We start from the raw sequence: 57086 nt of genomic DNA, 5'->3' as shown, positions 1-57086 counted from the left end.
ACTGGGCGCGCCGGGAACTGCCCGACGCCGCCGGCCACGCGGCGCTGGAGGGCCTGCTGGCCGAACCGGGGCTGGACGCGGTCTTGCTGGCCACGCCCACCGCGCTGCACGCCGAGCAGATCATCGCCTGCCTAGACGCGGGCAAACACGTGTTCTGCGAAAAGCCGCTGGCGCTGAATCTGGAAGACTGCCTGCGAGTGGAGCGCGCCGCCGCCCGCCGCCCGGAACTCAAGGCCATGGTGGGTTTCGTGCGCCGCTTCGACCCCAGCTACCAGGACGCCGCCGCCAAGCTGGCGCAGGGCCTGGTGGGCCGGCCCTATCTGGTGCGCTCGCAGACTTGCGATCTCAACGACGACAGCGGCTTCTTCGTGCAATTCGCCCCCGCCAGCGGCGGCATCTTCATGGATTGCAGCATCCACGACATCGACCTGGCGCGCTGGCTGCTGGGCGCGCCGCGTCCGTTGCGGGTATGGGCCAGCGGCGTCAACGCGGTGCACGGCGCGCTGGCGCAATACGGCGACGTGGACAACGGCGTGGCGATGTGCGAGTTCGAGGACGGCAAGCTGGCCTGCTTCTACGCCTCGCGCACTCAGGCCCACGGCCACGAGACGCTGACCGAGATTTTCGCCACCCAGGGCCGGCTGAGCGTGGGCGCCAACCCGCGCGCCAACCGCGTGGAGATCAGCGACCGCCACGGCGTGCGCAATGAATGCGTGACGGATTTCTATCAGCGCTTCGCCGAAGCCTTCACGCTGGAGCTGCAGCACTTCGTCGACGCCGCGCGCCTGGATCTGCCGCTGGCCTTGAGCCTGGCCGACGCCCGCGAAGCCACCCGCATCGGCCTGGCCATCGCGGAGGCCTTGAGGACCCGGCAGGCGGTGGAGTTGTAGAACCTGTTTACGATCTGCTGCGCGTCGGCGATACGGCGTTGAAAACCGCTTGCCTCGCGGTCGCCGCAAAGGTGTGAGCACCTTCAAAACTACCGCGCCGGGGGGCTTGCCGCTGGCGCGGCGATACCCTATCGTCCTACTCCTTTCAGCCAAAACAAAACCATGGCGATGCCGATGAACTGGCCGGCTTTCATCACGCCGACATCCGCGCATCCGATCATGGCGTCGCGCCAACGCCCGTTGCGAACTCATATAAAAGGAGAACCCATGTCATTCGCTTGCAAACCCCTGCTCGCCGCCGTCGCGCTGGCCATCGGCCTGGCCGCGTCCGCCCAGGCCGCCGACAAGATCGTCATCGCCCACCGCGGCGCCAGCGGCTATCTGCCGGAACACACGCTGCCGTCCAAGGCGCTGGCCTACGCTCAGGGCGCGGACTACCTGGAACAGGATCTGGTGATGAGCAAGGACGACAGGCTGATCGTGCTGCACGACCATTACCTGGACCGCGTCACCGACGTGGCCGAACGCTTTCCCGAGCGCGCGCGCAAGGACGGCCGCTATTACGCGATCGACTTCACCCTGGCCGAGATCAAATCGCTGCGCTTCACCGAAGGCTTCGACATCGACAAGGGCGTCAAGCGTCAGAGCTACCCCGGCCGCTTCCCGATGGGCAAATCCGATTTCCGCATCCACACCTTTGAAGAGGAAATCGAATTCATCCAGGGCCTGAACCACTCCACCGGCCGCGACATCGGCATCTACCCGGAAATCAAGGCGCCGTGGTTCCACCGCCAGGAAGGCAAGGACATCACGGTGAAGGCGCTGGAAGTGCTCAAGCGCTACGGCTACACCGGCAAGAACGACAAGGTCTATCTGCAGTGCTTCGACTTCAACGAACTGAAGCGCATCAAGACCGAGCTGATGCCCAAGGCCGGCATGGACCTCAAGCTGGTGCAGCTGATCGCCTACACCGACTGGCAGGAAACCTTCGAGCAGAACGCCGCCGGCCAATGGGTGAACTACAGCTATGACTGGATGTTCCGTCCGGAAGGCATGAAGGAGATCGCCAAGTACGCCGACGGCATCGGCCCGCAGTACCCGATGCTGATAGACAAGACCTCGACGCCGGGCAAGATCAAGCTCACCGGCATGAGCCGCGCCGCGCACGCCAACGGCCTGGCGATCCACCCCTACACCTTGCGCAAGGACGCGCTGCCGGCCTACGCCAAGAATATGGACCAGTTGCTGGACGCGGTGTACAACCGCGCCCAGGTGGACGGCGCCTTCAGCGACTTCCCGGACCTGGCGGTGAACTTCCTGCGCGCTCGGAAGCAGCACCGCTAAGCCCGCCGTCGGGCCGGCGCGGGCTAGTCTTGCCCGGCGCCGGCCTCATCCACTTGCTCCCGCCACCACGCCGGCTTGCCGTCCGCGAAAGCATGGGCGGCCGGCGCCAGCTCGGGCGGGCGGCAATCGTCCAGCCCGCCCAGCAACAAGGCTATCGTCGGCGCGTCGTCAATCGCGCCGACGGAGCTGCCGCAACGCGCGCAGAAGGCCCGGCTGGAATACGCCGACGAACGATACACGGCGGGCGCGCCCCCCGGCCCGGTCCACTCGACGCGATCGCGCGGGAACTCCAGCCAGACCGCGCTCAGCGCCCCGGTGTGCCGCTGGCAGCTCTTGCAGGAACAGGCATGCGGATTGTCCGCCGGCGCGGCCGCCCGAAACCGGATCCAGCCGCACAGGCATCCCCCCTGATAATGCTTTGTCGTCACCGCCACCCCCATCTCCTCGCTCATTTCGCGCCAGCGCGGAATCAAGCCTCAAGTTTCCGCCGAGCGCGCCGAAAATATGGCCATACTGAGGGACTGGCATCCCTCCGCATTGTTGCGCCCATAGGCGCGACCAACCACAAGCATGCATGGCTTCCGTGCCTACACGCCCTTTATCGCTTAGGAGCGCAACATGTCCGTCAATCCCGTGAATAGCCAGGTCGGCGCCGACCTTCCGCTGAAACAAAGCGGCCAGAGCGGCGCCGCCGCGCAAACCGGCAGCAGCACCGTCACCGCGCGCAATCAATTGAACGCGCAGCTGGTGGCCAATCTGGACGTCTCCACCAACACCGACGGCAAATCGCTGTCCCTGCTCTACCGCACCGCGATCGACAGCATCAATCAGATCCTGTCCGACCAGCTGAACGCCAGCGGCGGCGGCGGCGCCGACGACGCGCAAGGCGCCCAGGGCGCGCAGCAAACGCCCAATATCCTGCAGCAGAAGTTGAGCGAGGACAATTCGCCGGAAGGCACCTCCCAGCGCATCCTGTCCGGCGCGCTCAGCTTCTTCAGCACCTACGCCAAGCAGCACCCGGAGCTGAGCCAGGAAGATCAGGCCAAGAATTTCGTCGACATCGTGCGCGGCGGCTTCGAAAAAGGCTATGCCGAGGCCGTGGACATCCTCAACGGCCTCAAGGTGTTCAACGGCAATATCGCCGACGAAATCAAGAAGACCCGAGATCTGGTCAACAAGGGCTTCGACGATTTCGTCGCCAGCATGAAGCCCCAGCAGCAGAGCGACGCCGCCGCCGCCAGTTGACGGCTATCGGCCCTTGAATAAATTTTTGTTTAAACTTCATAAAACGATAAATTAAAAATAAAGTTTCCGCCGGCCGTGCCGAAAATAGGGCATGGCCGGGGAAGCGAAACCGATACAGACCGCGTTTCCGGCCAAACGCCGCCAGCCAGACCGGCGGCACGCTCGCAAGGAGACCGTCATGCCCATCCTGCCCGTTACCCTGACCCAGGCCGGCCGCGCCGCCGGACACCAGCTCTCGCATCAGGAGCGCGGCGGCAAACAAGACCGCCAGCGCGAGCCCGCCGCCGCCGCCGTCCAACCCGCCGCCGACAGCCGCTTTTCCGCCGACAAGCAATTCCTGGACCTGTTCCACCACGCGGTGATGGACCCGCTCAGCTGCGCGCTGGACCTGCCGCTGATGGGCAAGGACCCGCTGACCGGCCTGGGCCTGGAACACAATCCCGGCTACGCGGCGGAACGGATCGTGCGCGACTTCTACCAGCTGTTCGCCCTCTACCGCCAGCAACACCCCAAGCAATCGCCGATGCAGCAGCTGTTCATCTTCCTGGCCGTCGCGCGGCAAAGCCTGGACTGCGGCTTCAATGAAACCCACCAGGTGCTGGAAAGCCTGAACATGCTGCACCTCGCCTACCACGAGCTGGTCTCGGCCAAGGAACAGGTGACGGTGGCGCTGATCAACTTCGGCCAGCCGCCGGTCTAGGCAACGATTCCGGCTCCAGCACGGAACGCGCCTCAGGCGCCTGTCCCTCTCTCCCTGCCCTCCCCTAAGCGCGGCCGAGCGCCGCGTTCTTGCCCCATATCAATTTTGATTCATCTAGAAATATGCTCATTCGTATTTTTTAGTAAATTATAATTTTGTTATTTACATTGAGCTGGATATGGAATTACTGATAGGCACGATAGTCACGCTGCTGGTGGGCCGGGCTATCTTCAAAGGCTACTCCGCCACCGGCGTGCTGATGCTGGGCGGCCTGGCGCTGTTGATCGCCACCGCCTTGCAAGGCATGCCGGTGCTGCCCAAAAACGTGGCCGCCACCGGCCACGCCGCCACGGACATCGCCGAGTTCGTCAAATCCCTGCTCAGCAGCCGCGCCGCGGACCTGGGCCTGATGGTGATGGCGCTGTGCGGCTTCGCCGGCTACATGACCCATATCGGCGCCAACGACATGGTGGTCAAGCTGGCCTCCAAGCCGCTCAGTCGCATCAAGTCGCCGTACGTGCTGATGGTGGCGGCCTACTTCGTCGCCTGCCTGCTGTCGCTGGCGGTGTCGTCCGCCACCGGCCTGGGCGTGCTGCTGATGGCCACCTTGTTCCCGCTGATGGTGAACATGGGCATCAGCCGCGGCGCGGCGGCGGCCATCTGCGCGTCGCCGGCGGCGCTGATCCTGTCGCCCACCTCCGGCGACGTGGTGATCGCCGCCCAGGCCTCGGGCATGCCCTTGATCGATTTCGCCTTCAAGACCACGCTGCCCATCTCGCTGCTGGCCATCGCCGGCATAGGCTGCGCCCACTTCTTCTGGCAACGCTATCTGGACCGCAAGGAAAACCTGCCGCTGACGCGCCAGGACGTGCACGAGATCGTCACCGACGCGCCGGCGCTGTACTGCCTGCTGCCGTTCACGCCCATCGCCGGCGTGCTGGTGTTCAACGGCAAGCTGACGCCGGAGCTGCATATCGTCACCGTGCTGATCCTGTGCATCGCCCTGGCCGCGCTGGTGGAATTCCTGCGCCATCGCCGCGCCGCGCCGGTGTTCGCCGGCCTGGAAGTGGCTTACAAGGGCATGGGCGACGCCTTCAGCAGCGTGGTGATGCTGATCGTGGCCGCCGGCGTGTTCGCCCACGGCTTGTCCGCGCTGGGCTTCATCAATCAGTTGATCGGCCTGGCGCAGTCCTTCGGCTCCGGCGCCATGGTCTTGATGCTGGTGCTGGTGGCGATCACCACGCTGGCGGCGCTGACCACCGGCTCCGGCAACGCGCCCTTCTACGCCTTCGTGGAACTGATCCCCAAACTGGCGGCCGAAGCCGGCATCAACCCGGCCTTCCTCGCCATCCCCATGCTGCAGGCGTCCAATCTGGGCCGCACCGTGTCGCCGGTGTCCGGCGTGGTGGTGGCCTGCGCCGGCATGGGCCAGGTGTCGCCGTTCGAGATCGTCAAGCGCACCTCGGTGCCGGTGATCGTCGGCCTGGTGATTGTGGTGCTGGGCACGCTGGCGCTGGTGCCGGCCTGAGAACCCGTTCAATGTCTGCTGCGCGTCGGCAGGATGGATGTAAGAAGCGCGTTGAAAACAGCTCCGAAATGCTCATGTACCGTATGTACATTCCGCCTCCTTAGCCGCAACGCCTTGTCTCGCCCTAGCTCGCGAGACTTTGAACAGGCTCTGAGAACCCGTTTCCGATCTGCTGCGCTTCAGCCATAAGGCGTTTGAAGCGCCGCCAAACCCGGTTCCCGCCGAAGAGAAAACGGCCGCCCTCAGGCGGCCGTTTCTCATGGCGCAAGGGAAAGCTTATTGCTGGGCCGGGGTGTTCTCGGCGAAGTATTCGTGGTTGTCGGCGTTGTTCAAGGCTTGGGTCGGATTGGTCTTCGCCAGGTTCTTGGCGCCCGCCTGGCCATAAACGTGGTCGTCGGTGCCCGCCACCACGGTGAAGTGGGACAACTCATGCACCAGGGTGCCACCCTTGGAGTCGGTGCCGCTGGTCGGCGCGTTCCAGAAGGCGCCGCACAGATAGATCTTGTACGGCTGCGCAGGATAGACGTAGGCGTAAGTGCCGGCCTGGGTGCAACCGCAATCGATGCTGATCGGCTTGGTGTCCAGCGCGTCCTTGATGCTGACGTAATGGGACTTGGCGGTGTTCCAGTTGGCCAGCGCGTACTTGCCGAACCACGTGGTGTAGCGCGGGGTGCCGGACGGAGAACCGGACAGATAGCTGACCGAATCGTTGGCCATATTGATGGCCGCGCTGACGCCGCCGTTGGTCTGGCTTTGCTGGGTCACCGAGCAATTGGCCGCGTAAGTGACGCTGGAAGCGGCCGCCTTGCGGCTGAGGATGGACCATTCGCGTTGCGCGTCCAGCGACTGTTTCAACAGCTTGCTGCTGCGGCCGGCCACCGACACGCTGGCGGTATTGGAGCTCAGCACTTCGTCGGCGGCGACGGCGGCGTCCGCGCCGGAGGCGATCTTGGCGTTCAGCTGCGGCGCGGCGCGGTTCAGCACGCGGGAGCTGGCCGCCTGGAAGCGCACGTCGAAACGGCCGCTTTTCGACATATCGTAGTAGTCGGACACCTTGACCTTGACGCTCAGCGAAGCGCCCGGCGCCAGCGCCACGGTATCCTTGATGGTGGGCACCGCCCGCTTGTAGCGCGGCCCCAGATAGCTGACCGGCTTGCCGTCGCGGCTGACCTCGAAAATCTGTTCCTGCAAATCCTGCCCCGGCACGTACCACTTGTAGATATGCAAGGTTTCCTTGCCGGTATTGCGGTAATTCAAGACCACCTCGACGTCCTGATCCGCCGCCACCGCGGCCTGCTGCTTGGCCACGCTCACTTGCAGATCATGCGCCTGGGCGAAGCCGCCCCCCAAAGCCATCACGAACAAGGCAATCGGCAACACTTTTTTCATTGATCTTCTCCTGGCGGAAACACCGGCCCCTCTGCCGCGCTTGTGGCCCGACAGCGCGTTGCCAGCCCTTCCAACCCCTTTGTCATCACGTGTTTATTAAAATGGATCGCAAACATATTTCGAATGCGAAAGTCATTAATTACATGACGAAGACATGATTTCAATCAAGAAAAGCGGCCTTGCCGACACGAAATCGGCGGCTGTCTGATTTTTGGCACGCTTCATAAAACAGCCTGTTCTAGGTTAAAGTAGCGGGTTGCCCTGCTTGGTGAGACCGATCCAGGCAGGCGACATGCCGGCAGGCCCGCGCCGCGCCCGGCTCCGCATCTCAACCTTCGACTGTTTATCGAATGGCGAACACAATGAATCAGACTCCTGAAAAGGCTCTGGTCGTCCTTTCCGGCGGCCAGGACTCCACCACCTGCCTGTATTGGGCCTTGCAGACCTTCGGCCGCGACAATGTCGAAGCCGTCACCTTCGACTACGGCCAGCGCCACCGCGTGGAGCTGGACTGCGCGCGCAAGATCGCCGCGCTCGCCGGCGTGCGCCAGACCGTGCTGCCCATCGACACCTTCGCCGCCATCGGCGGCAACGCGCTGACCGACGCCGACATCGCGCCGGAAGACGGCGCCCGCGACGACGACGCGCTGCCCAACACCTTCGTGCCCGGCCGCAACCTGATCTTCCTGACCTTCGCCGCCGCGCTGGCCTATACCCGCAGCGCGCGCCACCTGGTCGCCGGCGTCGCCCAGACCGACTATTCCGGCTATCCCGATTGCCGTGAAAACACCCTCAAGGCGCTGGAAGTGGCCTTGCGGCTGGGCATGGACAGCCGAGTGGAGCTGCACGCGCCGCTGATGTATCTGTCTAAGGCGGAAACCGTGGCTTTGGCGCAACAAGTCGGCGCGATGGACGCATTATCCTGGAGCCACACCTGTTATAACGGACAGGTGCCGCCCTGCGGCCATTGCGCGTCTTGCGAGTTGCGCGCCAAGGGTTTCGCCGAAGCCGGCGTGCCCGACCCGCTGATCGTCCGCTGCCAAACCCGCCAGGAGGACTGAGATGCACACCTCCAGCCTGATCGCCGGCGCCCGCTTCGAAGCCGCCCGGCAGGTGAGCGGCGCGTCCGACCTCACCGCGCGCCCGCATGGCCACAGCTTTCGCGTCATCGCCCGCGCCGACGCCCAATACCCGGCCCACGAGCGGCTGCAGGCGGCGCTGGACGCCGCCGTCGCGCCGCTGGACTACGCCGATCTGAACCGCCAACTGAGCCAATGCGACGATCTGGCGCTGGCCGCCCACCTCGCCGCCGCCCTGCCCTGCCCGGCGGCGCTGAGCCTGCAAAGCTCGCCGCAGCGCGGCGTGACGCTGGACGGCGACCTCGCGCTCAACTGGATACAGGTTCAGTTCGAGGCCGCCCATCAACTGCCCCATGTGCCGGCTGGCCATAAATGCGGCCGTCTGCACGGCCACGGTTTCGGCGTGCGTCTCGCCGCCGACGCCAGGCTCAGCGGCCATCCGCGGCTGGAGGCCACCTGGCGGCCCTTGTTCCAGGAACTCAATCACCGCTACCTCAACGACATCGCCGGCCTGGACAACCCCACCAGCGAGGTGCTGGCGCAATGGCTGCATCAGCGGCTGGCCGACACGCTGCCGGGCCTGGCCTGGGTGGAGGTGCGCGAAACCCATAGCGCCGGCAGCCAGTTCGACGGCCGGCGCTTCCGCATCTGGAAGGAACAGCGCTTTGAAAGCGCCCGGCCCTTCAACGACCAGGGCGCCTACACCGGCCACAGCTATCTGGTCCGGCTGATGCTCAGCGGCGAGCTGGACCAGGCCATGGGCTGGCTGCTGGACTTCGGCGACGTCAAGGACCGCTTCAAGCCCATCTACCGCCAGCTGGACCACAATCCGCTGGACCGGCTCAGCGGCGTACGCGGCGGCGACAGCGCCTCGGTGGCGGAGTGGGTGCACGCCCATCTGTCGCCGCTGGTGCCGGAACTGGCGCGCATCGATCTGATGGAGCAGGAGCTGCGCGGCGTGTCGCTGATGTTCCGCGACGATATGCGCTGGCCCCTGCTGTAAGAACCTGTTTACGATCTGCCGCGCGTCGGCGGGATGGATAGAAATGGGCGTTGAAACCAAGCTCAGTGCTCATGTACCACGTGTACATTCCGCTTTTTCGCTCGTTTTCGCCTTGTCTCGCCTTAGCTCGCAAGATCGTAAACACGTTCTAAGCCTGTCCCTTCATTACATTTAGAGAACGCGCTGTGACGACTTACACGGTCAAGGAAATCTTCTACACGCTGCAAGGCGAAGGCCGGCAGGCCGGCCGCGCCGCGGTGTTCTGCCGCTTCTCCGGCTGCAATCTATGGTCCGGCCGCGAGGAGGACCGCGCCAAGGCGGTCTGCCAATTCTGCGACACCGACTTCGTCGGCGTCGGCCCGGACGGCGGCAAATTCAAGAGCGCGGCGGCGCTGGCCGAGCGCATCGCCGCGGAATGGCCGGCCGGCGCCGGCGGCGCGCCCTATGTGGTGTGCACCGGCGGCGAGCCCTTGCTGCAACTGGACGCCGAGCTGATCGCCGAACTGCACCGGCTCGGCTTCGAGGTGGCGGTGGAAACCAACGGCACCGTGGCCGCGCCGCCGGGGCTGGACTGGATCTGCGTCAGCCCCAAGGCCGGCGCGGAACTGCTGCTGCAAAGCGGCGACGAACTGAAGCTGGTCTATCCGCAGGCGACGCAGACGCCGGAAAGCGTCGAACAGCTGGACTTCGACACCTTCTATCTGCAACCGATGGACGGCCCGAACCTCGCCGCCAACACCCGCGCCGCCATCGCCTACTGCATGGCCCATCCGCGCTGGCGGCTGTCGGTGCAGACACATAAAGTTACCAATATCCGCTGAACTTGCCGGGCCCTTCGGGGCCCAATCCTTATCCGCCTCCCTCGCCCCTTCGCTCCCCCCGCAAAAAAAATCGCGTTCCGCCGTAATGGAACCGCCTTGACGCCGACTTACCGGCAAGAAGGGCGGCCAGGCGGCGCGGTGAATCAAAAAATCGCATCTACAGTGTAAGAAGCCGGCAAGGCCCCCGACTCAATCCATGTCCGACCCGGTGAAAGCAAGGGCGGGAAACGCGGGCTCGTTTATAATCCGCACCATCAAGTTTCGGCCACAGGCCGTTAAACAGGAGAACCACCATGAGTACCAGCAAAACCCTGATCGCATCCGCTCTCGGCGCCGTCGTCGCCATCGGCGCGCTGGCATCCGCTCCGGCGGCCGCCGCCGACAAGGAAAAGTGCTACGGCATCGCCCAGGCAGGCAAGAACGACTGCGCGTCCGCCACCGGCGCCCACTCCTGCGCCGGCCAGGCCAAGACGGACAAGGACCCGGGCGACTGGAAATACGTGGCCAAGGGCAGCTGCGAGAAAATGGGCGGCAGCACCGCTCCCAAGAAGTAAGCCGGACCCGGCCGGAGCGCGGCCCTTGTCGCGCGCCGGCCGGAATCTGAACGAAATCTGAAAGAACGAATTTCAAATCCATGTAGTCTCAGCGAGGTTTGCCAAACGCCGGTCTTGGAGTCCGCTCACAAACCGGCCCGCACCCACCTCACAGGAGACTGACATGAACACCGCTCGCAAACTGCTCGCTTCCGCCGTCGGCGCCGTCATCGCGCTGGGCGTCGCCGCCTCGGCTCAGGCCGAAGATCCGCCTCAGCCCAAGGAAAAATGCTACGGCGTCACCCCGGCCGGCAAGAACGACTGCGCGTCCGCCGACGGCGCCCACTACTGCGCCGGCGAAGCCAAGGTGGACAACGATCCCAACGAGTGGCACAACGTGCCCAAGGGCACATGCGAGGGCCTGGGCGGCCGCACCACGCCGCCGCCGAAGCAATCCTAATCGCGCCGCCGGGCCCGCCCGGACGGGCGACCCGAGGTGAATGATGATGGAAACCAAGCTTCCCGCGGTGTGCGGCGTCGGCCTGCGCGCCCCGCATTACCGCGAAGCGCTGGACAGCCGCCCGGAGCTGGGCTGGGTGGAAGTGCACAGCGAGAACTTCTTCGACGGCGGCATGCCCTGGAGCATGCTGCGCGAAGTGGCCGCCTGTTGGCCGCTGTCGCTGCACGGCGTCGGCCTGGGCCTGGGCTCGGCCGCGCGCCCGGACCCGGCCCATCTGGCCTCGCTCAAGCGGCTGGTGGACGCCGTACAGCCGGCCGCGGTGTCGGAACACCTGTCCTTCAACCATTCCGAGCATCGTTTCGTCAACGATCTGCTGCCCATTCCCTATACCCGCGAATCGCTGGCGGTGATCGCCGGCCACGTCGCGGAAACCCAGGACGCGCTGGGCCGAGTCATCCTGCTGGAAAACCTGTCCAGCTATCTGGAGTTCCCCGGCAACGAGATGCACGAGGGCGAGTTCCTGGCCGAACTGGTGCGCCGCACCGGCTGCGGCATCCTGCTGGACATCAATAATCTCTACGTCAACCGCGTCAATCTGGGCGTGGACACCGACGCGGTGCTGGACGCGCTGCCGCCGGAGGCGATAGGCGAGATCCACCTGGCCGGCTACAGCGAACGCGAGGGCATGCTGGTGGACACCCACAGCCAGCCGGTGCACGACGGCGTCTGGCAGCTGTACCGCGAAGCCATCGCCCGGCTGGGCCCGCGGCCCACCTTGATCGAATGGGATCTGGAGATTCCGCCGCTGGCCACCTTGCGCGGCGAGGCCGCCAAGGCCCAGGCCATCCTGGAGGCCGCGTATGAACGGGTTTGATTGGCAGGCTGAACTGCTGGAACAGATCGCCGATCCGGCCCGCGCGGCGGAAGCGGCGCTGGCGCTGAACCCGGCCGGCCTCGCGGTCTACCGCAACAATTACCGGGTGGGGCTGATCGACACCCTGGCCTTCATCTACCCGGTCTGCCGCCAGCTGGTGGGCGAGGACTTCTTCACCGGCCTGGCCCGCGTCTTCATCAGCGGCCACCCCTCGCATAGCGGCAATCTGCATCTGTACGGCGCCGGTTTCGGCGACTTCGTCGCCGGCTTCGAACACGCCCGCGCGCTTCCCTATCTGGCGGACGTCGCGCGGCTGGAATGGCGGATCCACCGCGCCTATTACGCCGCCGACGCCGCGCCGGCCGACAGCGCCGCGCTGGCCGCCTTCCCGCAGCAACGCTGGGGCGAACTCAGGCTGCGGCCGCTGCCCGACGTCGCCGCCCTGCTCAGCCCCTGGCCGGCCGCGTCGATCTGGCTGGCCCACCAACGCCAGCCGGTGGAGCTGGACGTGGATCTGCACCGGCAGCCGGAGGCGACGCTGGTCTACCGCCTCCAGGGCCGGGTTCAGGTCGACATCGTCGGCCCCGGCCTGGCCGCGCTGCTGCAAGCCTTCCTCGACGGCGCGACGCTGGAAACCGCGGTGGAACAGGCGCTGGCCGCCGAAGCGGACTTCGACCTGCAAGCCGGCCTGCTGCGGCTGTTCCAGCAGCGTCTGATCCAAGACGTTACGCTGTAAACACGCTTAAACCCTGAGTGCGGAATCTCATCCAAGCTTGCGGGCATGGAGGGGATACGCACGCCCGCGGCTTGCCATGCGCCGCCGCTGAACCATACTCAACACACAGGAGACACCCGCCATGAACCCCTTGACCTGCTCCCGCCTCAACGCGCCCTACCGCTGGCTGATCCACGGCGGCGATCTGCTGCAACCGCTGCTCTTGCTGCTGTTCCGGCTGTGGATCGCCAATGTGTTCTTCAAATCCGGCCTGACCAAGATAGACGACTGGGACACCACCCTCCTGCTATTCACCGAGGAATACCACGTGCCGTTGCTGCCGCCCGCCGTCGCCGCGGCCTTGGCCACGGCCGGCGAACTGGGGCTGTCCGCGCTACTGGCGCTGGGCCTGGGCGCGCGCTTCGCCGCCGCCGGCCTGTTCATCCTCAACGCGGTGGCGGTGATCAGCTATCCGGGGCTGACCGAGGCCACCCGCGAATTCCATTACTACTGGGGCATGCTGATCGCCGCCGTGTTCGCCTTCGGCCCCGGCCTGCTGTCCCTGGACGCGCCGCTGCGGCGCTGGAGCCGGTGCCATGCGGCGCAGGACTGAACCGGCGGCCGGCGCGGCGTGGCATAATGCCCGTTCCGACACGCATTGACCCGCCACGCCATGAGCCTCGCCTACACCCTGGTGATCCAAGCCGACGCGCTGGACCCGCATCATCTGCATGAACTGGCCCACCTCGCCGAGGCCACCCATATGGACCATCCCAGTCCAAACGTGGCGCGCCTGCGCGGCGCGGCGCCGGCGCAACGGACCGCGGCGCTGGCCTTGTGCGAGCAATGGGGCTACGACGGCGCCTATGTCGAAGCCGGCCGCAGCTTCGCCGATTTCGGCCTGCTGGTGTCGGATATGGACTCCACGCTGATCACCATCGAATGCATAGACGAAATCGCCGACATGAACGGTCTCAAGCCACAGGTGGCGGCCATCACCGAGCGCTCGATGCATGGCGAACTGGACTTCGCCGCCTCGCTGACGGAGCGGGTGGCGCTGCTGCGCGGGCTGCCGGAAAGCGCGCTGGAACAGGTCTATCGTGAAAGAGTCAGGCTGATGCCGGGCGCCGAGGCCTTGCTGGCCGCCTGCAAACGCCACGGCGTCAAATTCATGTTGGTGTCCGGCGGCTTCACCTTCTTCACCGACAGACTGAAAGCCGAGCTGGGCCTGGACTTCGCCTTCGCCAATCAGTTGGAAGTGGAAAACGGCGTCTTGACCGGCCGGGTGCGCGGCCCCATCGTCGACGCCGCCGCCAAGAAGCGCTTGCTGATCCAGCAGCGCGAGGCGCTGGGACTGAAACCGGAACAGGTGCTGGCGATGGGCGACGGCGCCAACGACTTGCAGATGCTGGCCGAAGCCGGCGTCGGCATCGCCGTGCACGCCAAGCCGGTGGTGCGCGCCCAGGCCGACATCGCCGTCAACCACGGCGGCCTGGACCGCATCCTGAACCTGTATCACTGAACGGCCACGCCGCGGGAGCCGACCGATGAGCTTATTTCCCGAACTGGGCAGCGCCAGTTTCGACGCCGAACTGCCGTTCTCGGTCCAGCCCTTGCCGGGCGGGATCTGCCCGGCGCGCCAGGAACGCGAAACCCGGCTGGCACTGCGGGTGCTGGCCGCGCCCACCGAAACCCTGCCCGAGGCCGATCCGATGCTGGTCAGGCTGGAGGCCAAGCTGGACCTGGCGCTGGAAGTGTCGCTGCTGTCCCGCCATCCGGAGCGCCCGCCGCTGACGCCGTGCCGGCTGGGCCTGGACAGCATCGCCTGGATCTCCGACCACGCCAACCACGGCAGCGAGCCGGTGCTGGTGGCGCTATGCCCCAATCCCGATTCCGCGCTGCTGCTCTTCCTCGCCGCCCGCATCAACACGGTGACGCCGGGCGAAAACGGCAACTATCTGATTCGCGCCGACATCGCCGGCGCCTTCGACGAAACCACTCGCCTGCTGTGGGAGAAATGGGTGTTCCGCCGCCATCGCAAGGCGATACTGGAACGCTAAGAGCGTGTTCACGATCTCGCGAGCTAAGGCGAGACAAGGCGAAAACGGCTGAGAAAGCGGAATGTACGCACGGTACATGAGCATTTCGAAGCGGGCACTCATCGCACAATGTCTCTACCGACGCGCAGCAGATCGTAAACAGGTTCTTAGCTCTCGCGCGGAAAAGCGATCAAATGATCCAGTTCCAGCCGGATGCCTATCGCCTCCCCCACAGCGTGGTCGTGATGGCTGGGCACCTGGGCCAGCACCCGCTGACCGGAAGGCAGCGCCAGCGTGTAATGGAACTCCGCGCCGCGGAACACCTTGGCGCAGACCAGGGCCCGCGTCGGACTGGCGTCGTCGTGCTGCACATCGTCGGGCCGCACCAGCACGTCCACCTCGTCCCCGGTCTCGAACTGCAAGGGCACGATGCCGCAGAACTCGCCTATCTCCAACGCCACGCAACGCGGCCCGGTCACCTTGCCGGCCAGGAACACGCCCTGGCCGATGAAGTCGGCGACGTAGCGGGTGGCCGGCTCGTGGTACAGCCGGTACGGCGTGTCCCACTGCAATAGCCGGCCCTGCTGCATCACTCCGACGCGGTCGGCGATGGCGAAGGCCTCGTGCTGATCATGGGTCACCATGATGGCGGTGGCGCCCTGGCTTTTCAGGATGTCGCGCACCTCGCGCGACAAGCGCTCGCGCAGGTCCACGTCCAGATTGGAAAAGGGCTCGTCCAGCAGCAGCAGGCTGGGCCTGGGCGCCAGAGCCCGCGCCAGCGCCACCCGCTGCTGCTGGCCGCCGGACAGCTCGTGCGGGTAACGCCGCGCCCACTCCGCCAGGCCCACCACCTCCAGCACCTCCAGCACCCGCGCCGCGCGCTGGGCCTTGGGCAAGGCGTCCAGACCGAAGCCGACGTTGCCGGCCACGGTCAGATGCGGGAACAAGGCGTAGTCCTGAAACACCATGCCGATGCGGCGTTGATGCGCCGGCACCTGCTCGCGGATGGAGCTGATCACCTGGCCGTTGAGGCGGATCTCGCCGCCCAGCAGGCCCTCGAAACCGGCAATGCAGCGCAGCACCGTGGTTTTGCCGCAGCCGGAACTGCCCAACAGGCAGGCGATTTCGCCCGCCCGCAATTCGAAACTCATATTGTCGACCACGCGGGTCTCGCCGTACTTCTGGCTGACCAGGTCGAACTCCAGCAAAGCTTGCATATCCATACGCTTCATCTCAGGCCGCATCCTTCTGCCGCGACAGCACCCATACCGGCAACAGGCCGGCCAGCACGATGGCCACCGCCGGCAAGGCCGCGCGCTCCCATTCGCCCTCGGTGGTCAAATTGAAAATTCTCACCGCCAGCGTGTCCCAGCCGTAAGGCCGGGTCATCAGCGTGATCGGCATCTCCTTCATCACGTCGACGAACACCATCAGCGCCGCGGTGAACAGGCCGCCGCGCAGCAGCGGCAGATGCAGGCGCGCCAGCAGGCGCAAGCCGCTGTAGCCCATATTGCGCGCCGCCTCCTCCTGGCTGCGGCTGATGCGGTGCATGGCCGCGTCCACCGCGGAATGCCCCACGGCCAGGAAGCGCGCCACATAGGCCAGCATCAGCACCAGCAACGTGCCCTTGATCACCGCGCTGGCGTCCGCCGCCAGCCAGGGGCGCAGCCAGTCCAGCAACAGATTGTCGAACCAGGCCACCGGCACGAACACCCCCACCGCCAGCACCGTGCCCGGCACCGCGTAGCCCAGGGTCGCCAGCCGGCTCCACAAACGGGTCCAGCGCGTCGGATCGCGCCGCGCCGCGTAACTGAGCAATAAGGCGATCATGGCCACCAGAACCGCGGCCAGCGAGGCCAGCAGCAGCGAGTTAGCCACGTGGCCGAGGAAATCCGCGTCCAGGTCCTCGGCCAGGTGGGCGCCGGCCCAGACCAGCAGCTGGCCGAAGGGCAAGACGAAGGCCAGCGCCAGCACCAGCGAGCAGGCGGCGGCGGCCAGCCAGCCGGCCGCGCCTTCCAGCCGCAAGCGCGGCTGCGGCGCCGCCTTGCCGGCCTGGGTATAGGCGCGGCGGCCGCGCGAACGCTGCTCCAGCCACAGCAGCAGCAGCACCATCAACACCAGCAAGGACGCCAGTTGCTTGGCCGCCGGCAAGGAGAACAGGCTGAACCAGGCCTTGTAGATGGCCGAGGTGAAGGCGTCGAAATTGAAAATGGCCACGGTGCCGAAATCCGCCAGCGTTTCCATCAGCGCCAGCATCAGGCCGCCGGCGATCCACGGCCGCGCCATCGGCAGCGCCACGCGGCGGAAGCCCTGCCAGCGCGACAGGCCCAGCGACTGCCCCACCTCCAGCGCGCGCCGGCCCATGGTGGCGAAGGCGTTGCGCGCCAACAGATAGACATAGGGGTAGAAGGCCAGCGACATCACCAGGATCACGCCCGGCGTGGAACGGATATTGGGCACCCAGGACGAATCGCCGAAACGCTCGCGCAGCCACGTCTGCAAAGGCCCGGTGAAATCGAACAGGCCCAATTGCGAAAACGCCAGCACATAGGCCGGCATCGCCAGCGGCAGCATCAGCGCCCAGTGGAAGAAACGGCGGCCGGGGAAATCATGCACCGCGGTCAGCCAGGCCAGCGGCACGCCCAGCAGCAGCACGCCGGCGCCGACGCCGCCTATCAGATACACGGTGTTGAGCAGCAGCTCCGGCAGCGTGTAATCGTACAAATGCCGCCACACCTCCCAATCCGGCGCCAGCAGCGACCATAAAATCACCAGCAAGGGCGCGACGGTCAGCAGGCTGACGCCAAAGGCCAGGCCGCGCCAAGGCGACAGAGAACGGATCATCGGCGGAGAAACCATGTCAAAAACGCAGGGAAACAAGCAAAGACAGCCTGCCGGGGCTTTGGTGCCCGACAGGCTGTAAATAAATGCGGACAGGCTGCCCGCCGCGGCTTATTTGTAGCCGACGCGGTCCATCAGCTTCACCGCTTCCGCCTGGCGCGAACCGGCATTGGCGACATTGATGTAGCTGTGCTTGAAGTCGCCCCAGGCGGCCACGCGCGCGTCAGGCTTGACCTTGGGGTTGACCGGGAACTCCATGTTCACGTCGGCGAACATATTCTGCGCCTTGGCGCTGGACAGCCATTCCAGGAACTTCAGCGCGCCCTTTTCGTTCTTGGCGTACTTGACCACGCCGGCGCCCGAAACGTTCACATGGGTGCCTTTGCCCGCCTGGTCGGCCCAGAAGATGCCTACCGGCAGATTGGGCGATTTTTCCATCAGGCGGCCGTAGTAATAGGTGTTGGCGATGCCCACTTCGCACTGGCCGGCGGCGATGGCCTCCAGCATCTTGGTGTCGTCCGGGAATTCGCGGGTGGCCAGATTATCCACCCAGCCCTTGACCACTTTCTCGGTCTTCACCGGGCCCAGATCGGACAACATCATCGCCACCAGCGACTGGTTGTAGACCTTCTTGGACGTGCGCAGGCACAGCTTGCCCTTCCACTTGGGGTCGGCCAGGTCGGCGTAGCTGGACAGCTGGCCCGGCTTCACTTTCTGGGTGTTGTAGAAAATGGTGCGCGCGCGGATGGACAGGCCGTACCACTCATGGCCCGGATCGCGCAGATAGGACGGAATGTTGGCGTCCAGCAAGGGCGACTTCACCGGCTTGAACAGACCCATCTTGGCGGCCTGCCACAGATTGCCGGCGTCCACGGTCAGCAGCAGATCGGCCGGGCTGTTGCTGCCCTCGGCGCGCAGGCGCTCCATCAGCGGACCTTCCTTGTCCGACACCAGCTTGATGTTGACGCCGGTTTCCTTCTTGTAAACCTCGATGATGGGCTTGAGCAGTTGCTCGGCGCGAGCGCTGTAAACCACTACGTCTTCCGCCATGGCGTGGCCGGCGAAACCCGCCAGGACGGCGGCAAGCATCAGGTGCGTTTTCAAGGTGTGTCCCCTGTTGGGTTGAGCGATAGGAATCAGAGCCTCAATCTAAGAGCCTGTTTACGATCTGCTGCGCTGCGGCGATACGGCGTTGAAAACGGCTTCGAAATGCTCATGTACCCGCTTTCTCAGCCGTTTTCGCCTTGTCTCGCTCTAGCTCGCAAGATCGTAAACGGACTCTAACAAAAATGAGAATGCTTATCAATCTAGTAAACACCCCCGCTTTCGTTTTAATCGAAACAAATAAAAAGACCCGCCGCGGCGGGTCTATCCCAAGCTTGCCAGCCATCACGGCCAGGCTTCACACATCCTCGGAATCGCCCCAGCCGCTGCGATCGCCAATATTGAACACCTTGTCTGCCGGGGCCACGTCGCCGGCGCCCAGCGTCGGTTCCGCCGCCAGCCGCGCGTAGATGGGCGCGAAGTCCGGCGCGGTGGCGTCGAACAACTGCTGGAAGCTGTCGATGACGAAATAGGTTTTCTGGAAAGTGTCGATGCGGTAGCGGGTGCGCATGATGCGTTCCAGATCGAAGCCGACGCGGTTGGGGCTGGCGCTGTCCAGGCAGTACACCGATTCGCCCTTGCTGGACACGATGCCCGCGCCGTAGATGCGCATGCCCTTGGGCGTGTTGATCAGGCCGAACTCCACCGTGTACCAGTACAAGCGCGCCAGCATCGGCAAGACGCCCAAGGCCTTGGCCTTCATGCCGCCCTTGCCGTAAGCCTCCAGGTAGTCGGCGAACACCGGATTGATCAACAGCGGCACATGGCCGAACAAATCATGGAACACATCGGGTTCTTGCAGATAATCCAGTTGATGCGGCTCGCGCAGCCACCAGGTGACCGGGAAGCGGCGGTTGGCCAGATGCTCGAAGAACACGTCGTCCGGAATCAGGCCCGGCACCGCGACGATTTTCCAGCCGGTGGCGGCCATCAGTTGTTCATTCAGCTTGGCGAAGTCCGGCACCCGGTCCGCGTCCACGCCCAGGCGCTCCAGGCCTTCCAGGAATTCGTCGCAGGCGCGGCCCGGCAGCATCTCGCTCTGGCGGCGGTACAGCGTGGCCCAGGTGGCGTGGTCGGCGGCGGTGTAGCGCTCCAGCGGTTGCGGCAGGGTGAAGTCCGCGCTGTCGTGGCTGAGTCCGACGTTCTTGCGCGTGGTGATGTCGGGCACGACGAAATCGGCTCGGTCGTTCATGGCGGTGGGTCCGGATATTTAGGTGGATAACTCTAGTTTAGGCCCGGAGCGATGCGGGAAGACCGCAAAATTTGCCTGTATGCGATTTTTTTTGCACACTTGCCGCATATAACCGCCATGAAATGCTCACTATGCGCAAAATTGAATTGGACCGCTTCGATTACCAGATCCTGGACGCGTTGCAGCACGACGCCCGCGTCACCCATCAGAAACTGGCGCAGCAAGTGGCTTTGTCCGCGTCCCAGATCGGCCGTCGCATCCAGCGCATGGAGGAAAGCGGCGTGATCCAGGGCTATCAGGTGGCGCTGAAGCCGGAACAGGTGGGCTTGTCGGTGATGGCTTTCGCCCACGTCAGCCTGGAGCGCCACAGCGAAAGCGCCTTGCAGGAATTCGCCCAGGCCATCAACGAGCTGCCGGAAGTGCTGGAATGCTACGCTGCCGCCGGCGAGGCGGACTATCTGCTGCGCATCGTGGTGCCGGACCTGCCCTCGCTGTCCACCTTCGTGATGAACCGGCTGATGCGGCTGTCGCTGGTGCGCAGCGTCAAATCCACCATCGCCTTGAACGCGATCAAACAGACGATGAAGCTGCCGCTGTCCTCGGTGCCGGAATGAAAAACGGCGGGCAATGCCCGCCGTTTTTCTCTTAGAACCTGTTCACGATCTTTCCGAGAGATGGCTCCAAGACATGGAATCCGCTGCGCGGATGGTGATTTTCTTTGCCGGGGCTGCCCGGCGAGCAGGGAGGAGATATTTGCTTGGCCAAATATCCCCTCCACCCCTAAAGGCCACCCTGCAAGCCTGGCCTACGGCTTCCCGCCGGTTCCCGTCAGGCCCGAGGCGCGGCTGAACTCGCAGCGCGCTACCGTCGCGCTGCTCGAACAGGCAGCCGCTTAAAACCTCGGACCTGCCACCCGACGGCAGGCTTGAAGGGACCCGGGGCGCGTCGGATACGCGGCCTCCTGTGCAGAACACCGTGTTTCAAAACACAGACAAAAGATCGTGAACAGGCTCTTAAAACCGCCTCAGCGCTTGAGCTTGGCGAACGCCGCCGCCATCGCGGTGTCGCCGGCCGGCTGCTGGCCGCGCTGGCGGTCGCCGCCGCGCCTATCCTGGCCGCGCGGACCGTCGTTGCGCGGGCCGCGGCTGTTGCCGGCGCCCGGCGCGTCGTCCAGCCGCATGGTCAGCGCGATGCGCTTGCGCGCCGCGTCCACTTCCATCACCTTGACCTTGACCACGTCGCCGGCCTTGACCACTTTGCGCGGGTCGTCGACGAACTTGTTGGACAAGGCCGAGATGTGAACCAGGCCGTCCTGGTGCACGCCGATGTCGACGAAAGCGCCGAAGTTAGCGACATTGGTGACCACCCCCTCCAAGACCATGCCCGGCTGCAAGTCCTTGATGTCTTCGACGCCGTCCTGGAAGGTGGCGGTCTTGAACTCCGGACGCGGGTCGCGGCCCGGCTTGTCCAATTCGCGCAGAATGTCCATCACCGTGGGCAGGCCGAAGCGTTCGTCGGTGTAATCCACCGCCTTCACCGTTTTCAGGAAACCGGAATCGCCGAGCAGCGACTTCATCTCGCGGCCGGTTTTGAGCACGATCTGCTCCACCACCGGATAGGCTTCCGGATGCACGGCGGAGCCGTCCAGCGGGTTGTCGCCGTCGCGGATGCGCAGGAAGCCGGCCGCCTGTTCGAAGGTTTTGTCGCCCAGCCGCGGCACTTTCAGCAATTGCCTGCGGTTGCGGAAAGCGCCGTTCTGATCGCGGTAGGACACGATATTGGCCGCCAGCGTGGCGTTGAGGCCGGAGATGCGGGTCAACAGCGGCGCCGAGGCGGTGTTGACGTCGACGCCGACGGCGTTGACGCAATCCTCCACCACCGCGTCCAGCGCGCGCGCCAGCTGGCTCTGGTTGACGTCGTGCTGGTACTGGCCGACGCCGATGGACTTGGGATCGATCTTCACCAGCTCCGCCAGCGGGTCCTGCAAGCGGCGGGCGATGGACACCGCGCCGCGCAGCGACACGTCCAGATCCGGGAATTCCCGCGCCGCCAGTTCCGAGGCCGAGTACACCGAGGCGCCGGCTTCGGACACCACGATCTTGGTCATGCCCAGCTGCGGATAGGCGCGGATCAGCTCCTGCGCCAGCTTGTCGGTTTCGCGGCTGGCGGTGCCGTTGCCGATGGCGATCAGATCCACGCGGTGACGCGCGCACAAGGCGCCCAGCACCGCCAGCGAGCGGTCCCAGTCGCGGCGCGGCTCGTGCGGATAGATGGTGGCGGTGTCCAAGAGCTTGCCGGTGTCGTCCACCACCGCCACCTTGCAGCCGGTGCGCAGGCCCGGGTCCAGGCCCAGGGTGGCGCGCCGGCCGGCCGGCGCCGCCAGCAAGAGATCATGCAGATTGTCGGCGAACACCTTGATCGCCTCGGCGTCGGCGGCGTCCTTGAGCCGCGACACCAGTTCCAGTTCCAGCGACAGGAAGATCTTGGCGCGCCAGCACAGGCGCACGCCGTCCAGCAGCCATTTGTCGGCCGGGCGGCCGGCGTCGCTCACGCCGAAGCGCGCGGCGATCAACTGCTCGTAGGCGGAGCGCTCGGTGATCGGCGTCTCGTCCGGCTGATACTTCAGCGTCAGACTGAGCACGCCCTCGTTGCGGCCGCGCAATAGCGCCAGCGCGCGGTGCGAGGGCGTGGCGCGGATGGCTTCGCGGTGCTGGAAATAATCGGAGAACTTGGCGCCCTCGTGTTCCTTGCCGGCTACCACCTGGCCGGCCAGCTCGCCCTCGCTCCACAGTTTTTCGCGCAACCGCCCCAAGAGTTCGGCGTCCTCGGCGAAGCGCTCGATCAGGATGGCGCGCGCGCCGTCCAGCGCCGCCTTGGCGTCGGCCACGCCGGCTTCGGCGTTGACATAGGCGGCCGCGGCGGCGTTGGGGTCCTGGCTAGGGTCGGACAGCAGGCCGTCGGCCAAGGGCTCCAGCCCGGCTTCGCGCGCGATCTGCGCCTTGGTGCGGCGCTTGGGCTTGTAAGGGAGGTAAAGGTCTTCCAGCGTGGTCTTGTTGTCGGCGGCGTAGAGCGCGGCCTCCAGTTCGGGGCTCAGCTTGCCTTGCTCGGAAATGCTGCCGAGGATGCTGACGCGGCGCTCGTCCAGTTCGCGCAGATACACCAGGCGCTCGGCCAGGGTGCGAAGCTGGGTGTCGTCCAGACCGCCGGTGACTTCCTTGCGGTAACGGGCGATGAAGGGAACGGTGGCGCCGCCGTCTATCAGTTCGATGGTGGCGGCCACTTGCGCCTCGCGGACGGAGAGTTCCGCCGCCAGACGATGGGAAATGCTTTTCAACATCGGTTTTTATTCTTTCGAGTTGAACAAAAACCGCTACTCTACCGCCATTGCCGACAAAATCAACCGGGACGCCGCATAGGGCGTCCCGAAATCAGCGCAACCGGACAAATCAGGTGCCCGCCGCCACCGGGCTTTCCAACCAGGCCTGGGCCTCTTCCGCGGTATCGAAATACTGAGTGCGGGTATTGGACAGCAGGCCGGCGATGTGGGCGGCCAGCTTGATCCAGACATCGCTGACCACCAGCGCCACGCGGCCGACGTGGTTTTCATGGGCGCGCATGAATTTGACCTCTTCCACCGCCATGTCCAGCGTGAAGTCCTTCAACTCGGTCAGGTCCAGCAGCAGGTCGGGCTTGGCGCACTCGGACTGGCGCTTGAGCAAGGCCTCTTCCAGCAGCTTGAAGTCCGCCAGCGTGAATTCGTTGTACAGCGCCACGTCCAGGCCGTAGTGTTGTTCGCGTATCGAGATCATGTGCTTCTCCTTTGCGGTGTCGCTTTCATTTTAAGGCTTGGCCGCACTGGCGCGGCAAGCTTTTTCAGGCGGCCGGCAGCGTCTTGAGCCAGGCGACGAGCCGCCCGCGGGCGTTGCGGCAGGGCGAGGCGGTGTTGAACTGTATCATCCGCCCGCGCGTCCATTTGTCGTACCAGGCGCGGCCGTACAGCGCCTCGTCGGAGTAACCTTCCACCAGCGCCTCCACCTGGCGCTGGCTGTCGTCCAGCATCGCGCATAGCCGCGTCCAGTCGCCTATCCCCTGGTAATCGCGGTAGAACTTCTGCGCCAGCAGGCCCAGTTGGTTCCAGCGGTAGCCGGCGTCGGGAAAGTCTATCGGCAGGCCTTCCCGCTCCAGCCGGTGCCACTTCAGCACCAGCGCCTGCCAGCCCAGCAGATAGGCCAGCAGGTCCGCCGCGCTCATCCGGCTGTGCTTGGCGTGGCCGTCCAGTTCCTGGACGAAGGCGCGCTCCGGCGGCACCCGCGCCAACACCGTGCGCAAGCGCCGGTATTCGTCCCTCATCGCCGCCAGCAAAGCCGCCTTGTCCGCCGGTACCGCCATCCTCCCACCCTCCAGGCCGGGTCCGGCGCAGCGCCGGATTTCGCTTCCAGCTTAACGCCGGCTGGCCAGCATGCCGCTGACGATGATCAAACCCATCGCCGCCAAGCCGGCGGCGCTGAGCGGGTCGCCCCACAGCCCCACGCCCAACAGGGTGGAAAACACCACGGTCAGATAGGACAGATTGGCGGCCAAGAGCTTGCGCCCCACTTTATACGCGCGGGTCATCGCCAATTGGGCGATGGTGGCGGTGGCGCCCAGGCCCAGCAGCAGCCAGACGTTTTCCAGCGTCACCGGGTGCCAGGTTTCGAACAACATCAGCAGCAGGCCGCCCAGCGTGGAGATCAGCGCGAAATAGAACACCACCTTCCATTCCGGCTCGCCCTGGCGGCCCAGTTCCCGCACGTGCAGATAGGACCAGCCGGCCAGCAGACCGGAGCCGACGCCGAGCAGGCCGGCCACCCAGGCCTCGCTGGACAAGGTGGGCCGCAGCAACAGCACCACGCCGACAAAGCCCAGCGCCAGGCCGGCCAGCGCCTGCTTGGGCAGGCGCTCGCGCAGCAGGACCACCGACAGCAGCGCCAGGAACATCGGCGAGGTGTAGTTGAGCGTGACCGCCGTGGACAGCGGCAAATGGGCGATGGCGTAGAAATACAATAGCATCGAGACGTAGCCGATCAGGCCGCGCTGCACGTGATAGCGCAGCAAGGGGGTGGCGAAGCGATCGCGCCGCCACAAGGCCGCCGCGCCCAGGGTGACCACGCCCATCAGCGTGCGCCAGAACACCAGCTCGGTGGAGGAGAAATACTCGGCGCCCAGCTTGACGAACACCCCCATCAGGCCGAAAAACACCGCCGCCACCACCATCCAGCCCGAACCCAGGCGCCACTTTCCGCTAGTCAAACCACGTTATCCTTATGCATTGTTGTTGAATATCCAAGTTCTGTTTCAACGCAGGGCCGCCATCAGGCCGGATCCCACAATCAAGGCCATCGCCGCCAGCGACCATCCGCTCAGCGGGTCGCCCCACAACACCACGCCCAGCAGCACGGAAAACAGCACGGTCAGATAAGCAAAGCTGGCCACCAGGTATTTGCGCCCGTCCTTGTAGGCGCGAGTCATCGCCAGCTGGCCCAGCATGCCGCAAACGCCGACGCCCAGCAGCGGCAAGACATTGTCCGCCGTCACCGCGCTGAAGCCCGGTCCCAGGATCAGCCAGACGCCGCCGAACAGGCTGGAAACGGAGAAAAACCAGAACACCACCTTCCAGGACGGTTCGCCCATCCGGCCCAGCTCCCTCACCTGAAACACCGCGTAGCCGGCGCTGACGCCTGACAAGAGTCCGATCAGGCCGGCCAGCCACTGCGCCGAACTGAAAGTGGGCCGCAGCAGGATGACGATGCCGACGAAGCCCAGCAACAAGGCCAGGCCGGTGCGCGGCGTCAGGCGCTCCTTCAGTTTGACCACGCACAATAAGGCGAAGAACAGCGAGGAGGTGTAGTTCAGCGTCACCGCGGTGGACAAGGGCAGCCGGGTCAGCGCGTAGAACAGCGCCACCATGGACATATAGCCGACGAAGCTGCGCTTGATGTGGCCGCGCCAATGCGGCGTCCGCGGCGACTGGCGCTTCCAGGCCATCGCCGCGCCCAAGGTCAGCGCGCCGATGGCGGTGCGCCAGAACAGCAGCTCGGTGGAGCCGAAGGCGTCGGCACCCAGCTTGACAAACATGCTCATCAAGGCGAAGCACAGGGCCGCCACCACCATCCAGCCGGAGCCCAAACGTCCCTGGCGCAAGCGCAGCCCCAGGGTTCTCGCGCCCTCGCTCAGCGCCGGCGTCATCGCTTCAACAATTCCAGCGACAGACAGATGGCCTCCATCTGCCGGCGGTAGGTCTTGAACTCCGACGCGTTGGCGGCGCAGCGCGCCTCCGCCATGCGCTTTTTGTCCCCCAGCTGGAACACGTGCAGATTATGCCGGACGATCCACAAGCGGTTGGAGACGAAACGGCCGTCGCGGTATTCGGTGACCAGCCGGCCGCTGCGGCTGTTGCCGCGGGCGAAATTGGCGGCTTCGCGGTTATCGCCCTCGCGGCGGTATTTCTGCGCCAGCCGGGCCAGGGTGTCGCCGCGCCCCGGCTTGCGCGCGAACACCTGCACATCGATGGCGGCGCGCTCGCGCTGGTCCGCCTTGGGCGGCACCACGCGCAGCACGCGCTGACCGTCCACCACGCTGGGGCGGACCTTCCAGCCCGGCGGCACATTGAAACGCACCCGGCTGGCGGCATCGGTATAGACGGCGGCCTGGGCCAGCGGAGCCAGCAAGGCCAGCGACAAGGGCAAACAGCGGAAAAGCGTTTTGAGCATGGAATCGGGCAAACCAGAATAAGAAAGGCGCGGACTGGGTCCGCGCCTTTCCATTATGACACTGCAAGCCGCCGCTTAACCAGCCAGCGCCGCGCCCATTTTGCGCCGGTAGAACTCGTGGAAGTGCAGCATGCCCTCCTCGGTGGGAGATTGATAAGGCCCCACCTCGTTCTCGCCGCGCAGCCACAAGGCGCGGCGGCCTTCGTGCATGCGGTAGCAGATTTCGTCGTCTTCCTTGGCGGTTTCGAAGTAAGCCGCCTGCTCCGCCTCGATGAACTCCGGCTCGAACCACACCACGTCCTCTGGGTAGTAGAACTCGGTCAACACCGTGCACTGCTCCGGCCCGCGCGGCATCACCACGCTGACCACCAGCACGTGCGGATACCACTCCACCATGATGTTGGGGTAGTAAGTCAGCCAGATGGCGCCGAACTCCGGCTGCTGATCGGCGTAGCGCCGGCGGACTTCCTCATGCCATTTGCCGTAGGCGCGGGAACCGGAAGTGGCCAGCTGGTTCTTCACGCCCACGGTCTGCACATGGTATTGCGCGCCCCACTCCCATTTCAGGTCGCCGCAATCGACGAAATTGCCCAGGCCGGGGTGGAAGGGATCGACGTGGTAATCCTCGGAATACACTTCGATGAAGGTCTTCCAGTTGAAGCCGTACTCGCTCAGATGGCTGGAATGGTAGGCGTAGCCGTCAAAACTCATGTGCTTGGCCACGCCCAGGTTTTCCAGATCGCGCGCCACATTGCGGCGCGCGTCGAACAAGAGGCCGTTCCAACGCGTCAGCTCGGTCTGGTTCAATTTCAGGCACGGCGTTTCCGGAAAATGCGGCGCGCCCAGCAAAGCGCCTTCGGCGTCGTAAGTCCAGCCATGCAGATTGCAGACGATATGATTGCCGTTGCCGCGGCCTTTATAGATGACCGCCTGGCGATGGCGGCAGACATTGGAGATCAGCTTGACCCGTCCATCCACGTTCTTGAGCATCTTGCCGTGGCCCATCCATTCCAGAGTCTGATAATCGCCGGCGTTCGGCGTCATCAGCTCATGGCCATAGTAGAGGGGCGCGTCTCCAAACAGCAGCCGCTGTTCCTGAGCGTAATAGGCAGGATCGAAATAGGTATAGACGGGTAGCTGGGCAGCAGAAGCTTGAAGCAACTGAGCGGAAGCCAGATCAGACATTATTCCCACACCTCCGTGGTAGAAGATATAAGACCAGCCGAATCTCGCTTAAAACGAGTTTGCGGGACTATCAAAAACAATCAACAAAAACAAGGCCGAACCTTGCGGCCGAGGGGCGGATTATGCCCCCGCCCCCCCACCGGGGCAAGCCTTTCCTCTCTGCTGGAAGCGGGTTCTTGGCGTAAAAACATCTGCTTGCCATACCCAAATCATACTTAGAATAATATTTTTGATAGGAATCAAAGCTTTAGCATTCACGCTGCAATGCAATATTAGAGTCGCTTAATTCATGATGTTATAATCGCCGTCATCGCCGCCGTCCGGCCCTGGAGCCTGACCCCATCTGGACTGTAGCCGATATGCCGCCAGTTACAATGCCTGCCGCGTAAAAGCAGGCGCAGCCATGCTTTTCGCCGGAGACCCCGCGGCGCTGACGCCGGCTTCCGGCAATGCTATACCGATTGAAAGCCGCGTCCGACGCAGCGGGAATCCATGCCCGCCGCCGCGGCCGCGAGCTCGGGTCCAACGGCGACAAAACCGCTGATTTTTGCCGAAATGCTGAATTTAACGACTCATCGCGCCAAGCGCCTGCAGCCTGCGACACCGTTCGGTCGGTGCCGGACCGCCATTCGCGCCCATGCCCGCCGCGCGTCACAGGAAAGTCTCTGAAACCATGCAAACCTTTTTCCTCGCACCCATCGGCTTCAACGCCGGCCTGACCTCGGTGGCGCTGGGCGCCATCCACAGCCTGGAACAGGCCGGCCTGCGCGTCGGCTTCGTCAAGCCCATCGCCCAAGGCGCGGACCCCAAGGAGCCGGAGCGCTCCACCCACTTCGCGCGCGCCATCTGCCGGCTCAATCCGCCGGAGCCGATTCCGATGGAGCGGGTGGAACACCTGCTGTCCAAGGGCCAGGTGGATCAGTTGATGGAGGAAGTGGTCAGCCTGTATCAGCAGGCGGCCCATCAGGTGGACGTGGTGCTGGTGGAAGGCCTGGTGCCGGACCAGAAGCAGGTGTTCTCCACCTTCCTCAACACCAAGATCGCCCGCAATCTGCAGGCGCAGACCATCCTGGTCAGCGCCGCCGACAATCTGGCCAGCCATGAGATCGCCGAGCAACTGGAAATGAGCATCCAGGCCTTTGGCGGCGGTCAGGGCGGACAAGTCGCCGGCTACATCCTCAACCGGGTGCCCAAGGATCAGAACGCCCAGGACATCGCCACCGAGGTGCTGGAAAGCGGCAGCCTGATGAAGAAGGTCAGACTGCCGCTGCTGGGCGCCATCCCGCACGAACCCGAGCTGCTGGCGCCGCGCACGCTGGACGTGGCCAATCATCTGAAGGCGCGGCTGCTGCACGCCGGCCAACTGACCAGCCGGCGCGTGCGCACCATGGTGGTGACCGCCCGCACCGTGCCCAATATCGTGCACCTGCTCAAGCCCGGCGCGCTGATCATCACCCCGGGCGACCGCGAGGACATCGTGCTGGCCACCGCGATGGCGGCGATGAACGGGGTGCCGCTGGCCGGCCTGCTGCTGACCTGCGACTCGATGCCGGACCCGCGCATCATGCTGCTATGCCAGCAAGCCTTCACCGGCGGCATGCCGGTGATGGCCAGCGAATCCAATACCTTCGACACCAGCAGCGCGCTCAACAATATGAGCTTGCAAGTGCCGTCCGACGACCGCGAGCGCATGGAGCGCGTGATCGAATTCGTCGCCGAACACCTGAACGTGGCGCCGCTGAAGCAATACATCGGCGCACCGCAGGAACTGCGCCTGCCGCCGCCGGCCTTCCGCTATCAGCTGATGGAAAAAGCGCGCAAGGCCAATAAGCGCATCGTGCTGCCGGAAGGCAACGAACCGCGCACCATCCAGGCCGCCGCCATCTGCCACGAGAAGGGCATCGCCCGCTGCGTGCTGATCGGCCAGCGCGCCGAAATCCTGCAAGTGGCGGAAGCCCAGGGCGTGACGCTGCCGGAATCGGTGGAAATCATCGACCCCAACGAGGTGCGCGGCCGTTACGTGCCGCCGATGGTGGAGCTGCGCAAGAGCAAGGGCCTGAACGCGCCGATGGCCGAGCAGCAACTGGAAGACAATGTGGTGATGGGCACCATGATGCTGGCGCTGGACGAAGTGGACGGCCTGGTGTCCGGCGCGGTGCACACCACCGCCAACACCATCCGTCCGGCCCTGCAGCTGATCAAGACCGCGCCGGGGGCCCGCATCGTCTCCAGCGTGTTCTTCATGCTGATGCCGGAGCAGGTGCTGGTTTACGGCGACTGCGCGGTGAACCCGGACCCGGATGCCGAGCAATTGGCCGACATCGCCATTCAGTCGGCGGACTCCGCCGCCGCCTTCGGCATTCCGCCGCGAGTGGCGATGATCTCCTACTCCACCGGTTCCTCCGGCAGCGGCTCGGACGTGGAAAAAGTGCGCGAAGCCACCCGCATCGCCAAGGAAAAGCGGCCGGACCTGCTGATAGACGGCCCGATGCAGTACGACGCCGCCAGCGTGGAATCGGTGGGCCGCCAGAAGGCGCCGGACAGCGCGGTGGCCGGCCGCGCCACCGTCTTCGTGTTCCCGGACCTCAACACCGGCAACACCACCTATAAGGCGGTGCAGCGCTCGGCCAACGTGGTGTCGGTGGGCCCGATGCTGCAAGGCCTGCGCAAGCCGGTCAACGATCTGTCGCGCGGCGCGCTGGTGGACGACATCGTCTACACCATCGCGCTGACCGCGCTGCAGGCGGAGCAAGGCGAGTCCGCTTGAACTGAAGCCGCCCTCCCCCAACCGCCTGCCGCCCGGCAGGCGGTTTCGCCGTTCCGCGCAACAGCGCCCCTCCCCTTCGCCGCCCTGTCCGGTCATGCCATTGCGTTAATTCAAACAATTGTTTTACATTGGAGCGCCATAAGAGCCGCACAACAACAAGCTGCGTCCGCAGCCGCGTCTACAACGCATCAGAGGGGCACTCCATGTCGATTCAAACCATCACCGAATGGTTCATCCCGGACCGCGTCCGCCTATCCCCGGAACAGGCGATCCGCGGCCGCACCGTCGTCGGCGTCGGCCTGCTGGCCGGTCTGGTGGCGCCGCTGTTCGCCGTCGAATACCTGCAACTGGGCCACAGCGCGATGGCCGCCGGCATCGCGCTAGGCGGCCTGGGCCTGCTGCTGGGGCCGCTGCTGCTCAAGCTCAGCGGCGCGGTGCGCTTCAGCGCGGAATTCATCACCAGCTGCATGTACGCGATGGTGTGCTGGATGGTCTACGTCAACGGCGGCATCCAATCCACCAGCATTGTCTGGTTCGCCGCCATTCCCTTCACCGCCGTCTTCGTCGCCACCCGCGTCTCCGGCATGGTCTGGCTGGCGCTGACCGCGGCCGCCATCGGGCTCTTCCTGTGGCTGAGCGCCCGCGGCCTGCTGCCGGCCAACCCGATTCCCCACGCGGAAATCCCCAAGCTGCAAGCCAAGTCTCTGGCCGGCCTGTCCCTGGTGGTGCTGGCCCTGGCGCTGGCTTTCGACAAGGCCAAGGTCAAAAGCTTCGAGAAACTGGAAAGCGCGCGGCGCGAGGCCGAACAGGCGCAACAGGCGATGCGGCAGCTGATGGCCCAGCTGACCCAGTCCATCCAGGCCGCCTCCAGCGCCAGCCGCGACATCGCCGGCAGCACCGGCAATATGGCCGACACCATGGCCAGCCAGCGTGAACGCTCCGAGGACATGGTGGTGATCGCCCAGCAGATGGCGGTGGTCACCAGCCAGAACGCCGAGCAATCGGTAACCGCCACCCAGCTGGCGCACACCGCGGGCCAGGCGGCCTTGGGCGGCGGCGAGGCGATGGACCAGGCGGTGCGCCAGTTGAGCAAGGCCGGCGAGGTGATTGCGCTGGCCTCCGGCCGGCTGGAACAATTGGGCGAACGCAGCGCCGAGGTCAGCGGCATCGTGCAGCTGATCCGCGACATCGCCGACCAGACCAATCTGCTGGCGCTCAACGCCGCCATCGAGGCGGCGCGCGCCGGCGAGCTGGGCCGCGGCTTCGCCGTGGTGGCCGACGAGGTGCGCAAGCTGGCCGAGCGCACCCAGAACGCCACCCTGGACATTGAGCAGAAGATCCGGCTGATCGTCGACGGCACCAATCAGGCGCTGGTGGCGATGCGGGACGGCAATCAGCAGATGCGGACCGGCCGCGACCACTCGGTGGACGCCCAGCAAAAACTCTCCGGCATCATCCGCGAAACCGGCGAGCTGGCCAGCCTGCTCAGCCAGATGTCTCAAGCGGAAGCCAATCAGAACCAGGGTTTCGCCCAGTTCGCCCACGACATCACCGCGGTGGGCGAATCCACGCGCAGCCTGTCCGGCGAAACCCAGGCCATCGCCGACGCCATCGCGCGGCTGGATCGCTTGCTGGTGGAACTGGGCCAAAACACCCGCCACCTGCAGCCGCACACCGCCGAGGCATGAAAAACGCCGGCCCCGGGCCGGCGTCGTCCTTTGGACTGGCGAACGCCCTTACTGCGGCAACTCGCTATTGCTGAACACCTCCAACTGCACCTGCTTGACTCGCTTGTCCGCGGCCAGACGCTGCTGCAAGGACAGCAGCTCGGCCTGGGCCGGCGCGTCGAACACCACCACGCTCTGGGTGCGGTAGCGCACGCTCAGGCTGTGATCGCGCGCCAGCGCGGCCTCGTCGCGCGGCGAAGCCAGCTTCACCATCACCACGCCGCTGACCTTGGACGGCGCCAGTTCGCCTTCGGAACGCAGCACGTCGCCGCGCTTCAGCGTCGCGCCGCCTTCGCTCGCCGCCGAGCGGGCGCTGACGCCCAGCGGCAGCTTGCCGGCCGGCGCCGCTTGTTTGTAATAAGTCTTGCCGTTGATCACCAGCGGCTGACCGCCCGGCTTCTGCTTGAAGGACGGAACGTCGGCGGCTTGGGCGCCGGCGGCCAGGGCCAGCAGGCCGGCCAGAATCAGGGAATGTTTCATCGTTATGCTCCTTTGTGGCCGATGAAGCGGATGGACCAAGACCGCAGGGTGCCGGCGGCGTTGGGCAGGCTCAGCGTGCGCTGACCCTGAGCGTCGCGGTAGTCGTAATAGTACTCGGCGCCATTGGTGTCGATCACGCGCAGCCGCCATTGGCCGCGCGCCGATTCGCCGTAGAAGTGGTTGGACAACAGGCGCTGCTGGTTCAGGCCGTAGCTCTCGTTCACCAGGCCGGTGCGCGGCGACAGCAATACCGAGCGGGTGCCGGCCGGCGAGATCAGCTCCACCGCCAGGTCGTTGGCGCGGCCGTGTTTCGCGTCCACCAGCACCTGCACCGCTTCCACCGTCAAATCCTCGGCATGGGTGTACGCGCTGTCCAGGCCGGCTTCGCTGGCGTCCGGAATCGCCTTCATCACCGACACCGTCTGCCAGCGCGTCTTCTCCAGCGCCGTCAGCGGCTTGTGATTGCGGCCCAGTTCCACCGCCTTGTCCACATCGATCAGGCCGAAGCCGTAGAACGGGTGGAAAGCGAGGCCGGCGGCGTTGTTCTGCCATCCCGGCAAAGCCTGGTAGCTGTGCGCGCCGCCCTTGGCGTCCTTGAACGCCAGGGTCACGCCGGCATGATTGGCGTCCACTTTGCGCGCCGATTTGATCAGCAGATCGCGCACATCGCGCGCGCTCAGATTGGGATACGCCGACATCAGCACCGCAAACGAACCGGAGGCGGCCGGCGCCGCGGCGGAAGTGCCGTTCATGGTGCCGCGGTAATCGCAATTCGGGTCCAGCGCAGTGCCGCCGTGCAACTGATTGGTGGACGGGCGCAGCGTGGAGTTGGAACCGCGGTCGCAACCCACCAGATCGGTGGTCACCATCGCCGGGCTGGCGGTGCCGTACTCGCCGCCCGGCGAGGTCAAGAGCACGTTGGCTCCCACCGAGGAGTAGGACGAGCGCACGCCGTCGGCGTTCAAGGCCGACACCACCACGTTCCAGTAATTGCTGTTGTCGGTGGTCAGGTTGGAGTCCTGGATCGGCAGGCCGTCGTTGCCGGCCTTGGCCAAGACATAAGTAGGCTTGCCGTCGTCGTCAGAGCCGGACTGGAAGCTGACGTAGGCGTTGCCCGCCGACTTGACGAAGACCGCGCCCTTGCCGCCGTTGCTGCGCAGGCTGACGTCCTCGTGCGCTTCGTCGCGCACCCGCAGCGTCATATCGGTGTCCGGATTGCCCGGGATCGAGCGGATCGCCGAGCTGCCGTAGCTCTGGTTGAACACGCGGGAGAGGGTGGACGACTGGCCGGCGCTGTCGCTCGGCGACTTGCCGTGAGACAACATCCAACCGGCGGTGGTTTGCGCCTTCAGCCAGTTGAAGCCGTTCAGGCTGGCCGCCGGCGCCACGCCGCGGCCGCCCAGATTGTTGAAACCCACCGCGGCGGCGATGCCGGCCACGGCCGTGCCGTGGCTGTCGGTGGCCGAGCTGGGGGTCGGGTCGTCGCTATTGTTGGCCAGGTTCTTGGAACCGGGCACCACATTGCCCGCGAGGTCCGGATGGCGGATTTCCAAGCCGTCGTCGATGACGGTCACCGTCACGCCGCGGCCCTGGATGCTGCGCGAATGGCTGAGCGCCAGGTTCAGATCGATGCCGGCCACGCCGCCGCGTTGCGAAAACGCGTTCTGCCCCGTGTTTTGCAGGAACCATTGCTGGGACACCAGCGGATCTCCCGCTTGCAAGGGCGTTGCGGCCTGACCGGCCAGGGACGCCAGGGCCAGCGAAACCGCGCCCACCGTGATATGGATACGCATTGCATCTCCTAAGTGTCGAAACTGCTGTCGATAGGGAACAACCGCCGCGAGTCCGGGGCTGCCACCCCATCGCTCCCGGCCATTCGCCGCCGCCTGCCAGCGGCGGTGAAATCCTCGGTTCTTCGCCGGCGCCCAAACCCGGAACACTAGCCGCCCTGCTCCGGGCGCCATGCGGCGAACCTGCGTCGGCGCTCGCGCCGGGCCGCCGAGGCGGCGTCCGTCGCCGCGTTCAGCCGGCCCAAGCGGCGCCTGCCTAAGCAGTGAATCATTAAAACCAAAAATGCCAAAGTCCTATTTATTTTTATCGTATATAAAAACTTCATAATACAAAATGCAATAATTCCCATTCGCAAATATGACAACACGAAGCAACAAAGCCCGAAAAATCTTGTCAAAATCAACCGCTTAGCAGGGAAAGAACTAGACAAGCCACCGCCAGCCACGCCGCGAGCGGCCAGCCGAAAGCGCCGCCGGACCGGTGGGCGGGCGTCAGGATTTGTCAGACAGAAGCGCTAGGGAAGGGAAAAAAAAGGAACAAAAAAACGCCCCGGACGGGGCGTTTTGATTGGAAGGCGATGCCGGCGCGGGTTTTAGTCGCGCTCGCCGGCGAAGGCCAGCAGCAGTTGCAGCAAGCTGGTGAACAGATTGTAGATGCTGATGTAGATGGACAGCGCGGCGGAAATATAGCTGTCCTCGCCGCCGTCCACCACCACCTTGACCTGCCACAGAATCATCAGCGAGCTGAACAGCGCGAAGGCCGCCGAGATCATCAGGTGGAAGGCCGGCATGCGCAGGAAGATGTTGGCCACCACCGCCACCATCAGCACGATGGCGCCCACGGTCAGGAAGTTGCCCAGGCCGCTCAGATCGCGCTTGGTGGTGGTGGCGATGCCCGCCATCACGAAAAATACCAGCGCGGTGGCCGCGCCCGCGGTCATGATCAGCTGGCCGCCGTTGGAAAACTTGAACGCCAGTTGCAGCAAGGGCCCCAACAGCAAGCCCATCAGGAAGGTGAAGCCCAGCATCAGGAACACGCCGGCCGAGCTGTAGCGGTTTTTCTCGATGGCGAACACCAGGCCGTAAAACACGGCCAGGATCGCCAGCATGCCGATGATGGGGCTGCCGGCCAGGAAGCCGAAATTCATATTGGTGCCAACGATGGCCCCCATCACTGTGGGGATCATCGACAAGCCCAGCAAACCATAAGTATTGCGAAGAACCTTATGGCGTACCTCGGCCATACCGGTCGTCTGATAGGCCGTCTCAAGGTTCGGGTGCATAATTAAGCCTTTCTCCAAAGGGATTTTTATCAAATTGTACCGACAGTGACCGCCGCCGTGGCAATAAGTTTCCAGGCGGGCCGGCTTGCGCCGGGAAAGCGCTTCGGGTATTCTTGCACTCCCTTGCAAATTAGGGCTTCTGGCCGGATTTGCAAGCGGCATCAAAGCGAAAGTGGCGGAATTGGTAGACGCACTGGATTTAGGTTCCAGCGCCGCAAGGCGTGAGAGTTCGAGTCTCTCCTTTCGCACCATCTCCTGGTTTTAGCTCCTAGCGGCGCAGCGCCGCGGCCCTCCCCTTAAAAACCCGCACAGCGGCGATTTCCCGCGTCCGGAATCATCACGCGCGCGCCGCAAAACACTGTCGTTTTGCGCCATCGCCTGCCCGATTCTCGTGCTGGACGCTGCAAACGCAAACACGCCACGCCATGAGAAACGCCCCCGAAACCGTTCCGCTTCGAGGGCGTCAAGCCGGACGCCGGCCGCGCGCAAACCCGCCGCCGCATCAGCTCGCGGCGGCCGCCTGCTTGTCCATCATGATTTTCAGAATCTGCACATCGGTCTGCACCATGCCCTGGCTGGCCAGCTTGCCCAGGTTGGCGATGGAGGCGTCCAGTTCGCACTCGACGATGCCGTCGCTGCCGGCCACGCACACCCCGTCCAGCGCCATCAACACCGCCTTGTAAGCAGAGCCGGCCGAGGTGGACACCTTCATCGCGCAGCTATTGGACGCGCCGTCGCAGATCATGCCGGCCAGGTCGCCTATCATGCTCGAAATGGCCATGCCGGCCACCGCGTAGCCGCCGCCCAACAGATGGGCCATGCCCGCCGCCGCGCCCATGGACGCGGTGGTGACCGCGCACAGCGCGGACAGCTTGGGCAAGCGGGCGTGGATGTAAATCGCCATCAAGTGAGACAGCATCAGCGCCCGCGTCAGGGTTTCCCGGTCGGCGCCGACATGCTCGGCCACCACCACCACCGGCATGGTGGCGGCGATGCCCTGATTGCCGGAACCGGAATTGCTCATCGCCGGCAGGGTGGCGCCGCCCATGCGGGCGTCGGACGCCGCCGTGGTGCGGGTGAGAATGCGGGTCAGCAGATTGTCCGACAGCAAGCCGGCGCTCACCTGCTTGTGCAAGGTCGCGCCGATATGCAGGCCGAACTGCCCTCCCATGCCCGCCCGCGACAGCGCCTCGTTCAAGGTGGCCGCCTCGTGGATGAAGTCCATGGTCTCCAGCGGTGCCTGGGTGGCGAAGTCGTAGACATCCCGCGCCGTCGCCTCGGAAAAATCGTACGCGGCGCCGGCCTGGCCGGAGGTCTCGAGTTCAGCGCGGAACAACGCCGCGCCATTGCGTTCGATCAGCACCACATGGGTGTGCGAATCGGCGATGCAGACGCGGGCTGTCTCCTCGCCGGCGAAAACCCGGGCTTCCGAATAGAGGATGTTGGGCACGTCCGCGATGCTCAGCGTCACGCGATGCTCGGCGAGCATGCGCTTGGCCGCGTCCACCGTTTCACCGCTCAAACCCTTGAGCACTTCCAGCTTGCCGTCCGGATCGCCGCCCAGCGCGCCCACCGCGGCGGCGATCTGCAGGCCCACGGCGCCGGTGCCCGGCACGGTCACGCCCATGCCGTTCTTCATCAGATTGGGCGATACCCGCGCCTCGATGCGCTCAGGCGCGCGGCCCAGCGTCTTGGCGGCGATGGCACAGGCCAGGGCCAATGAAATCGGCTCGGTGCAACCCAGCGCCGGCGCCACTTCCGCGCGTGCCGCCTTGACGAACTTCGGCCACAAATCAGTGTTGAGAGTCGATGTACACATGGTGATTAGCTTTCCAATCAAATTAAATCAAAGTCTTGCCGCCGCCCGCAAAATGGAACGGCGGCGGAAATTCAGGAGAAGGCCAGGAAGGGCGACACGCACAACAGCAGGCCGGTGGCGATGATGATCTTGAGCGCGCCGCCCTTGTATTTGTGCAGGAAGGGCACTTGGTAGACCAGATAGGCCGGGATCAAACAGCCCACCAGGCCGAAGACCGGGCTGCAGATCGAGGTGAAACTCAGCACCGGCGCGTTCAGCACGATGGCGCCCCAGGACAGCAAAACGGTGAACACCATGATGCCCTTGGCCACCCAATCCGGACGGATGCGCTCCTCCGGCATCGCCCGGCGCAGCAGATTCATCGCCAGGCCCTGGCAGGCCTCGCGGAAGCCCAGATAAACGCCGAAGTACGCGGTCATCACCGCGAAAATATTCAGGATCAGGCTGAACAGCTTGACCATATCGCCCGGCATGCTGCTGGCCACCATGGCCAGGGCCGAGATGTTTTCATGCGAGGCCTTGACCGCCTGCTCATGCCCCATCGCCAGAGTGAAGGACACCGCATAGAAAAAGACGGTGACGAAGAGGATGCCAAAGGCGATGTTCATCGCCCGCATCGCCTTGTATTGCGCCACCTTGCGCGACTTTTCCCGCGCGCGGTAGGAAATCACCATCGGGCTCAGGCTCTGGATGAACAGAATGGAGGTCAGCGTGAACGGCAGCATGATGATGGCGTCCTTGATCAGGCTGCCCACGGACGGGAAAGCGCCCACATTGACCAGCTTCCATTCCGACACCATGGCCAGGCCCAGCACCGCCACCACGCCCAGCTTGGTCAACACCATGCCGGTGGAAATCTTGAACAGCAGTTGCTCGCCGCGGGAGGCCAGCGCCACCAAGAGACAGATCAGGCCCAGTCCGTAGAAGGGGTTGGCGGACAACAAGGTCTCGGTGACGCCGAAGCTGTGCAGAAAGGAGGCGCTGTCGTTGGTGATGGCGGTCGAATACACAAAGACCCAGATCACCAACATGATGAAGTACAGCGCGCCCAGCAAAATGCCCCAGTTCTTGCCCAGGTAGCCGCTGATCACGCTGGGGTAGTCCTTGCACTCGGGGGACTCCGCCAGGGTGTTGATGAACAGACGCTGAAACAGATACATCGCCGGATAGCCGATGACGGACGACAGCAGGAAAACCCACAAGCCCATCAGCCCCACCTGCACCGGCAGGAACACAATGCCGGCGCCTATCGCCATGCCTATGCTCATCACGACCCAACCGCGGTCGATGCCGTCGAAACGCACCGCCTCCCGCCACTCCGCCTCGCTCATTCCCGCGCGCTCGGCAGCGCTTGCCCTGGGCTTGACGCCCACCTGGGTGATGTCCATACTCGTTGATCCTTTAGTGGTTTCATTGCTGTCCCAAGCGCTCCGGCGCCAACCGGATGCTTGGATGTCCCCGCCGCGCTGCGCCAACAGCGCGGGAAGGGACGACGGACGCGAATCAGAAGCCCTCAGTCACGACACTGCTTCAGATAGCGGTAAAGCGTGGGCTCGGAAATCTCCAGCGCCTGCGCGGCCTTGCCGACGAATCCGCGGACGGAAAACAAGCCGCGCTGATTCAATTCCCGGATCGCCTCCAATTTTTCATCGCCGGACAAGCGCGCCGGATCGATCGCGTATTGCTCCAACACGCTTTGCATGATGCCCACGCCCACATCGTCGATACCCTGCGACAGCGTTTCCTGGTGCGGATCGTGAGACAGTTCCGCCGGCAGCAGCACCTGCACCGCCTCCAGCGCGCGCTTATAGCGGCTGTCGTCGGAGTTGACGCAAAGCATGGCCTGCGCGCGGCCGGCGTCGTCCTTGATCACCAAGGTGGACGAGCGCAGCGATACGCCGCTCCGGGTCTTGCTGCGGTAGTTCAGCCGGTAATCCTCGCCGCCCTTGCCGGAACACTCCCGCGCCATGCTCAAGGCGAGATCGGTGGCCGGCGCGCCGACGCTGCGGCCGGACACATGCCCGTTGCGGATGATTTTGAGCGAAGCGCTGGGATTGGACAGATCGTGCACCGCCACCTCGCTGTCCGGCCCCAACAGGGCGGATACGAAGTCGGCGAGCACTTCGGCGTCTAGATGCAGTTTCATGGCGATGACAAAAAAATTATCACGGCGAGATTCTATGCATCAGATTTCACCCATGTCATGCGCAACCACGAGCGCATTTGACGCGCGTCAAATTCGGCAAAACCGCCAGATTCCACCCTGGCGGCGCCCAATGAAAAAACCCGCCGGCGCGGCGGGTTGCAGAATTCGGGTCAGATCTTCGAGCGCTCGCTTCACAAGGCCTCGTCGGCCAGCAAGCGCCTGGCGAACACCTCCACCGGCGTGTCCGGAATGAAGTCCAAACTCACCCTCCCCTCCACCGCGAAGCCCAGTTTGCCCAGCACGCGCGCGGACCCGGCGTTGTCGGGGTGCACCAGGCCCACCAGCCTATCCAGCGCGTAGACGTCCCGCGCCAGACGCAGACAGGCGCGGCCGGACTCGGTGGCGAGGCCCAAGCCCCAGTACTCGGGCAGAAAGCGATAGCCCAGCTCCACCGCGTCCACCGCCGCCATGTATTTCAGGCCGCTGAAGCCGATCACCTCGCCGCTGTCCTTCCACACGCAGGCCACTCGGCCGAAACCGTGTTTTTCGTAGTCCGCCAACGGGCCGTCGCGCATCGCTTGCAAAGCCTGTTCGCGCGAGCCGAAGGGCGTATTGCCGACATAGCGGATGGCCTCGGCCACGGTGCCGAGCCGGTAAAAAGCGTCCAGGTCGTTTTCGTCGAAGGGCCGCAGAATCAGGCGGCCGGTATCCATGGCTTGCATTGTTTATCCCCTTTGTTCCCCGTCTCATGACGATGGAAACAATTTGCCAGCAATCCCCCGTCCTCGCCAGATTTTTTGCGCCGCAACAAATCCGCGCGGCAGCCGCGCCCGGCGGATCAACTGATATACTGTCGCTTTGATTTTCCCCGCCGCAGAACCCCGCCATGAACGATCTGTTTGCCAATGAACCGAAAAAACCGCTGGCTGAAGCGCTGCGTCCCGGCCGCCTCGACGAGGTGATCGGCCAGCGGCACCTGATCGGCCCCGGCAAGCCGCTGCGGCTGGCGGTGGAAGCGAGCACCCCGCACTCGATGATTCTGTGGGGCCCGCCCGGCGTAGGCAAAACCACGCTGGCGCGCATACTCGCCGCCAGCTTCGACGCTGAATTCATCCCGCTGTCGGCGGTGTTCTCCGGCGTCAAGGACATCCGCGAGGCGGTGGAGCGCGCGCACGCCGCGCTGCAGCGCTCCGGCCGCCACACCATCTTGTTCGTCGACGAGGTGCACCGCTTCAACAAGAGCCAGCAGGACGCCTTCCTGCCCTTCGTCGAATCCGGCCTGCTGACCTTCATCGGCGCCACGACGGAAAACCCCTCTTTCGAGGTCAATTCCGCGCTCTTGTCCCGCGCCCAGGTCTATGTGCTCAACAGCCTGGACGAAGAAGAGCTGCGCCAATTGTTCGAACGCGCCGCCGCCAACGGTGCGCTGGAGGGGCTGAGCTTCGACGACGCCGCCATCGACACCCTGACCGGCTACGCCGACGGCGACGCCCGCCGCTTCCTCAACCTGCTGGAACAGACCCGCACCGCCGCCTACGCGCGCAAGACCGGTCAGATAGACCGCGACTTCCTGTCCGAGGTGCTGACCGTCAACGCGCGCCGCTTCGACAAGGGCGGCGACGACTTCTACGACCAGATCTCCGCGCTGCACAAATCGGTGCGCGGCTCCAATCCGGACGCGGCGCTGTACTGGCTGACCCGGATGCTGGACGGCGGCGCCGACGCGCGCTATCTGGCGCGCCGGCTGGTGCGCATGGCCTGGGAGGACATCGGCCTGGCCGATCCGCGCGCGATGCAGATCGCCAACGACGCCGCCGCCACCTACGAGCGTCTGGGCAGCCCGGAAGGCGAACTTGCGCTGGCTCAAGCCGCGCTGTATTTGGCCGTGGCCGCCAAGAGCAACGCCGGCTACAAGGCGTATAATGAGGCCCGCGCCTTCATCAAGCAGGACAAATCCCGGCCGGTGCCGGTACACTTGCGCAATGCGCCCACTCGGCTGATGAAGGAGTTGGGCTACGGCCACGAATACCGTTACGCCCATGACGAACCCCATGCCTACGCCGCCGGCGAGACCTATTTGCCGGAAGGATTGGAAGACATGCGCTGGTATCAGCCGACTCCGCGCGGACTGGAAAGCAAAATAAGGGACAAGCTGGATTTCCTGCGTCAGCTCGACGACGACGCCCGGCAAGACTCCGAATAAGTGAAAGAAACAGGACCAACCTAACCATGCTCGACATCAATCTGCTTCGCAACGACATCGAAGCCGTCGCCGCCCGTCTGGCCGGCCGCGGCTATACCCTGGACACCGCAGCCTTCAACCAGCTGGAGTCCGAACGCAAATCCCTGCAAACCCGCATGCAGGAACTGCAAGCCAAGCGCAACGCCTCCTCCAAGCAGATCGGCGTGGCCAAGGGCAAGGGCGAAGACGTGTCAGCCATCCTGGCCGAAGTGGCGACGCTGGGCGACGAATTGAAAGCCGCCGAACAAGGTTTCGACGCGGTGCAAAAACAGCTGGACGCCTGGCTGATGTCCATCCCCAACCTGCCGCACGAATCGGTGCCGGCGGGCAAGGACGAAAACGACAATGTGGAAGTGCGCCGCGTGGGCGCGCCGCGCCAGTTCGACTTCGAAGTGAAAGACCACGTCGACGTGGGCGCGCCGCTGGGCCTGGATTTCGACACCGGCGCCAAGCTGTCCGGCGCACGCTTCACCGTGCTCAAGGGCGACATCGCCCGGCTGCACCGCGCCATCGCCCAATTCATGCTGAACACCCATACCGGCGATCACGGCTACGTCGAGCACTACACCCCCTACATCGTCAACGACAGCGCGCTGCTGGGCACCGGCCAGCTGCCCAAGTTCGCCGAAGACATGTTCAAGGTGACCAAGGGCGGCGAAGAAGGCAATGTGGACCAGTACCTGATCTCCACCTCGGAAATCACCCTGACCAACACCGTCAGCAACAGCATCCTCAAGGCCGAGGAGCTGCCGCTGAAACTGACCGCGCACTCGCCCTGCTTCCGTTCGGAAGCCGGCAGCTACGGCCGCGACACCCGCGGCATGATCCGCCAGCACCAGTTCGACAAGGTGGAGATGGTGCGCATCGAGAAGCCGGAAGACTCCTACGCCGCGCTGGAAGACATGGTCGGCCACGCCGAGAACATCCTCAAGGCACTGGAACTGCCCTACCGCGTGATCACGCTGTGCACCGGCGACATGGGCTTCGGCGCCGCCAAGACTTACGATCTGGAAGTCTGGCTGCCGGCGCAGAACACCTATCGCGAAATCTCCAGCTGCTCCAACTGCGAGGCCTTCCAGTCCCGCCGCATGATGGCGCGCTACAAGGACGAAAACGGCAAGAACCAGCTGGTGCACACGCTGAACGGCTCCGGCCTGGCGGTGGGCCGCACCCTGGTGGCGGTGCTGGAAAACTACCAGAACGCCGACGGCAGCGTGACCATTCCGGCCGTGCTGCGGCCTTACTTCGGCGGCCGCGACAAGATCGGCGGCTAAGCCCCGGTTGACCCTCCGCCGCAGGAAGACAACGGCGCCCGCCATGGGCGCCGTTTTTCATGCCCGCGCCGCCAACAACGCCTCGAACTCGGCTCGCGGCAGCGGCTTGCTGAACAGATAACCCTGGCCCAAACGGCAGCCCTGCTGCAACAGGAAGTCCCGCTGTGATTCCAGCTCCACCCCCTCGGCCACCAACTCCAGGCCCAGGCTGCGGCCGATGGAAATGATGGCGCGGGTGATGGCGGCGTCGTCGCCGTCATGGTGCAAGTCCATGATGAAGGAGCGGTCTATCTTCAAGCCCTTGACCGGCAGCCGCTTCAAATAGGACAGCGAGGAATAGCCGGTGCCGAAATCGTCGATGGACAGATAGACGCCCAGCTCGCGCAGCCGCTGCAAGGCTTCCACCATGCCGCAGTCCTCGTCCATCGCCACGCTCTCGGTGATTTCCAGCTCCAGTTCGCCGCTATCCAGGCCATGCCGGCGCAGCGTGTGCGCCACCGTGTCGGCGAAGCTGCCGTACTTGAGCTGGCGGCCGGACACATTGACCGCGATCCGCCCCGGGGTCAGGCCCTGTCTCCGCCACAGCGCCCAGTCGCGGCAAGCGGTGTCCAGCACCCATTCGCCCATCGGCACCATCAGCGAGCCGTCCTCGGCGATGGGGATGAACTTGGCCGGCGCCATCAGGCCCAGCTCAGGATGACGCCAACGCAGCAAGGCCTCGGCCCCCACCACCCGCCGCGTGGCCAACTCCACCTTGGGCTGATACCACACCTCCAGTTCCTCTTGGGCCAAGGCGCGGTGCAGGCTGTACTCCAGCTTCAGCCTCTCCATCGCCCGCGCGTTCATGTCCGAGGTGTAGAACTGGAAATTGTTCTTGCCGCGCTCCTTGGCCTGGTACATCGCCGAGTCCGCGTTCACCAACAGGGCGTCCGCGCTGACCCCGTCCTCCGGATACATGCTGATGCCTATGCTGGCCGAGATGAACAGTTCGTGGCCGGTCAGGCCGGACTGCTCGGTGACGCCGTCCAGCAGTTGCTGCGCCAGCGCCGCCACCTGGGTGACCCGTTCCACCGTCGGCAGCAAGAGGATGAACTCGTCGCCGGACAGCCTGGCCACGGTGGAGTGCGGCGGCGCGTGCTGCAACAGCACCGAGGCGATGCGCACCAGCAATTCGTCGCCGGCGTGATGGCCCAGGGTGTCGTTGACCAGCTTGAAACGGTCCAGATCGACGAACAACAAGGCGAACTGGACCTGGATCGGCGGTGCCCGCTCTATCGCCTCCTGCAAGCGCTCCAGAAACAGCGTCCGGTTCGGCAAGCCGGTCAGCGCGTCGTGATTGGCCAGAAAATGCAGCCGCTCCTCGGACTGCTTGCGCTGGGTGATGTCGGAGAACACCGCCACGTAATGCAGGCATTCGCCGTCCGCGTCGCGGATGGCGGTAATGCTCAGATGCTCGGTGTACAGCAAGCCGCCCTTGCGGCGGTTGACCACCTCGCCTTGCCAGACTCCGCTCTCTTTCAGGCTTTGCCACAGCTTCTGGTAGAAATCCGCCGGCTGTCGGCCGGACTTGAGCAAGGCGGGCGTGCGGCCCAGCGCCTCCTGGCTGCTATAGCCGGTGATGCGGCTGAACGCCGGGTTCACCATCTGGATCACCCCGTTGCCGTCGGTGATCAGAATGCCTTCCAGCGTCGATTCGAACACCTTGTCCGCCAGCAACAAGCTGCGCCGCGAATGCAGCAGCGCGTCGTCGCGCTCGCGCAAGGCGGAGTGCAATTCCTGCAGAAACTCCTGCTCCACCATCTGGATGATGTCGCGGAAACCCAGCAGCTGCAGCAGAACGCCGTCGGCGTCGTACACCGCCAGATGACGGATCTTGTGCTGCAGGATCAACTGCCTGGCCTGCAGCAGGCTGCTGCCGTCGCGCACGCCCAACAGCGGCCAGGAGCAGGCTTCGGCCAAGGTCGCCGGCGCGCGCCCCTCGGCCAACAGCCGCAATAGGTCGCGCAGGGTCAGGATGCCGTAGTCGCCGTTGTCAAAGCGCACCGCCAAGGCGGTGGCGCCCTGCAGCCGCATCAGGGCCAGCGCTTGCTCCGGCGAGTCCGCCGCCCCCAGCTGGCACAAGGGCGCCGCGCGGTCCGCCACCACTCGCCGCACGCCCAGAAAGGATTCGCTGCCCTGACTCAATACGATATCGGTCAGCGACACCACGCCGCACGGCTTGCCGGCCTGTTCCACCAGCGCATGCCGGATGCCGCGCTCGCGGAATAGCGCCACCGCCTCGCTCACCGGCAGATCGTGCGGCAGCACCACCAAGGGTGCGCTCATCGCGCCGCCCACCGGCCGCATGCCGGCCGCGCCGTCCAGCCGGTCCAGCGCCAGCGCGTCGGCCTCGGTCCAAATCCCCAGCGGCCGTCCCGCTTCGTCCTGCACCACAATGGAGCCGCAGCCCGCCAGCAACATGCGCCGCGCCGCTTCCGCCAGCGGCGTATCCGCCGCGCACGCCAGGATGTCAGGGCTAGAGATTTCTTTTATACACTGTTTTAAGTAATACATTAACAATCCAAGCCGGGCTGTTCACGTAAAAATTCCAAATGGCATTATAACGATGCAAACCGCCGTCATGTAGTCGGATTGCAACAGCCCCGCCCCGCAGCGGCGTCGAGACCCGAGATCTCCGCTCCGCTCCCGCCCCGCCCTCCTCCAGCGCATTCCCTTTGCATTCAGTAAATCGTCAAATACTCATATACATGATCTAGGACAAAGCGCGAGACCGGGGAGCGCTGCTAGGCTGGCAACAGAATCGGCGAATTTAAATTCGCCAAGGAAATGACAAAGGTATTGCGCATCGCAACAAAACCTCTCAGAGCCTGTTGACGATCCCTCAAGCCGGAGCGGGACCAGGCGTTGCGGCGGAGACAGCGGAATGCATGCTTAGCACATCGGCATTCCCAACGCAGCACTCACCGCGCAGCGGATTGTGAACGGCCTCTCGGACTGGCGGCATTGCGCATGACCTGCCCTACCACCCACACAGCGACACAAGCACCATGAGCCAACAACGCATCCACCTATCGGTTCAGGGCCGGGTTCAAGGCGTCGGCTTCCGTCCCTTCATCTGGCGCACAGCCAGCGAATGCGGCCTCACCGGCTTTGTCCGCAACAGCGGCGAAGGCGTGACGCTGGAACTGCAGGGCGAACCGCAGGCGCTGAGCGCCTTCCGGCAAGCGCTGCAAACCCGGCTGCCGCCGCTGGCGCACATCGACGCGCTGCAAGAACGCGACATCCCGCTGCGCGACGCCGAACAACGCTTTCAAATAGAAGAAAGCAGCGGCGCAGTCACCCACGCCCGGCTGCCGGCCGACGTGGCCACCTGTCCGCGCTGCGTGGAGGAGTTGTTCACCCCCGGCGACCGCCGCTACCGCTTTCCCTTCATCAACTGCACCGATTGCGGGCCGCGCTACACCGTCACCCACCGGCTGCCTTACGACCGCGCCAACACCAGCATGCTGGCCTTTCCGCTGTGCCCGGTCTGCCGCCAGGAATACCTGGACCCGAACAGCCGCCGCTTTCACGCCGAGCCCACCGCCTGCCCGGTGTGCGGCCCCAAGCTGCAACTGACCGACCGCTTCGGCCAAAGCCTGAACGGCGACCCCATCGTCGGCGCGGTGCAAATCCTCAATATGGGCCGCAGCATCGCGATGAAAGGCCTGGGCGGCTTCCATCTGGTCTGCGACGCGGCCAGCCCGGCGGCGGTGTCGCGGCTGCGCCAACTCAAGCATCGCCCCGGCAAGCCGCTGGCCATCATGGCCTTGAACGTGGAATCCATCCGCGCGCTCTGCCACGTCAGCGAGGAAGAAGCCGCCTGGCTGCAGCGCCCGGAACGCCCCATCGTGCTGTTGAACAAGAAGCCCGAAGCCGACCAGCTGCTGCCGGACATCGCCCCCGGCCTGTCCGCGCTGGGCGTGATGCTGCCCTACACCCCGCTGCAATGGCTGCTGTTCCACGAAGCGCTGGGCCGCCCGGGCGGCGCCAGCTGGCTGCGCCAGCCCTGCTCGCGGCTGTGGGTGATGAGCAGCGCCAATCTGTCCGGCGAGCCCATCGTCACCGGCAACCAGGAAGCGCGCGAACGGCTGAACCAGGTCGCCGACGTCTTCCTGCTGCACAACCGCGCCATCGTCACCCGTTGCGACGACAGCGTGGTGTCGCTGGAACGGCGGCGGCCGCTGCTGTTCCGCCGCGCGCGCGGCTTCGTGCCGGACCCGGTGCCGCTGGCGCTGGACGGCCCGCCGGTGCTGGCGCTGGGCGCCTATATGAAGGCCACCGCCACCGTGCTGCGCGGCAAGGACGCCTTCGTGTCGCAATACATCGGCGCGCTCAACCATCCGCTGACCTGCGAGGCGCTGCAGCAGGCGGCCGACCATCTGCTCGACCTCACCGGCGTCGCCCCGCAGGCGGTGGCCTGCGATCTGGAAACCGGCACCTACTCCAGCCTGTTGGCCGAACACCTGTCCAAGCAATGGGAGGTGCCGCTGATCAGGGTTCAGCACCATCACGCCCACCTGGGCGCGGTGCTGGCCGAACACGGCGTGACCGAGCCGGCGCTGGGCCTGGCGCTGGACGGCTACGGCCTGGGCCACAACAACGGCGCCTGGGGCGGTGAAATGATGCTGGTGGACGGCGACAGCTGCGAGCGCATCGGCCACATCTCGCCGCTGCCGCTGCCCGGCGTGGGACGCAGCCGGCTGCCGCCGTGGAAGCTGGCCGTGGCCTTGTGGCAAACCCTGGAACTGGGACCGCTGCCGCCGCGGCTGGCGGCCCAGCCCGGCGCCCAGCAATTGGAGAAGCAGCTCGCCATCCGCCGCGACTGCCAGGACAGCACCAGCCTGGGCCGCTGGTTCGGCGCCATCGCCGGCCTGACCCGCCAATGCGGGGTGGAAACCTTCGAAAGCGAAGCCGCGCAAAGACTGGAGGCTCAGGCCGGACCGGCCGAGCCGCTGGCCGGCGGCTGGCGCACCCGCGCCAATCTGCTGGACCTGACGCCGCTGGCGCGCCATCTTTGCGGGCTGGACGACGACCAGGCCATCGCCAGCCTGTGGCACGCCACGCTGGCCGCCGCGCTGGCGGACTGGGCGATCAAGGCGGCGCGCACCACCGGCACCCGCATCGTGGCGCTGGCCGGCGGCTGCTGCGGCAATCGCCAGTTGATGGCGCAACTGCTGCCGCTGCTGGAGCAGGCCGGCCTGCGTCCGCTGACCGCGGAGCAGCTGCCGCCCAACGACGGCGGTCTGAGCCTGGGCCAAGCCTGGGTGGCACGCCAGCGCCTGCTGCGCCGGAGCTGAAATGAAAACGGCGCGTCGCCAGAAAGCGACGCGCCGCGTGGATCGGCTCTTGTCGGCGGATCAGGACGACAGGCGCTCGCCCCACAGATCGTGCTCGCTGCAATCGACGATCTTCACCGAATAGAACTCGCCCGCGCGCATGCCGGCGGCGTCCTCGACGAACACCAGGCCGTCGATCTCCGGCGCGTCCGCGTAGCTGCGGCAAATCGCCGTGCCTTCGTCGTCGATCTCGTCCACCAGCACCTGCATGGTCTGGCCGACGCGGCGCTCCAGGCGACGGGCGCTGATCTCTTCCTGCACCGCCATGAAACGCTCTTTACGCGCCTCCTTCACCGCTTCCGGCACCGGGTTCGGCAAATCGTTGGCCGTGGCGCCTTCCACCGGCGAATAGGTGAAACAGCCTACGCGGTCCAGTTCCGCCTCGCGGATAAAGCTCAGCAATTCTTCGAAGTCTTCCTCGGTCTCGCCGGGGAAACCGACGATGAAGGTGGAGCGGATCACCAGTTCCGGACAGATCTCGCGCCATTTCTTGATGCGCGCCAACACATTGTCGCTATTGGCCGGACGCTTCATCAGCTTCAGCACCTTCTGGCTGGCGTGCTGGAACGGGATATCCAGATAGGGCAGGATCTTGCCGTCGCGCATCAGCGGAATCACCTCGTCCACATGCGGATACGGGTAGACGTAATGCAGACGCACCCAAATGCCGTGGCGGCCCAGTTCCTCGCACAGCTCGGTCATCCGGGTCTTCACCGGACGGCCGTTGTGGAAGCCCAGCTTGTACTTGGTGTCCACGCCGTAAGCCGAGGTGTCCTGCGAGATCACCAGGATTTCCTTGACCCCGGCCTTGGCCAGGTTCTCCGCTTCGCGCAGCACATCGTGAATCGGCCGGCTTTCCAGATCCCCGCGCATGGACGGGATGATGCAGAAGGTGCAGCGATGGTTGCAGCCTTCGGAAATCTTCAGATAGGCGTAATGCTTGGGCGTCAGCCGCACGCCGATGTCCGGCACCAGATCGACGAAAGGATCGTGAGGCTTGGGCAGATGCGCGTGCACCGCGCTCATCACCTCGTCGGTGGCGTGCGGGCCGGTCACGGCCAAGACCGACGGATGCGCGTCGCGCACCACATCGCCCTTGGCCCCCAGACAGCCGGTGACGATGACCTTGCCGTTCTCGTTCAGGGCTTCGCCGATCGCGTCCAGGGACTCGGCCACGGCGGAATCGATGAAGCCGCAGGTGTTGACCACCACCAGGTCGGCGCCGGCGTAACTGCCGGAAATATCGTAGCCTTCGGCGCGAAGGCGGGTCAGGATCTGCTCGGAGTCGCTGGAGGCTTTGGGACAGCCCAGCGACACGAAGCCGATGCTTGGAATCTTGTCTGCCATGATGATGGCCTTGCTGAAGAAAAACGCGAGAGTATACAACGATTTGACAGGCGATGCGCAGCGTTCGGAGGGGTTTGCGCCGCGGGCTCGCCGATTCGTTTTCACCCCGCCGACGCAGGGCCGGATGCGGACGCCGCCGAGCAACGCTCTCCTTTCAGACCTCACTTGATAGTAAAATCCGACGCCTCCATATAGGCCTGAGAGCCGGTTCAAAGTCTCGCGAGCTGGGGCGAGACAAGGCGACAACGGCTGTAAAGCGGAATATGGCAGTGATGCATGAGCATTTCGAAGCCGGTTTCAACGCCCAGGTCTAAAATCCCGCCGCCGCGCCGCAGACTTTGAACAGCTTCTGAGCCGTCAACCCCTCACACGATACCGATATGAAAACTCTCGTTTCACGCATGGAGTCCCTGATTTTCGCCAGCCGCTGGCTGCAGGCTCCGCTCTATCTTGGCCTCATCGTCGCCCAGGGGGTGTACGTCTATAAGTTTCTGCTCGAACTGATCCACTTGGTCGCCGACGCCTCCAGCATGACGGAAACCCAGATCATGCTGATCGTGCTGGGCCTGATCGACGTGGTGATGATCGCCAATCTGCTGATCATGGTGGTGGTGGGCGGCTACGAAACCTTCGTCTCCAAGATCGACAGTCTGAACAGCCACGAGGACCGGCCGGAATGGCTGTCCCATGTCAACGCCGGCGTGCTGAAGACCAAGCTGTCGCTGGCGCTGATCAGCATCTCCTCCATCCATCTGCTGAAAACCTTCATCAGCGCGTCCAATCTGGGCAGCCCCGGCAACCCGCTCACCGAACAGGGCGTGATGTGGCAGGTGGTGATCCATTGCACCTTCCTGCTGTCCGCGCTGGTGATGGCCTGGACCGACAAGCTGATGCAAAGCAAGCACTGAGCGCCGGCGCCCGCAGAGGCCTTGACTAAGGCATGCGCTCGGCGCAATAGAAAGCGCCGGGCACCGGACACCCCGCCTCCTCCCGCAACATCATGTCCCGGCGCTCCCGCAACGCCAACCCGCACGCCGCCAGCAGCCCCTCCACCCAGTCCGGATCGTGCAGATAGCGCCCGCAGGGCTGCAGCCGGTGGCCGCCCGGCAAAGCCCGCGGCGCGCGCTCTATGCTGAACAGCAGCAAGCCGCCCGGTTTGAGCGCGCGCGCCATCCAGCTCAAGGCCGGCTCCAGATCGCCAAAATAGCTGAGCGTGTCCAGGCAGCAGATCAGATCGACCGGCAATGGAGCCGTCGCCAGGAATTCGATGATGTCGCCCTGGGTCAAGACGTCGTACACGCCCTTGTCCGCGGCGCGCGCCAGCATTTCGCCGCTGAGATCCACCCCCTGCAAGCGGCGCGCGTACGGCCGCAAGACCCCGCCGGCCAGGCCGGTGCCGCAGCCCAGATCCAGCGCGTCCAGAGCGGCCGGCGGCGGCGCCAATCGTTCCAGACATTGCGCCAGCCACTGCGGCCCCTGGTAATGCAGGCGGGTCAGGGTGGCGTCAAACGCCTCGGCGTTGGCGTCGAAAGTCCGCCGGATGAATTCCGGGCTGCACTGCGGCGGCGGCTCCGCGCCGCCGCAGGCGGCCAACAGATGCAAGGCCACCGGATCGTCCGGCGCTTGCGCCAGCCAGTCATGCAACAAGGCCAGGGCCGCGTCGCGCTGATCCAGCTCGCAATGCGCCTCGATGCGCGCGATCGGCCCATGCGCGGCCGGCTGGGCCACGATGCCCAACGCATTGTGGCGCCGCGCCTCGGCATGGCGCTCCTGTCGCAAACACAGGCCGGCCAGCAGGAAGTGCGCGTCGGCGCAGTCGGCGTCCGCGCTCAGCGCTTGCCGGCACGCCTGTTCCGCGGCGGCGAAATCGCCGTCCTGCTCGCAGGCGGCGGCCAGATTGGTCCAATACATGGGCTGGCCGCCGTCCAGCGCCGCGGCCGCGGCGAAAGCCCGCCGCGCGTCGCCCGAACGGCCCTGGCGCGCCTGCGCCATGCCCAGGCTGAAATGCCAGTCCGCATGGCCCGCCTCCGCGGCGATCGCCTCGCTCAGCCAGACTTCGGCCTCGGCCGGGCGCTGCGTCTGCAGCAAGAGGAAAGCCAGAAAGGATTTGGCCGCGGCGCACGCGGGCCAATCGCGCAGGCAGGCGCGATAAGCTCGCTCCGCCTCGGCCCAATCGCCGTCCAGATGGCTGCGCTGCGCCGCGCGCAGGCGGGCGCTCAGCGCTTCGGCGGACATGGCGCGGTGCCTTGCCGGCCCGGCCGGCTAGAGTCGTCAATGGGAAATGGGGAAAATCGAAATACGTCGGACGCCGTGCAAGAGTAGCGGGCGCCGCTAACGGCGCCCGGCATCCAACATGCGGGAATCGGCATGGCAAGCCCTCCGGGGGCAAGCGGCGGATGGAAACGGACAGGCGGCCGTTCCAGCCGGCCGCCTGCGCCTTAGAGTCTGTTTACGATCTGCTGCGCTGCGCGCGATACGGCGTTGAAAACGCCTTGTCTCGCTGGCTCGAGAGATCGTACATGCTTTAGGACGGGTCCTTGTCGTCCTCGCCCTGCTTGTAAGCCGGGAAGGCGAAACCGCCGAACAGTTGCTTGGTCTGTTCCTGCATCCGGTTCTGCATGTCCAGAAACATGCTGGTGCTCTGTTCCATGTAGTTGGCCATCATGTTCTGCACCGCCGGCCCCTGAAATTTCATGAACTCGCCCCACAGATTGGCGTTCAACATGGTGTTGTCGCCGTAAATCGCGCGGGTTTGTTCCTGCATTTTCTGCTGCAGCTGGGCGAACAGTTGCAGATTGTTCTCCAGGAAGGGCCCCATCATGCCCTGCATGGCCTGGCCGTAGGAGCGGATGAACTGGGTCAGCACCTCGTAGCTGAACATCGGCATGCCGCCGTTCTCCTCCTCCAGGATGATCTGCAACAGCACACTGCGGGTGATGTCCTCTTGGCTCTTGGCGTCGACGACTTGAATGTCCACATTATCAAGCACCAATTGCTTCACATCCCCCAAGGTGATGTAGGAACTGGTGGCGGTATCGTACAGCCGGCGGTTCGGGTACTTTTTGATGACCCGCTTTTCAACACTCATGTAACGCTCCCGGTTTATTTTGGTACGGTGTGCCGTGTGCCGGCAATTTATCATAAATACAACACGCTAGAGTAAATCTTCAGTCAGTGCTCCCAATTTTGCTGCAATGCATGATACATTTACTCGTCATTGTGCAGTGCAAAATTTTTGATTCAGACTATCTCCTTTTAAGGTCTCACCCCACAGCGGAGGAATACATTATGTCCATCAGCAATGAGCAACTGAACAAGCTGTCCCTGAACGGTCTGGAAACCATTTTCCGCTTTTCGCAAATCACTCTGGATAGCGCCGAGCGCCTGGTCAAGCTGAACTTGGAAATCTCCAAGCAGTCGCTGGAAGAAAACGTCAAAATCGCCAAGCAGCTGAGCGGCGTGACCGACCCGCAAGAAGCGGTTAGCCACCTGAACAAGCTGGCCACCCAGAACATCGACACCGCTCTGGCCAATTCCCGCAATCTGTACGACATCGTTTCCTCCGCTCAAAGCGAACTGACCAAGCTGGCCGAAGAAAACCTGGGCAGCTTCAACAAGTCGCTGATCGGCGCGATCGAGTCCGCAGCCAAAAACGCTCCGGCCGGCTCCGACGCCGCGCTGAACGCGGTGAAAAGCTCGGTAGCCGCCGCAGCCGCCGCGGTCAACACCTTCAGCAAAGCCGCCCAGCAAGTGGTGGAGTTCACCGACAGCAGCGTCAAGGCCGCCACCAGCGCCACCGCCGACGCGGTGAAGACCGCCAGCAAGCGCGCGCCCACCGCTTAAGTCCAGTTTCAGGCTAAAGCGCAACCCCGTCCAGCCGACGGGGTTTTTCTTTGCCTTGCGCCTGAGGATGGCATGTGAGCGGCGACAGGTTTACAATCTCCGCCTTAAGCACGTTTCAGGAAACCAATAGGTTCAGCGCATGAAAATCAGCAGCAATTTTGACGCCGGCAGCATCGAGATCGTCTCCGCCGACAACTACGAAGACATCCAACTGCGCATCCGCCGCGACAATGCGGCCGATTTCGCCCAGTGGTTCTACTTCCGCGTGCAAGGCGCCGCTTATCAGCACTGCACCTTCAATTTCCTGAACGCCGGCGAAAGCGCCTATCCGGACGGCTGGGTCGACTACCAAGCGGTGGCCTCCTACGACCGCATCAACTGGTTCCGCGTGCCCACCCACTACGAAAACGGCGTGATGACGATAGATCACGTGCCGCTGTCCGGCAGCATCTACTACGCCTATTTCGAACCCTATTCCTACGACCAGCATCTGAACCTGATCGGTCAGGCGCAGGGCTCCGGCCTGTGCCAGGTCAGCGACCTGGGCTTTACCGTGCAGCAGCGCGACATCAATCTGCTGACCATAGGCCACGAGGTGGAATCGGATCTCAAGATCTGGATCATCGCCCGTCAGCATCCGGGCGAAACCATGGCCGAATGGTTCATCGAAGGCCTGCTCAACCGCCTGCTGGACCCGCAGGATCCCACCAGCCGCGCGCTGCTGGACCGCGCCACTTTCTACGTGGTGCCCAATATGAACCCGGACGGCTCGGTGCTGGGCAATCTGCGCACCAACGCCGCCGGCGCCAACCTGAACCGCGAATGGGCGGCCCCCAGCGCGGAGACCAGCCCGGAAGTGCTGGCGGTGCGCAACAAGATGCAGGAAACCGGCGTGGACCTGTTCCTGGACATCCACGGCGACGAGAACATTCCTTATGTGTTCCTGGCCGGCACCGAAGGCGTGCCATCGTGGAACGAGCGCCTGGAAACCCTGGCCGATCAGTTCCGCCACCACCTGCTGCTGGCCAGCCCGGACTACCAGACCGAGCACGGCTACCCGCGCAACGCGCCGGGCAAGGCCAATATGACCATCGCCACCAACTGGGTATGCGAACACTTCGGCTGTCTCGCCTTCACGCTGGAGATGCCGTTCAAGGACAACGCCAATCTGCCGGACGACGACTTCGGCTGGAGCGGCCAGCGCAGCCTGCGCCTGGGCGAGGCGGCCTTGTCGCCCATCTATGCGATAGCGCAGAACCTGCGCGCCTGAGAATCACCAGGCCGAAACCAAAAAAGCCACGGAGAACCGTGGCTTTTTTCATTTCCATTGCCGCTTAAACGTGATCCAGCAATTGCAGCGGATGATCGATGGCGATGTCGGCGCCCCACTCCGCCGGCCGGTCGCTGTCGGCGATGTAACCCCAATTGGCCAACACCGTCTTCATGCCCACGCTGCGGCCGGCGGCGATGTCGCGCTCGGCGTCGCCCACGTACAGGCAATGCTCAGGCGCGATGCCGATCCGCTCGGCGGCGAAGCGCATCGGCCGCGGATCCGGTTTGGGCACGCCCACGGTGTCGCCGCTGACCGTCACCGCCGGCGCCGCGATGAAAGGCAGCGAAGGCACCAGACGGTCGGTGAAGCGCATCGGCTTATTGGTGATGATGCCCCACAGCAAGCCCTTGTCCATCAAGCCCTGGATCAGGCCGTTGACGCCGTCGAACAGGACGGTCTCGTCGGCGAAGCTGTGCTCGTAGTGATCCAGAAAGCGCAAGCGATATTCCTCGAAACGCGGGTGCTCGCGGTCGATGCCGAAGCCCAGGCTGACCAGCCCGCGCGCGCCGTGGCTGGCGATGGGACGCACCGCCGCGTACGGCTGCGGCGGCAGGCCTTCCTCGGCCAGCAGGCGGTTGAGCGCGGCGCCCAGATCGCGCGCGGTGTCGGCCAAGGTGCCGTCCAGATCGAATAGAACTGCCTTGATCATGATTCGCTTCAAAGAAGGAGCGCGGCGTCAGGCTGCCGACCACAAGCAGCCCGCCGGCCCGGTTCAACGTATGGTCTTGCCCAGGAACAGCTTGTAGGCCGGGTTCTGGGTTTCCTCGACATAGGGATAGCCCAGATTGTCGAGGAAGCGCTGGAACTCCGCGTCGTCGCTGGCCGGCACCTGTATGCCCACCAGCACGCGGCCGTAATCGGCGCCGTGATTGCGATAATGGAACAGGCTGATGTTCCAGTCCACGCTCATCGCCTCCAGGAAACGCATCAGCGCGCCCGGGCGGTCCGGAAACTCGAAGCGCAGCACTCGCTCGTCCTTGAGCTGCGGCGCGTGACCGCCCACCAGATGACGGATGTGCAGCTTGGCCAATTCGTTGTCGGTCAGATCGATGCTGTCCAGCTCATGCGCGTTCAGGCTGGAGAGTATGTTCTCCAGGTCCTGTTTGCCGCTGATCTGCACGCCGACGAAGACATGGGCGGTGCCGGGATCGGCGAAGCGGTAATTGAATTCGGTGATGTTGCGGCCGCCTATCACGGTACAGAAGCGCTTGAAGCTGCCCGGCTTTTCCGGAATGGTCACCGCGATGACGGCCTCGCGCCGCTCGCCCAGTTCGGAACGCTCGGACACATGGCGCAGGCGGTCGAAATTCATATTGGCGCCGCAGGAGATCGCCACCAGGGTCTGGTCCACGCAGCCTTCGCGCTCCACGTAAGCCTTGGCGCCGGCCACCGCCAAGGCGCCCGCCGGCTCCACGATGGAGCGGGTGTCTTCGAAGATGTCCTTGATCGCCGCGCAGATGGCGTCGGTGTCCACCAGGATGATCTCGTCCAGCAGCTCGCGGCAAATGCGGAAAGTCTCCTCGCCCACCAGCTTGACCGCCACCCCGTCGGCGAACAGGCCCACGTCCTTCAACTCCACGCGCTCGCCCTTGGCGATGGATTGGCGCATGGCGTCGGAATCCACCGGCTGCACGCCTATCACCTTGATCTCCGGCTTGAGCCGCTTGATGAAGCTGGAGATGCCGGCGGCCAGGCCGCCGCCGCCGATGGCGACGAAGACGGCGTTCAAGCCGTCCGGGTGCTGGCGCAGAATCTCCATGCCTATGGTGCCCTGGCCGGCGATCACGTCCGGGTCGTCGAACGGCGGAATATAAGTCATGCCGTTTTGCGCGGCCAATTCAGTCGCGTGGTGGAAGGCTTCGTTGAAGGAATCGCCATGCAGCACCACCTGGCCGCCGTATTGCTTGACCGCGTCTATCTTGATCTGCGGCGTGGTCACCGGCATCACGATGGTGGCCGCGCAGCC

At 64.7% G+C, this 57086-nt stretch carries 50 protein-coding genes and 1 tRNA gene (2 of these 51 only partly in view); 25 read left to right on the top strand and 26 right to left on the bottom strand.

Annotation, left to right across the window (positions count from 1 at the left end; genetic code table 11):
* A protein-coding gene (locus tag QUG03_RS10860) for a Gfo/Idh/MocA family oxidoreductase (RefSeq protein ID WP_235087481.1) crosses the window boundary here: on the top strand, positions 1-890 show its 3' portion. It extends 127 nt beyond the left edge of the window; only the last 890 of its 1017 coding nucleotides appear in the window; its start codon lies beyond the left edge, outside the window; the stop codon is at positions 888-890.
* 267 nt (positions 891-1157) lie between these two features.
* Positions 1158-2234 (top strand): glycerophosphodiester phosphodiesterase, encoded by a 1077-nt coding sequence (glpQ, locus tag QUG03_RS10855; RefSeq protein ID WP_500819979.1) that lies wholly within the window; start codon positions 1158-1160, stop codon positions 2232-2234.
* A gap of 23 nt (positions 2235-2257) precedes the next feature.
* Here the strand turns inward: glpQ and QUG03_RS10850 are convergent, their stop codons facing one another.
* Positions 2258-2707 (bottom strand): GFA family protein, encoded by a 450-nt coding sequence (locus tag QUG03_RS10850; protein ID WP_500819977.1) that lies wholly within the window; start codon positions 2705-2707, stop codon positions 2258-2260.
* Positions 2708-2852: 145 nt separating this feature from the next.
* Between QUG03_RS10850 and QUG03_RS10845 the strand changes: the two genes are divergently transcribed.
* The 3 genes from QUG03_RS10845 to dcuC all read left to right on the top strand — a co-directional run bounded on the left by QUG03_RS10845 (position 2853) and on the right by dcuC (position 5707).
* The gene (locus QUG03_RS10845; RefSeq protein WP_259042563.1) at positions 2853-3479 is read left to right on the top strand and encodes a DUF5610 domain-containing protein; all 627 of its coding nucleotides are present in this window, start codon (positions 2853-2855) and stop codon (positions 3477-3479) included.
* Between the two features lie 178 nt (positions 3480-3657).
* Positions 3658-4179: a DUF5610 domain-containing protein gene (locus QUG03_RS10840; protein WP_500819975.1), complete on the top strand. Its 522-nt coding sequence runs from the start codon at positions 3658-3660 to the stop codon at positions 4177-4179.
* Positions 4180-4357: 178 nt separating this feature from the next.
* Positions 4358-5707, top strand: coding sequence for an anaerobic C4-dicarboxylate transporter DcuC (dcuC, locus tag QUG03_RS10835; protein WP_500819974.1), 1350 nt, complete (start codon positions 4358-4360; stop codon positions 5705-5707).
* A gap of 276 nt (positions 5708-5983) precedes the next feature.
* On the opposite strand, the gene QUG03_RS10830 is transcribed toward dcuC, so the two are convergent.
* A complete protein-coding gene (locus QUG03_RS10830; protein WP_253313955.1) occupies positions 5984-7096 on the bottom strand; it encodes a M35 family metalloendopeptidase in 1113 nt (370 codons plus the stop codon).
* 362 nt (positions 7097-7458) lie between these two features.
* Between QUG03_RS10830 and queC the strand changes: the two genes are divergently transcribed.
* From queC to QUG03_RS10780, 10 genes are all read left to right on the top strand, one after another.
* Positions 7459-8157, top strand: a complete 699-nt coding sequence (gene queC, locus QUG03_RS10825) for a 7-cyano-7-deazaguanine synthase QueC (RefSeq protein WP_500819973.1) — start codon at positions 7459-7461, stop codon at positions 8155-8157.
* Position 8158: 1 nt separating this feature from the next.
* Positions 8159-9178 (top strand): 6-pyruvoyl trahydropterin synthase family protein, encoded by a 1020-nt coding sequence (locus QUG03_RS10820; RefSeq protein WP_500819972.1) that lies wholly within the window; start codon positions 8159-8161, stop codon positions 9176-9178.
* A 185-nt stretch (positions 9179-9363) separates the two neighbouring features.
* Positions 9364-9999, top strand: coding sequence for a 7-carboxy-7-deazaguanine synthase (gene queE / locus QUG03_RS10815; protein ID WP_233246717.1), 636 nt, complete (start codon positions 9364-9366; stop codon positions 9997-9999).
* A 293-nt stretch (positions 10000-10292) separates the two neighbouring features.
* Positions 10293-10553, top strand: coding sequence for a BufA1 family periplasmic bufferin-type metallophore (locus QUG03_RS10810; protein WP_107800082.1), 261 nt, complete (start codon positions 10293-10295; stop codon positions 10551-10553).
* 163 nt (positions 10554-10716) lie between these two features.
* On the top strand, positions 10717-10992 hold the full coding sequence (locus QUG03_RS10805) for a BufA1 family periplasmic bufferin-type metallophore (protein WP_107800083.1): 276 nt from the start codon (positions 10717-10719) through the stop codon (positions 10990-10992).
* 46 nt (positions 10993-11038) lie between these two features.
* Complete coding sequence (bufB, locus tag QUG03_RS10800; RefSeq protein ID WP_500819971.1) at positions 11039-11866, top strand: MNIO family bufferin maturase; 828 nt, start codon at positions 11039-11041, stop codon at positions 11864-11866.
* The gene (locus tag QUG03_RS10795; RefSeq protein ID WP_500819970.1) at positions 11853-12602 is read left to right on the top strand and encodes an HvfC/BufC family peptide modification chaperone; all 750 of its coding nucleotides are present in this window, start codon (positions 11853-11855) and stop codon (positions 12600-12602) included. The genes bufB and QUG03_RS10795 overlap by 14 nt, the downstream gene beginning before the upstream one ends.
* Positions 12603-12723: 121 nt before the next feature.
* Positions 12724-13194 (top strand): DoxX family membrane protein, encoded by a 471-nt coding sequence (locus QUG03_RS10790; RefSeq protein ID WP_500819969.1) that lies wholly within the window; start codon positions 12724-12726, stop codon positions 13192-13194.
* A gap of 60 nt (positions 13195-13254) precedes the next feature.
* The gene (gene serB, locus QUG03_RS10785) at positions 13255-14103 is read left to right on the top strand and encodes a phosphoserine phosphatase SerB (RefSeq protein ID WP_107801900.1); all 849 of its coding nucleotides are present in this window, start codon (positions 13255-13257) and stop codon (positions 14101-14103) included.
* 25 nt (positions 14104-14128) lie between these two features.
* On the top strand, positions 14129-14641 hold the full coding sequence (locus QUG03_RS10780) for a hypothetical protein (protein ID WP_227104264.1): 513 nt from the start codon (positions 14129-14131) through the stop codon (positions 14639-14641).
* A gap of 146 nt (positions 14642-14787) precedes the next feature.
* Here the strand turns inward: QUG03_RS10780 and QUG03_RS10775 are convergent, their stop codons facing one another.
* From QUG03_RS10775 to phhA, 4 genes are all read right to left on the bottom strand, one after another.
* Complete coding sequence (locus QUG03_RS10775; RefSeq protein WP_500819968.1) at positions 14788-15843, bottom strand: ABC transporter ATP-binding protein; 1056 nt, start codon at positions 15841-15843, stop codon at positions 14788-14790.
* Positions 15844-15853: 10 nt separating this feature from the next.
* Positions 15854-17464 (bottom strand): ABC transporter permease, encoded by a 1611-nt coding sequence (locus tag QUG03_RS10770; RefSeq protein ID WP_227104268.1) that lies wholly within the window; start codon positions 17462-17464, stop codon positions 15854-15856.
* A gap of 108 nt (positions 17465-17572) precedes the next feature.
* Positions 17573-18565 (bottom strand): extracellular solute-binding protein, encoded by a 993-nt coding sequence (locus tag QUG03_RS10765; RefSeq protein WP_107800088.1) that lies wholly within the window; start codon positions 18563-18565, stop codon positions 17573-17575.
* Positions 18566-18863: 298 nt separating this feature from the next.
* Positions 18864-19757: a phenylalanine 4-monooxygenase gene (phhA, locus tag QUG03_RS10760; RefSeq protein ID WP_488905499.1), complete on the bottom strand. Its 894-nt coding sequence runs from the start codon at positions 19755-19757 to the stop codon at positions 18864-18866.
* A 131-nt stretch (positions 19758-19888) separates the two neighbouring features.
* Between phhA and QUG03_RS10755 the strand changes: the two genes are divergently transcribed.
* On the top strand, positions 19889-20371 hold the full coding sequence (locus tag QUG03_RS10755) for an Lrp/AsnC family transcriptional regulator (RefSeq protein WP_227104270.1): 483 nt from the start codon (positions 19889-19891) through the stop codon (positions 20369-20371).
* 410 nt (positions 20372-20781) lie between these two features.
* Here the strand turns inward: QUG03_RS10755 and QUG03_RS10750 are convergent, their stop codons facing one another.
* From QUG03_RS10750 to QUG03_RS10720, 7 genes are all read right to left on the bottom strand, one after another.
* Positions 20782-23094: a Tex family protein gene (locus QUG03_RS10750; RefSeq protein WP_500819967.1), complete on the bottom strand. Its 2313-nt coding sequence runs from the start codon at positions 23092-23094 to the stop codon at positions 20782-20784.
* A 109-nt stretch (positions 23095-23203) separates the two neighbouring features.
* Positions 23204-23566: a SpoIIAA family protein gene (locus QUG03_RS10745; RefSeq protein WP_048415463.1), complete on the bottom strand. Its 363-nt coding sequence runs from the start codon at positions 23564-23566 to the stop codon at positions 23204-23206.
* A 64-nt stretch (positions 23567-23630) separates the two neighbouring features.
* Complete coding sequence (locus QUG03_RS10740; RefSeq protein ID WP_500819966.1) at positions 23631-24146, bottom strand: ClbS/DfsB family four-helix bundle protein; 516 nt, start codon at positions 24144-24146, stop codon at positions 23631-23633.
* 51 nt (positions 24147-24197) lie between these two features.
* Complete coding sequence (locus QUG03_RS10735; protein ID WP_107800092.1) at positions 24198-25010, bottom strand: DMT family transporter; 813 nt, start codon at positions 25008-25010, stop codon at positions 24198-24200.
* An 81-nt stretch (positions 25011-25091) separates the two neighbouring features.
* Positions 25092-25982: a DMT family transporter gene (locus QUG03_RS10730; protein WP_233246720.1), complete on the bottom strand. Its 891-nt coding sequence runs from the start codon at positions 25980-25982 to the stop codon at positions 25092-25094.
* Positions 25979-26506 carry a hypothetical protein gene (locus QUG03_RS10725; RefSeq protein WP_107801906.1) on the bottom strand — a complete coding sequence of 176 codons (528 nt, stop codon included), beginning with the start codon at positions 26504-26506 and terminating at the stop codon, positions 25979-25981. The genes QUG03_RS10730 and QUG03_RS10725 overlap by 4 nt, the downstream gene beginning before the upstream one ends.
* 75 nt (positions 26507-26581) lie before the next feature.
* Positions 26582-27691, bottom strand: coding sequence for an aromatic ring-hydroxylating oxygenase subunit alpha (locus tag QUG03_RS10720; RefSeq protein WP_107800093.1), 1110 nt, complete (start codon positions 27689-27691; stop codon positions 26582-26584).
* 673 nt (positions 27692-28364) lie between these two features.
* Between QUG03_RS10720 and pta the strand changes: the two genes are divergently transcribed.
* Positions 28365-30458 carry a phosphate acetyltransferase gene (gene pta / locus QUG03_RS10715; RefSeq protein ID WP_235087450.1) on the top strand — a complete coding sequence of 698 codons (2094 nt, stop codon included), beginning with the start codon at positions 28365-28367 and terminating at the stop codon, positions 30456-30458.
* A gap of 203 nt (positions 30459-30661) precedes the next feature.
* A complete protein-coding gene (locus tag QUG03_RS10710) occupies positions 30662-32146 on the top strand; it encodes a methyl-accepting chemotaxis protein (RefSeq protein ID WP_500819965.1) in 1485 nt (494 codons plus the stop codon).
* A gap of 48 nt (positions 32147-32194) precedes the next feature.
* Here QUG03_RS10710 and QUG03_RS10705 read toward each other — a convergent pair whose 3' ends face one another.
* From QUG03_RS10705 to QUG03_RS10695, 3 genes are all read right to left on the bottom strand, one after another.
* Entirely contained in the window at positions 32195-32665 is a 471-nt protein-coding gene (locus tag QUG03_RS10705) for a serine protease external chaperone (protein ID WP_107800096.1), read from the bottom strand.
* Between the two features lie 2 nt (positions 32666-32667).
* Positions 32668-34458, bottom strand: coding sequence for a S8 family serine peptidase (locus tag QUG03_RS10700; RefSeq protein ID WP_227104284.1), 1791 nt, complete (start codon positions 34456-34458; stop codon positions 32668-32670).
* 590 nt (positions 34459-35048) lie between these two features.
* Positions 35049-35738 carry a Bax inhibitor-1/YccA family protein gene (locus tag QUG03_RS10695; RefSeq protein ID WP_039753556.1) on the bottom strand — a complete coding sequence of 230 codons (690 nt, stop codon included), beginning with the start codon at positions 35736-35738 and terminating at the stop codon, positions 35049-35051.
* Positions 35739-35904: 166 nt separating this feature from the next.
* Here QUG03_RS10695 and QUG03_RS10690 point away from each other — a divergent pair.
* A tRNA-Leu gene (locus QUG03_RS10690) sits at positions 35905-35989 on the top strand.
* Positions 35990-36240: 251 nt separating this feature from the next.
* Here the strand turns inward: QUG03_RS10690 and QUG03_RS10685 are convergent.
* From QUG03_RS10685 to QUG03_RS10670, 4 genes are all read right to left on the bottom strand, one after another.
* On the bottom strand, positions 36241-37557 hold the full coding sequence (locus QUG03_RS10685; RefSeq protein ID WP_500819964.1) for an L-cysteine desulfidase family protein: 1317 nt from the start codon (positions 37555-37557) through the stop codon (positions 36241-36243).
* 71 nt (positions 37558-37628) lie between these two features.
* Entirely contained in the window at positions 37629-38945 is a 1317-nt protein-coding gene (locus QUG03_RS10680; RefSeq protein ID WP_488877414.1) for an SLC5/6 family protein, read from the bottom strand.
* A gap of 125 nt (positions 38946-39070) precedes the next feature.
* A complete protein-coding gene (locus tag QUG03_RS10675; RefSeq protein WP_500819963.1) occupies positions 39071-39703 on the bottom strand; it encodes a helix-turn-helix transcriptional regulator in 633 nt (210 codons plus the stop codon).
* Positions 39704-39894: 191 nt separating this feature from the next.
* Complete coding sequence (locus QUG03_RS10670) at positions 39895-40425, bottom strand: GNAT family N-acetyltransferase (protein WP_107798638.1); 531 nt, start codon at positions 40423-40425, stop codon at positions 39895-39897.
* Between the two features lie 164 nt (positions 40426-40589).
* Between QUG03_RS10670 and QUG03_RS10665 the strand changes: the two genes are divergently transcribed.
* On the top strand, positions 40590-41906 hold the full coding sequence (locus QUG03_RS10665; protein ID WP_227104292.1) for a replication-associated recombination protein A: 1317 nt from the start codon (positions 40590-40592) through the stop codon (positions 41904-41906).
* Between the two features lie 26 nt (positions 41907-41932).
* Complete coding sequence (serS, locus tag QUG03_RS10660; RefSeq protein ID WP_107798636.1) at positions 41933-43219, top strand: serine--tRNA ligase; 1287 nt, start codon at positions 41933-41935, stop codon at positions 43217-43219.
* Positions 43220-43276: 57 nt separating this feature from the next.
* Here the strand turns inward: serS and QUG03_RS10655 are convergent, their stop codons facing one another.
* A complete protein-coding gene (locus QUG03_RS10655) occupies positions 43277-45772 on the bottom strand; it encodes an EAL domain-containing protein (protein ID WP_500819962.1) in 2496 nt (831 codons plus the stop codon).
* A 494-nt stretch (positions 45773-46266) separates the two neighbouring features.
* On the opposite strand from QUG03_RS10655, the gene hypF reads away from it, so the two are divergent.
* Positions 46267-48558 carry a carbamoyltransferase HypF gene (hypF, locus tag QUG03_RS10650; RefSeq protein WP_500819961.1) on the top strand — a complete coding sequence of 764 codons (2292 nt, stop codon included), beginning with the start codon at positions 46267-46269 and terminating at the stop codon, positions 48556-48558.
* Positions 48559-48618: 60 nt separating this feature from the next.
* On the opposite strand, the gene rimO is transcribed toward hypF, so the two are convergent.
* Positions 48619-49944, bottom strand: a complete 1326-nt coding sequence (gene rimO / locus QUG03_RS10645; protein ID WP_107801704.1) for a 30S ribosomal protein S12 methylthiotransferase RimO — start codon at positions 49942-49944, stop codon at positions 48619-48621.
* 380 nt (positions 49945-50324) lie between these two features.
* On the opposite strand from rimO, the gene QUG03_RS10640 reads away from it, so the two are divergent.
* Positions 50325-50852, top strand: coding sequence for a TIGR00645 family protein (locus QUG03_RS10640; protein ID WP_107798634.1), 528 nt, complete (start codon positions 50325-50327; stop codon positions 50850-50852).
* A 25-nt stretch (positions 50853-50877) separates the two neighbouring features.
* Here QUG03_RS10640 and QUG03_RS10635 read toward each other — a convergent pair whose 3' ends face one another.
* Both QUG03_RS10635 and phaR read right to left on the bottom strand, forming a co-directional pair.
* Complete coding sequence (locus QUG03_RS10635; protein ID WP_500819960.1) at positions 50878-52179, bottom strand: tetratricopeptide repeat protein; 1302 nt, start codon at positions 52177-52179, stop codon at positions 50878-50880.
* Positions 52180-52468: 289 nt separating this feature from the next.
* Positions 52469-53032 (bottom strand): polyhydroxyalkanoate synthesis repressor PhaR, encoded by a 564-nt coding sequence (gene phaR / locus QUG03_RS10630; RefSeq protein WP_107798632.1) that lies wholly within the window; start codon positions 53030-53032, stop codon positions 52469-52471.
* Positions 53033-53232: 200 nt separating this feature from the next.
* Here phaR and QUG03_RS10625 point away from each other — a divergent pair, with 200 nt between their 5' ends.
* Positions 53233-53787 carry a phasin family protein gene (locus QUG03_RS10625; RefSeq protein ID WP_019101299.1) on the top strand — a complete coding sequence of 185 codons (555 nt, stop codon included), beginning with the start codon at positions 53233-53235 and terminating at the stop codon, positions 53785-53787.
* A gap of 139 nt (positions 53788-53926) precedes the next feature.
* Positions 53927-55057 (top strand): M14 family metallopeptidase, encoded by a 1131-nt coding sequence (locus tag QUG03_RS10620; RefSeq protein WP_235087429.1) that lies wholly within the window; start codon positions 53927-53929, stop codon positions 55055-55057.
* 64 nt (positions 55058-55121) lie between these two features.
* Here the strand turns inward: QUG03_RS10620 and QUG03_RS10615 are convergent, their stop codons facing one another.
* Complete coding sequence (locus tag QUG03_RS10615) at positions 55122-55769, bottom strand: HAD family hydrolase (protein ID WP_107798630.1); 648 nt, start codon at positions 55767-55769, stop codon at positions 55122-55124.
* Positions 55770-55832: 63 nt separating this feature from the next.
* On the bottom strand, positions 55833-57086 hold the 3' portion of the coding sequence (gene ilvA, locus QUG03_RS10610) for a threonine ammonia-lyase, biosynthetic (protein ID WP_227104302.1). Its footprint extends 276 nt past the window's final position; the window shows 1254 of its 1530 coding nt (coding positions 277-1530); its start codon lies beyond the right edge, outside the window; the stop codon is at positions 55833-55835.

The organism is Chromobacterium sp. CCUG 30098 (genome assembly GCF_059916605.1).
The sequence above is the reverse complement of the archived record's forward strand: the minus strand, read 5'-3'. Positions and strand labels throughout refer to the sequence as shown.

Excerpts from the sequence above, each read along its gene's own strand:
- glpQ (WP_500819979.1), top strand. The coding sequence starts at position 1,158 with ATGTCATTCGCTTGCAAACCCCTGCTCGCCGCCGTCGCGCTGGCCATC.
- QUG03_RS10845 (WP_259042563.1), top strand. The coding sequence starts at position 2,853 with ATGTCCGTCAATCCCGTGAATAGCCAGGTCGGCGCCGACCTTCCGCTG.
- QUG03_RS10840 (WP_500819975.1), top strand. The coding sequence starts at position 3,658 with ATGCCCATCCTGCCCGTTACCCTGACCCAGGCCGGCCGCGCCGCCGGA.
- dcuC (WP_500819974.1), top strand. The coding sequence starts at position 4,358 with ATGGAATTACTGATAGGCACGATAGTCACGCTGCTGGTGGGCCGGGCT.
- QUG03_RS10830 (WP_253313955.1), bottom strand. The coding sequence starts at position 7,096 with ATGAAAAAAGTGTTGCCGATTGCCTTGTTCGTGATGGCTTTGGGGGGC.
- queC (WP_500819973.1), top strand. The coding sequence starts at position 7,459 with ATGAATCAGACTCCTGAAAAGGCTCTGGTCGTCCTTTCCGGCGGCCAG.
- QUG03_RS10820 (WP_500819972.1), top strand. The coding sequence starts at position 8,159 with ATGCACACCTCCAGCCTGATCGCCGGCGCCCGCTTCGAAGCCGCCCGG.
- QUG03_RS10810 (WP_107800082.1), top strand. The coding sequence starts at position 10,293 with ATGAGTACCAGCAAAACCCTGATCGCATCCGCTCTCGGCGCCGTCGTC.
- QUG03_RS10805 (WP_107800083.1), top strand. The coding sequence starts at position 10,717 with ATGAACACCGCTCGCAAACTGCTCGCTTCCGCCGTCGGCGCCGTCATC.
- bufB (WP_500819971.1), top strand. The coding sequence starts at position 11,039 with ATGGAAACCAAGCTTCCCGCGGTGTGCGGCGTCGGCCTGCGCGCCCCG.
- QUG03_RS10795 (WP_500819970.1), top strand. The coding sequence starts at position 11,853 with ATGAACGGGTTTGATTGGCAGGCTGAACTGCTGGAACAGATCGCCGAT.
- QUG03_RS10790 (WP_500819969.1), top strand. The coding sequence starts at position 12,724 with ATGAACCCCTTGACCTGCTCCCGCCTCAACGCGCCCTACCGCTGGCTG.
- serB (WP_107801900.1), top strand. The coding sequence starts at position 13,255 with ATGAGCCTCGCCTACACCCTGGTGATCCAAGCCGACGCGCTGGACCCG.
- QUG03_RS10780 (WP_227104264.1), top strand. The coding sequence starts at position 14,129 with ATGAGCTTATTTCCCGAACTGGGCAGCGCCAGTTTCGACGCCGAACTG.
- QUG03_RS10775 (WP_500819968.1), bottom strand. The coding sequence starts at position 15,843 with ATGGATATGCAAGCTTTGCTGGAGTTCGACCTGGTCAGCCAGAAGTAC.
- QUG03_RS10770 (WP_227104268.1), bottom strand. The coding sequence starts at position 17,464 with ATGATCCGTTCTCTGTCGCCTTGGCGCGGCCTGGCCTTTGGCGTCAGC.
- phhA (WP_488905499.1), bottom strand. The coding sequence starts at position 19,757 with ATGAACGACCGAGCCGATTTCGTCGTGCCCGACATCACCACGCGCAAG.
- QUG03_RS10755 (WP_227104270.1), top strand. The coding sequence starts at position 19,889 with ATGCGCAAAATTGAATTGGACCGCTTCGATTACCAGATCCTGGACGCG.
- QUG03_RS10750 (WP_500819967.1), bottom strand. The coding sequence starts at position 23,094 with ATGTTGAAAAGCATTTCCCATCGTCTGGCGGCGGAACTCTCCGTCCGC.
- QUG03_RS10745 (WP_048415463.1), bottom strand. The coding sequence starts at position 23,566 with ATGATCTCGATACGCGAACAACACTACGGCCTGGACGTGGCGCTGTAC.
- QUG03_RS10740 (WP_500819966.1), bottom strand. The coding sequence starts at position 24,146 with ATGGCGGTACCGGCGGACAAGGCGGCTTTGCTGGCGGCGATGAGGGAC.
- QUG03_RS10735 (WP_107800092.1), bottom strand. The coding sequence starts at position 25,010 with ATGGTGGTGGCGGCGGTGTTTTTCGGCCTGATGGGGGTGTTCGTCAAG.
- QUG03_RS10730 (WP_233246720.1), bottom strand. The coding sequence starts at position 25,982 with ATGACGCCGGCGCTGAGCGAGGGCGCGAGAACCCTGGGGCTGCGCTTG.
- QUG03_RS10725 (WP_107801906.1), bottom strand. The coding sequence starts at position 26,506 with ATGCTCAAAACGCTTTTCCGCTGTTTGCCCTTGTCGCTGGCCTTGCTG.
- QUG03_RS10720 (WP_107800093.1), bottom strand. The coding sequence starts at position 27,691 with ATGTCTGATCTGGCTTCCGCTCAGTTGCTTCAAGCTTCTGCTGCCCAG.
- pta (WP_235087450.1), top strand. The coding sequence starts at position 28,365 with ATGCAAACCTTTTTCCTCGCACCCATCGGCTTCAACGCCGGCCTGACC.
- QUG03_RS10710 (WP_500819965.1), top strand. The coding sequence starts at position 30,662 with ATGTCGATTCAAACCATCACCGAATGGTTCATCCCGGACCGCGTCCGC.
- QUG03_RS10705 (WP_107800096.1), bottom strand. The coding sequence starts at position 32,665 with ATGAAACATTCCCTGATTCTGGCCGGCCTGCTGGCCCTGGCCGCCGGC.
- QUG03_RS10700 (WP_227104284.1), bottom strand. The coding sequence starts at position 34,458 with ATGCGTATCCATATCACGGTGGGCGCGGTTTCGCTGGCCCTGGCGTCC.
- QUG03_RS10695 (WP_039753556.1), bottom strand. The coding sequence starts at position 35,738 with ATGCACCCGAACCTTGAGACGGCCTATCAGACGACCGGTATGGCCGAG.
- QUG03_RS10685 (WP_500819964.1), bottom strand. The coding sequence starts at position 37,557 with ATGTGTACATCGACTCTCAACACTGATTTGTGGCCGAAGTTCGTCAAG.
- QUG03_RS10680 (WP_488877414.1), bottom strand. The coding sequence starts at position 38,945 with ATGGACATCACCCAGGTGGGCGTCAAGCCCAGGGCAAGCGCTGCCGAG.
- QUG03_RS10675 (WP_500819963.1), bottom strand. The coding sequence starts at position 39,703 with ATGAAACTGCATCTAGACGCCGAAGTGCTCGCCGACTTCGTATCCGCC.
- QUG03_RS10670 (WP_107798638.1), bottom strand. The coding sequence starts at position 40,425 with ATGCAAGCCATGGATACCGGCCGCCTGATTCTGCGGCCCTTCGACGAA.
- QUG03_RS10665 (WP_227104292.1), top strand. The coding sequence starts at position 40,590 with ATGAACGATCTGTTTGCCAATGAACCGAAAAAACCGCTGGCTGAAGCG.
- serS (WP_107798636.1), top strand. The coding sequence starts at position 41,933 with ATGCTCGACATCAATCTGCTTCGCAACGACATCGAAGCCGTCGCCGCC.
- QUG03_RS10655 (WP_500819962.1), bottom strand. The coding sequence starts at position 45,772 with ATGTATTACTTAAAACAGTGTATAAAAGAAATCTCTAGCCCTGACATC.
- hypF (WP_500819961.1), top strand. The coding sequence starts at position 46,267 with ATGAGCCAACAACGCATCCACCTATCGGTTCAGGGCCGGGTTCAAGGC.
- rimO (WP_107801704.1), bottom strand. The coding sequence starts at position 49,944 with ATGGCAGACAAGATTCCAAGCATCGGCTTCGTGTCGCTGGGCTGTCCC.
- QUG03_RS10640 (WP_107798634.1), top strand. The coding sequence starts at position 50,325 with ATGAAAACTCTCGTTTCACGCATGGAGTCCCTGATTTTCGCCAGCCGC.
- QUG03_RS10635 (WP_500819960.1), bottom strand. The coding sequence starts at position 52,179 with ATGTCCGCCGAAGCGCTGAGCGCCCGCCTGCGCGCGGCGCAGCGCAGC.
- phaR (WP_107798632.1), bottom strand. The coding sequence starts at position 53,032 with ATGAGTGTTGAAAAGCGGGTCATCAAAAAGTACCCGAACCGCCGGCTG.
- QUG03_RS10625 (WP_019101299.1), top strand. The coding sequence starts at position 53,233 with ATGTCCATCAGCAATGAGCAACTGAACAAGCTGTCCCTGAACGGTCTG.
- QUG03_RS10620 (WP_235087429.1), top strand. The coding sequence starts at position 53,927 with ATGAAAATCAGCAGCAATTTTGACGCCGGCAGCATCGAGATCGTCTCC.
- QUG03_RS10615 (WP_107798630.1), bottom strand. The coding sequence starts at position 55,769 with ATGATCAAGGCAGTTCTATTCGATCTGGACGGCACCTTGGCCGACACC.